The sequence below is a fragment of the Paenalcaligenes sp. GW821-LYS-B07-1 genome (assembly GCF_058803365.1).
In genome coordinates, this window is record NZ_CM179516.1 from 226,618 (window position 1) to 283,649 (window position 57,032).

A 57,032-nucleotide genomic window follows, 5' to 3' on the forward strand; every position below is an offset into this window, starting at 1 on the left:
TAGAGCAGGTGGTTCGCATTCGTACGCAAGAGGCAGGGGATGGGGCACTTTAGCGCCCATCCCAAACTAATGATTTACCTTTCAAGGAATATGTATGAACTCAACAGATTTTGCGTGGGTCAGTATGTCGACTCTGCTCGTACTGATGATGGTCGCGCCCGGCCTAGCGCTTTTCTATGGCGGGTTGGTGCGCGGTAAAAATGTGCTGTCTATCTCCACGCAAGTATTGGCAACTTTTGGTTTGGCCATAGTTTTATGGTTTGCCTATGGTTACTCCTTAGCCTTTACCGATGGCAATGCCATTATTGGTGGCTGGTCAAAAGTGTTTTTGGCGGGGGTGTTTAATCTTCCTGAAAACACCTTTGAAGTCGCTGGCAGTATTCCTGAAATTAGCTTCGTGGCCTTTCAAGCTACCTTTGCCGGTATTACGTGCGCACTGATTGTGGGCGGTTTTGCAGAACGTGTACGCTTTGGTGCAGTGATCTTGTTTACAGCAATTTGGATGACCTTTTCCTATTTGCCTATTGCGCATATGGTGTGGTCCCCGGGTGGCTGGTTGTTTGAACGTGGTGCACTAGACTTCGCAGGCGGCACAGTTGTACACATCAACGCGGGGATGGCTGCTTTAGTGGCGGCGTGGTACACCGGGCGTAGATTAGGCTATGGGCGTGGCGAAGCATTGCGTCCGCATAATCTGACGATGACTATGACAGGGGCAGCCTTGTTGTGGGTAGGTTGGTTTGGTTTTAATGCAGGTTCAGCATTAGGCGCAAACACACTCGCGGCGTTGGCATTCTTTAATACGCTAATCGCTGCAGCCGGCGGTATTCTGGCATGGTTAATAGTAGAACGCGTGCTCAAAGGCAAAGCTTCGTTATTGGGTGCGGCATCAGGTGCTGTTGCTGGGTTGGTAGGTATTACGCCGGCAGCGGGGTTCGTCGGGCCATTTGGTGCATTGCTGATTGGTGCACTGACTGGTGCGGTGTGCGTGTGGGGCGTTAATGGCTTACGACATGCACTGAACGTGGATGATGCGCTGGATGTGTTTGGCATTCATGGCGTGGGCGGTATTGTCGGTGCTTTGTTGACCGGCGTGTTCAATGCCCAGTTATTGGGTGGCCCAGGTTTGGCAAGCTTTTCTGAAGTGCCTTACCAACTATGGATACAGGCAGAAGGCGTGTTGATCACCATGATATGGTCTGGCGTAGTCACGTTAGCAGGATGCGTGATTGTGAATGCAGCAATTGGATGGAGAGTAACCCGAGATGAAGAACGCACTGGATTGGATATTTCCTCGCATGGGGAATCCGCATATTCCAACTGATAGTAGTCATATCAGTGAAGGAGCAAGGGCAGGCCATTTGGCCTGCCTTTCTCTTATCACCATAGCTAAGTCTTGAAGTGTGATGCAAGCTTTAGCTATGGTAATAGGCCCGAAACGGGCAGATGCAAAAAAGGCCTGAGTTCGGTGTGATACCAGAATCTCAGACCTTAGCTGCGTAGTGACTGACTGCCGAGTAGGGGGTCAGCTCACTATGCGGTCTTGTGTAACATTAGCCAATAGCGATTTATTGTGCTTTGCGTGGAGCGATCATGTTCTCTGGACGCATTACATCAGACAGTACATCTTCAGCCAGCAATTGCTCTTCCTGAACCAGTTCCAATACGCCACGACCTGAGTCCAACGCATGTTTAGCAATACGTGTGGAGTTTTCGTAGCCGATGTATGGGTTCAATGCAGTGATCAAGCCGATGGACTGTTTAACCAGTGTTTCGCAACGCTCTTGGTTAGCAGTGATATCGTCGATACACAGAGTGCGCATCATGTCGGCAGCGCGTGCCAGCATTTCGATGGAACTGAACAATTTGTAGGCAACCAGTGGTTCCATAGCGTTCAATTGCAACTGACCAGCTTCAGCAGCGAATGTCAGTGCCAAGTCGTTACCTATCACTTCGAAAGCTACTTGGCTTACGGCTTCAGGAATTACTGGGTTTACTTTACCTGGCATGATGGAGCTACCGGGCTGACGTGCTGGCAGGTTGATTTCGCCAAAGCCAGTGCGTGGACCGCTAGACAACAAACGCAAGTCATTGCTGATTTTAGACAGCTTAACTGCAGTACGTTTCAGTTCGCCGGACAGGGAAACGAAGTCGCCCATGTCGGAAGTCGCTTCGATCAAGTCTGGAGCAGCTTTGATATCGAAACCACTTACGTCAGCCAAGAATTTCACAGCCAACATTTGGTAGTCGGGGTCAGCGTTGATCCCTGTACCAATGGCGGTGCCGCCTAGGTTCACGGCTTCCAACAGCTCAGGAGCTTGTTGACGAATACGACGTGCATCTTCAGCAATGTTGTTTGCGAAAGCGCGGAACTCTTGACCTACAGTCATAGGTACAGCGTCCTGCATTTGGGTACGGCCCATTTTCAGAATGCCGTCAAAAGCGTCGGCTTTGCTGTTGAACGAGGCAACCAGCTGATCCAAGCTTTGAGTCAAACGCTCAATGCTCAGCAACAAGCCTACGCGAATCGCGGTAGGGTAGGCATCGTTGGTGGACTGAGCCATGTTGACATCATTGTTGGGGTGCAGGTGTTTGTACTCCCCTTTCTGATGGCCCATGCTTTCCAGTGCCACGTTTGCAATCACTTCATTGGCATTCATGTTGGTGGACGTACCAGCGCCACCCTGAATCATGTCCACTACGAACTGATCCAGATATTCGCCATTAATAATGCGATTACACGCATTGGTAATAGCTTGGAATTTTTCGTCACTCAGGCAGCCTAACTTGTTGTTGGCTGATGCGGCGGCGTGTTTGACCATTGCCAAGGCGGCGACAAACTTAGGGAAGTTTGCCAGAGTAATACCGGTCAGATTGAAGTTCTCGGCTGCGCGCAGTGTCTGTACACCGTAGTAGGTGTCGGCAGGGATCTCTCGTGTTCCAAGAAGGTCTTTTTCTATACGTGAGAGTGAAGAAGTGCTCATAATTAGATGTTTTTAGACGTAGATGTCCGCGGTGATAAAAAACAAAAAATGAAGTGATCGCCCCTTACCAAATTCAATCGATGATGGGCGATGCTTGTGATGAGCATGCAGGTTTTTACGAGTGATGGAGCCGCATTCACAAGATCCTGTGTAGGGAGTGAGCGTAGGACTTCAATGTTCGTCATCTATGTTTTTGGCAAGACGCCGCGATGCCCGCGACCCGTACTTAGTAGGGTAGTAACCATGACATGAACCCTACATACTAACAGGCACAGCCGGGAAGTGACACCGTTCTGTTAATTATAGGGTTCGGATGGAGCAATTGTTTCGGCTGATTTACAAAAAAACTCCAATCGTTGCGTGAGATTCACTTTTTTGTAACCTAAAGGATTTCGTTGTATTCACCGCGTGGGCATGGGAAAGACACCAGCCTTTGTAGGACGGTTTTGATGTGCTGAACAGTGGCAGTTGAAGGCTGCATGAGTGGGTAACACTACATGCAGCGTACTGAGATTAGGCGCGATTGTGAACGCCGGTAGGCTTAAGGTGCGAAAGGCGCAGGGTTTACAGACAAGGCGCTGTTGGTCAGCATTTCGCCCAGTAACTGTGCAGAACCTGCCGCTAGCGTGAAGCCCAGAGCACCGTGTCCGATGTTCATCCAGACGTTCTGGGTGTTCGGGCAAGCACCGATAATAGGTTTGCCAGTAGGTGTAGCAGGTCGCAGGCCAGCCCAAGGCTGAGCTTCGCTCAGATTCAATTGCGGGAATGTACCTTGAATCTGGTTTTTCAAAATAGCGATACGTTCAGGATCTACCGCGTTGGAGAAGTTTTTAATATCTACCATCGCGGCAATACGCAGTTGTGTGCCAATAGGGGCGTACACAATACGACGTGCGTAATCAGTCACGCTGATTTTAGGAAACAGCGCCGATTGATTTTCTTGATCTAACGTTAAGCTGTAGCCTTTAAGCGGGAACAGCAGCGGGGAATACCCCAGCGGTTTCAACAAGCTGCCACTTTGCACACCTGAAGACACCACAAAATGGTTGGCTTGGATTTCGCCAGCGGTAGTGTGTACGGCGTTAACAGTAGAGCCAGAATTTTTGAAACCGTGTACTTTCACACCGGTTAACAGAGTAAAGGTGCTGGTTTGCTGTAATTTCTCGAGCATGGATTTTGCCAATACGTGGCAATCACCCACCTCTTCGTCGGCGGTATAGACCGCGCCAATAGCACGACCACGCATGCCTTCCATGGCAGGTTCTAACGCAAACAGCTCTTCGGCATCCAGCAGTTTTTGCGATGCCCCCAGTTTGGCTTGTTTCTCTACTTGTGCACGTGCACTGTCCCAGCTTTTTTGGCTTTCATGCACAATCAATTTGCCGTTTACCTGATGGTGGAACGACAGTCCATCGTGTTCTAACCAGTGATGAATATTCTTACGGCTCAGGAAAGACAACGACAACAATGCCTGCGTAGACGCGCTTTGCACAGAGCTTCGACATGCCATTAGGAAATGGCTAAGCCAACGCCATTGCGTGAAACTGAGTTGTGGGGTGAATTTCAGCGGAGAGTCTTTGCGGCCCAGCCATTTAGGTAGGTCTACAAAAACGGAAGGATCGGCCAGTGGGGCCACATAGCTGTAACTTAGCTGTCCGCCATTGGCGAAACTCGCTTTCATCGCAACATCGTGTTCAGCTTCAATCAGGGTAACCTGAATGCCCTGTTTGGTAAGTTGGTAGGCGGAGGCAACACCAATGATCCCGCCACCAATAATGCAGACATGCATGAATATAACCGTAACGTTAAATGGGTAACGCTACGATTCTGACAGTGAAGCCTAGACTTTTCCAATAGCCAAGTAGGTACAGAGTATAACCTTAGGGTATGGGGTGAGGGAAAAGTAGATTGTCAGTATGGTTAGGAAATACGTATTGCTTGCAGACTTTCTGCAAGGTATCAATCAAGGTACGTTGCACGGCAGAGAGTGGGTCATTAGCGTGCGTCATGAGGGTAATGGGGATGGTGGTGTGCGGGTTCAAGCGACTAATCATCAACCCTTGGCGCAGCATGGCCTGGGCGGTGATGAGATCTATCACTGTTTCCCCCAAGCCTACCGCTACCAGCGAGCAAGCTACATAGTGGGTTTGCACTTGAGCAGTAATGGTGGTCTCTACGTTGTACTCATCTAAGAGGCTTTGTAGAATGCGGCCAGACGGGTCTCTAGAGTCCAATGCAATGTAATTCTTGTGGTTCAGGTCGGTAATATGTTTGACACCTAGTGCGCCTTCGGGACCTAGATGTACCAATTCAATTTGCCCTATATGAGTCAGCTGAATACCGGGTGTTTCTTCACTGGAAAAAGAAATAATCATATCCAGATCGCGCGATAGTAGAGCCTCGCGTAATTCACCGCTGTGGTGTGCACGCAGATCAAAAGTGATGTGTGGTTGAGCCTTTTGGCTTTGGCGCATGACTTCGGGGAGTAGCCCCAACCCCATGGTTGGGTTGATGCCTATACGTAAGTGGCCATGTTGGCTATGACGTAGATTGAAGGCCAGCCGACGCACGTGGGCTAACTCATGCTGTAGGTGTGCGACACGGGGTTCCAGAATGCCTGCCTCACGCGTGGGTTGTAAGCGCCCCTTGATACGTTCAAACAGCTTAAAGCCTAGTTGCTGCTCGGCGCTGGCCAGCAGCTTACTAGCAGCGGGCTGTGAAATATGCAGAAGCTTGGCGGCATCGGTCAGTGAGCCAGTACGGCAAATGGCATCGAAGATTTCTATATGGCGTAGACGCATAGCAGGCAGAGAGCACGAAAATCAGGAGAGGTGTTTTCATTATTACATGGCTTTAAGTTATAGGGGAAAGCGTAAATACCCATAACCGTCGTGGTCGCCATCGGTCTGCGCCGCTACAGGGAGAACTAGACTAAATAGCGATTTTCTTTATGGCTAAAGTGAGTAGGATTCATGTGTCTTGCTGTGCAAGATTTTCTTGATTTAACGCATTTAGTTTCTAAATTTTTGCCTTATTTAGCCTTTCGCGGTTATATGCTGAAAGCATTCTGGTGTATAAGTTGGCTGTGTTCTTCTGAGGTGGTTCAGGAAAACAAGTATTTGTTATCCATTGATTTTCCAGTATGATTTTACGATACATATGTTTCTTTTTTGTGTTTTTGAGATTCATTTGTTGTTGTGGAGGGGTTGCGAATCAGGGATTTCACTTGTTTTTTTCAAGCCTGAGACCTGTACCATCTAGTGGTCCGTTCTGAATAAACCGAAGGGTTTGTAACGTCGTAAGACGCGTCAATAGAGGAGTCATATATGAATAAAAAGTTAAATGTAAAAGTAAAAGGTTCTGCGCTGGCAGTGGGTGCGGCATTCTGCTCTTTATTGCTGGCTCCTCTGCCAGCAACAGCGCAAACAGAGTTTGTGAGTATTGGTACAGGTGGCGTAACTGGGGTGTACTACGCTGCAGGCGGCGCGATTTGTCGTCTAGTGAATAAAGACCGCGATGCACATGGCGTACGTTGCTCTGTAGAGTCCACAGGCGGTTCGGTATTTAACGTCAATACCATTAAAGCAGGTGAGTTGGATTTGGGCGTGGTGCAGTCCGACGTGGGCTATAACGCCTATAACGGTGAAGGCCAATTTAAAGACGCCGGCGAGTACAAAAAACTGCGTTCGGTATTTTCACTTCACCCTGAGCCATTCACTGTAGTGGCGAGCAAAGAAAGTGGTGTTAAAAACTTTGAAGAGCTTAAAGGTAAGCGTTTTAACGTAGGTAACCCAGGTTCTGGTACGCGTGCTTCTATGGAGCAGTTGCTGGAAAGAATGGGCACCACACCACAAGCCTACTTCGCATTGGCATCAGAGCTGCGTCCTGACGAGCACGGCCAAGCGCTGTGTGATGGCAAAATTGATGGCTTTTTCTATGGTGTAGGTCACCCCTCCGCCAACATCCAAGACCCAACCACTACATGTGGTGCGCAATTGGTGGCATTGACGGGCGATGCGGTTGATTCCCTAGTGGAAGAGTTTCCGTACTACGCCAAAGTAGAAATTCCAGGTGGCGTTTACCAAAACAACCCTAACGACATTCCTACTTACGGCGTACTGGCTACGTTTGTGACATCCGAAGATGTGCCTGAGAACCGTGTGTACGAAGTCGTGAAAGCGGTATTCAACAACTTCGAAGACTTTAAGCGTTTGCACCCAGCCTTCGCTCACTTGAAGAAAGAAGACATGGTGAAAAATGGTCTGTCTGCACCTTTGCATCCTGGTGCAGAGCGCTTCTATAAAGAGCAGGGCCTGCTGTAATCCTTTGTATTAGGGAAGGGCGTTTGCATACGTACCTTCCATCGTGGGCTGCCTCAAAAAGGTGGCCCACGTTATCTAGATAATCAGAAAAAAAGGATGGATGATGAGTAGTGATTCCAATCAGCAAGCCTTGCAGCAGATGGTAGAAGAGGTAGATCGAGGAGGGCGTAATGTTAGCGGTGCTGTGGCGCTGATTATTGCGGTAGTAGCGTTGTGCTGGGCATTTTTCCAGCTGTGGTATGCCTCCCCATTACCTTTTACCTTTCACATCGGTATTTTCAATGATACTGAGGCGCGTGCCTTGCACTTAGGCTTTGCCTTGTTTCTTGGCTATGTCTCGTTTCCTGCCAGTAAAAAATCAAAGCGCGATAGTGTCCCCATCACCGATTGGGTATTAGCGATTATTGCGGCTTTTTGTGGTGCGTATCTGTTCTTGTTCTACCGAGAACTGGCGTTGCGCCCCGGTATTCCTACCACCATGGACATTGTGGTAGCCAGTATTGGTTTGGTGTTGCTATTAGAGGCAACGCGCCGTGCGTTGGGCGCGCCAATGGCTGTGTTGGGCACGCTGGTTATTATTTATGTATTCTTAGGCCCATATTTGCCGGATGTGTTGGCACACCGAGGCGCTTCGCTTGAGCGCTTGGTATCGCACATGTGGCTGACTACCGAAGGTGTGTTCGGTGTGGCGCTGGGTGTATCGGTATCGTATATTTTCATCTTCGTGATGTTGGGTTCTTTGCTAGACCGTTGTGGCGCAGGGAACTACATGATGCAGGTTTCTTTCTCGTTGTTGGGGCACTTGCGTGGCGGCCCGGCCAAAGTGTCGGTGGTATCGTCGGCGGTGAACGGTATGGTGTCGGCATCGTCTGTGGCTAACGTAGTGACTACGGGTATCTTTACTATCCCGTTGATGAAACGTGCTGGTTACGGTGGTGTACGTGCAGGGGCAATTGAGACGGCTGCTTCGGCAGACGGGCAAATCATGCCTCCTGTGATGGGGGCTGCAGCATTCTTGATGATTGAGTATGTGGGCATTCCCTATACGGAAATTATCAAACATGCACTGTTGCCTGCGATGTTGTCCTACATATCGCTGTTTTATATTGTGCATTTAGAGGCGTTGCGTCTGGGCTTGCAACCTATGCAAGCGGCTATACAAACACGCACTCCTATTCAGCGCATAGGGCGAATAGGTATGGGGATTTCTGCCACCATTATTGTGGTTGCACTGATCTACTGGATAGGTGTGGGTACCCAGCAATTGTTCCCACAAAAAGCCTTTGGTATTTTGGTCACCTTACTGGCGGTGCTCTATGTGGGGCTGGTTTGGGTGGCGTCTAAACATGACGACTTACCTGCTCTGGTGAAACAAGACGGCACGATGACGCAGCCTGAAGTATGGGCCACCGTGCGTACGGGTTTGTTTTTCCTAATCCCCATCGGTATTTTGGTATGGTGCTTGACCATAGAGCGTTTCTCGCCTGGCCTGTCAGCCTTCTGGGCAGTGACAACCATGTTGCTGCTGATGCTAACGCGCCGTCCTTTACAAGCATTCTTCCGTCGTCAACAAGTTGGTACCGCATTAGCGGAAGGTGTTAAAGATACTTTGGTAGGGTTGCAAGAAGGTGCCCGCAACATGGTGGGCATTGCCTTGGCGTGTGGTACGGCAGGTTTGATTGTAGGTACCATTACGCTGACTGGTTTAGGTCTACGCATGACGTCCTTTGTGGAGCTGGTGTCCATGGGGAACGTGCTGTTGATGCTGGGTTTCACAGCGGTAGTGTGTTTGGTGTTGGGCTTGGGTATGCCAACCACGGCTAACTACATCTTAATGGCAACCTTGATGGCACCGGTGGTGGTAGAGCTGGGCGCACAAAGCGGCTTGATTATTCCGCTGATAGCAGTACACATGTTTGTGTTCTATTACGGATTAATGGCGGACATCACGCCACCTGTAGGGTTGGCGACCTTTGCGGCGGCAGCGATTGCGGGTGAGGACCCACTGAAAATCGGTATTCAGGGCTTCAAGTATGCGATGCGTACAGCCGTGCTACCGTTTATGTTCGTGTTTAACCCACTGCTCTTACTGATCGGTATAGAAAGCTGGTACGAGTTTGTGTTCGTGGTGTTTGGTTCTATTCTAGGATCGCTGGCTTTTGCCGCCGCTACTATGGGTTGGATGCGTATCAAATCCAAATGGTGGGAAATCCTGCTGTGTTTGGTAGTGATGTTTATTATGTTCCGCCCAGATTGGTTCATGAATCACATACAAGAGCGTTACTTGAATGCAGAACCTGCACAAATCTATGCGGTGGCGGGTGACTTGCGTCCAGGCCAGCAACTGGTGGTAGAGATTGAAGGGATGACGCTAGAAGGCGATACCATCCGTAAAACCGTTGCGGCAGAATTGCCTATGCTGGAAGAGGGCTCTACGCTCACCGGCGAAGCGGCTGGCCGTAAGCGTATGGCCGATGCGGGTATAGGTATCATGGCGTTTGGCGACATGGTACAGATTTCCAACATTGGGTTTGGTAGCCAAGCTAGACGTTCAGGTTGGGAGCAGGGTTGGGATGTCATGGTTGTGAAACAGCCTAATCCTGATGCCTTAATGGATTACTACATGTATTTACCAGCGTTGTTGATTCTGGCTTTCTTGTGGTGGAACCAAGGCGTGCGTATGCGCAAAACCGAAAACGCGTAATCGTAGCGTGTAGCTAAATCGGTAAACACAATGGCCACCTACATAGGGTGGCCATTGTGTTGTTAGGCTTGTACGCGCGTGGTGACGCGTTGGCCTATCGCAGGCAGTTCAAAACAGCCCTCTACTTCCACAGCTATATGCAATACGGCAGCACAGTCGCGAGCAATGACTTGAGTCAGCATTTCTACGTCACGCACTGTTTTGTGGCCTATGAATGCCTGTATATAAGCGCTGAGTGAAAATACTTCCAGAAAACGTTGAGTGGCTTGATAGCGAATGGCGAGCGTAGATCCAGCACCAGGGTTATGCGACGCAGGGCATAGCTCAGGTAACGTCAGCACATGTTCTTGCCAGCTTTGAAAGTGGGGATGCGGGTTAGCAATAGTTTTCAACACTGCGCCCGTGTCGGGTGAGGTGTAGCTGTTAGCATCAGCCGGCACGTAGGTATGATCGGTAGGAGTGGTCATAAGTAGAGTTCGCGAAGAAAGTCAGGGCGATACGGTGCGGCGTTCACGCACAGAAATAAACGGTAAGTACGCCACAGCGGCAGCAATGATGTATTTACCCAGCACATCGGCATAGACAATTTGCATCATGTCATAGCTGCTCATCACGCCTGCAAACGCTAAAAGGGTAAAGGCCAAACTGTCCAAAGGGACACTTACTGCATGGCTAGCTAGCACCCGTTTATGCCAACGATAATGGCGTAACCGCTGGAACATAGCGGTATCGGCGAGCTCGCTAATTAAGATCGCCACAAATGAGGCAAATAAAAATCGGGGACTGATTTGGGCAATAAACTGACCATACAAGGTAGTGATTAGCACGGCGGAAGCTATAGCCAGATATACCGTAGGTAGGCCGTATTGGTGTAGGCGATCACGCAGAGTGAATACTGCGGCAAAAAAGATAGAACCAATACTGAACAGCCCAAACCAAGGCAGCTCAATAAAGCTATCCAAGTAGACATTGGCTAATAGAACGGCGCACGCATACGCCGCTAGCCATATGGCGCGCAACATAGAAAAACTCCTGCTACCACCAGAAAAATAGTCCGGCGTAGCGTCATAGCGAAGGTCGCGACAGAGGGCTGAAATCCCAAGCCGCAAGTAACCGCCAAGTTTAGCGTACTTTATTGAAAAATCACTAAAAAATAGCGTATGTTATACTAGTAGTCTAATTTTTTAGGAGCAAACTATTGGCTAAAGAAGAAATCCTTGAAATGCGTGGCACAGTGAACGAAGTGCTGCCAGATTCACGCTTCCGTGTGACCTTAGAAAACGGTCATGAATTGATTGCCTACACAGGCGGTAAAATGCGTAAACACCACATTCGCATTTTGGCTGGTGATGATGTGTCACTAGAGCTGTCGCCTTATGACCTGAGCAAAGGTCGTATTACTTTCCGTCACCTCAAAGATCGCGCCCCTCGTCAACCGCAAAATCGCGCCGCACGTCGTTAATCTGAACGCTGCAGGCTGTTGCCATAGCAGTTTCTGTCACCCTTTATCGTCGTTGCATACGTTCGCGTAATGTAGGCAATGCCAAGTCTTTGACAGATAAGGTGGGCTGCTGAATAGGCCAGGGGATGGCTAGATCTGGGTCATCCCAGCGCACACCATCCTCATCGTCTGGGCAATACACATCCGTGCACGAATACTGTACGTCTGTGACCTCACTTAATACGCAAAAACCATGTGCATAGCCTGGCGGAATCCAGAGCTGTAGCTGGTTTTCGTCGTTTAGCTCTACCCCTATGTGTTGCCCATATGTGGGCGAGTCAGGGTTAAGGTCTACCGCTACATCAAAGGCCGCACCTCGGCTGACACGTACCAATTTCCCTTGGGGGCGGGTACGTTGTTGATGCAGGCCACGCAGCACACCACGCTGTGACCTGGAATGATTTTCCTGCACAAAAGGCAGCGTCATTCCAGCCTGCTGATAGCGCTCTAGCTGGAAGGTTTCTGTGAAAAAACCACGCTCATCTTTATAAACTTTGGGTTCTATGATGAGTACGCCGGGTAGGGAAGTGGTAATGACTTTCATGAGTGTGAGTGCAGAGAGAAAGGTGATTTTACCGTATACGTAAGCGGAGCCAGATAGGCTCTGTGCCATAATTCGTATTCGTTCAAGCCTTGTGGGAAACTTTACGTCATGCGTACTGGCCCGTCTTTCTTTTACCGTCCCAGTGTAGCAATCTTGATAGGTGTGCTGCTGGTAGTGCTAACCGTAATGGGGTTGGCGAGCTGGCGTTATCACACGCATATTCAAGTATTGGAAAAAGAAAGTGTGTTGCTGCAGCGCTTGGCGTCTCAGCGTGCTGGTCAGCATGATGCTCACTTAACGGCATTAGCGGCGGTGGTACAGACAACAGCGGATCAGCGTGGCCACGAACTCTTCCAAGACGTGGCTCACAGCATCCTCAATTTCTACCCCAGTATTGATGCGATTGAATTAGTCACGCAGCCGGATGCAGCAGAGTTACCCACAGGTGTGGGGGCTGTGGATCCGGAAATCCAAACATGGATACAAGAGCAGGCGTGGACTGGCAATGAACATATGAAGCTGTTGGTGCACCCCACGCATCCTGGCCACTATTTGTTGATTAAGCGTAATCCTAATCTGGATGCATTGGGCTATGCCTTGATGCTAGATATAGATGCAGCACGGTTGCTGGGCAATGGCGAGGCATTATGGTCCAAACCAGACGTTACGCTGCGTTTGTCTTTACCCGATGGCACGCCATTTTTGGGGGCGGCTACCGATGCCTCTACTACCTTACACTTCTCTAAAGCGCTCAGCAGTGCCACACAGCCCTTGTTGCTGGAAACAGGCCTGCAGTTGAAGTGGGATGACCTATTGCCTCTATGGCCCACGTTAGGCATGGCGTTGTTGGTGGGTGTAGCGTACGCAGGGGTATGTTTGGCGTGGCGTCAGCGTAGACGCGTGAATGCCGCAGTGGAGCAAGCGCGTATCAGCGGTCTAGAGTCCAGATTAGCCCATGCGTCCAGAGTGAATGCCTTGGGGGAAATGGCCAGCGGCCTAACCCACGAGCTTACCCAACCATTAACGGCAATCTTGGCGCAAAGCCAAGCGGGTAGGCGGTTGCTCAGCAAAGGGGACACCGAACGGCTGGCTAAGTCTTTAGACGAAACCGTTATCCAAGCGCAGCGTGCCTCGGCGATTTTGCAGCATTTCAGGCATTGGTCGCGTCCACAGCGCTTACCTACAGCGTGTTTTGATCTACGTGATGCGCTGCATAATGTGCAGGCACTATTACGCCAAGAAGCACAAAATCAACAGGTGCAAATCACATTGAAAGTGCCTGCGACGCCGTTATTGGTAAAGGCAGATTCCATAGAGATGGAACAGGTGCTTTTTAATCTGCTACGTAACGCGATGGATGCGCTACAGCAGATTACGGGCGATAGACTCATTACGATCACCGCATCAGACCACGGTAATCAGGTACGAGTAGATGTGGCTGACAATGGTCCTGGCGTACCGACGCATTTGCGAGGCGAACTATTTACCCCATTTGTGACCGGCAAAGAGGGCGGAACTGGGTTGGGTTTGGCATTAAGCCAACGTTTAGTAGAACGAGCAGGTGGAGAATTGTTGTTACAAGAAACCGCCGATAAGGGAGCAATATTTAGCATACTCTTAGCCAGCCAACCCGCTACATCGGAGCCTCACGAATGAGTCACCCTGTTTATTTAGTAGATGATGACCAAGCCGTACGTGATGCGTTAGAGCTGTTGTTATCTACGGTAGACATTGCTGTACACAGCTTTGCTGATCCACAACGATTCTTGGCGTCGGTGAGTCAGCTAGCGCCTGGGTGCATCATCATGGATATACGTATGCCGTGGGTATCAGGGCTAAAAGTACAAGAAAAACTGCTGGAGCAAGGCGTAGACTGGCCCACCATTGTGATCTCTGGGCACGGCGATATAGAAGCCTGTAGACGTGCGTTCAGAAATGGCGCTATAGATTTCCTGTCTAAACCCATAGATGAACAAGACCTGATTGATGCCATACAAAAAGGCCAAGAAATCCTAGAGAAGCGCTTACGCGTTCAGGCAGAAAAAGAAGAAACCTTAGCCTTATTAGCAAGCCTGACTCCTAGAGAAAAAGAAGTGTTGGGTAGAGTGGCTGCCGGTTTTACCTCCAAAGAAATCGCAGAAGGCTTGGGCCTGTCACCACGTACCGTAGAAAGTCATAGAGCAGCATTAGGTGCTAAGTTAGGCACCACCTCACAAGCAGAGATGACGCGCTTGTGGTTGGAAGGCAGGGAATATCCGTAGGACTACGTAGCTAATCAGCAAGCACTACGCATAGTGCAAAAAAACGAGCCCGTTTACTCTGTTGTTATCTTTCTTACTCAGTGGAGATTCACCATGATTCGTACACTCGCGTTAACGTCTGCTTTGTTGCTTCCTTTGGCTGCTGGTGCTCAAACCACCTTGCCCACCGCACCGTATTTGCCATTAGAACTCGCCACTCAAGCCGCACAAGCGGCCGTACAAGCATGTGCCACCGAAGGCTATGCGGTAAGCGTTGCTGTTGTAGCGCGAGATGGCGCAACCAAGGTATTGCTTAAAGCAGATAACTCTGGCCCTCACACTGTAGGCAGTGCTACGGGTAAAGCATTTACCTCGGCTGCAATGGGACGTGATACTGCTGGGTTGGCTGAGTTCATCGCCTCTAAGCCCGCTAACAATGGTATGCGCGATATGGACGACCGCATGGTGATACAGGGCGGCGGCCTACCTGTGAAGTTTGGTAATGCCTTAGTAGCTGGTATAGGCGTCGGTGGAGCACCTAACGGCGACCTTGATGCGCAATGTGCATTGGCTGGTCTAAAAGCGATTGGAGCTGATGTGTAAATAAGCTTTCAATTGTAACTTTTTGAAAAGCCTGCCTAGTTTTTGCTAGGCAGGCTTTTTTGTATCTAAAGAATGGTCCAGAATAACGCCGTCACTAGGCACAATATCTTTACAATATAACGTTACGACCTATTTATATTTTTAAGTAGGGGAATGTCATCGTACCTGAGTACCAGTAAACACATGAAAATCCTTGTTACCGGTGGGGCCGGCTTTATAGGCTCCGCACTTGTCCGCCACCTGATTCAGCACACAGACGATCAGGTGGTTGTGGTGGATAAGCTGAGTTATGCCAGTAGCTTGGAATCATTAAGCAGCGTGAGTGGGCATGAACGCTTTGCGTTTGAGCAAGCGGATATCTGTGATCATCAGGCTATGACCCGTATTTTCCAGGCTCATCAACCTGATAGCGTGATGCATTTGGCGGCGGAATCCCATGTGGACCGTTCCATTTCAGGGCCTGAGACCTTTATACAGAGCAACATCGTAGGCACGTACGTTTTGTTAGACGTCGCCAAACACTATTGGTCAGCCTTACCAGAAGACAAAAAATCCCAATTTAGGCTGCTACACGTATCTACAGATGAAGTGTACGGTGACCTAGGGCCAAACAGCAGCCATCTAGCAGTAGAGCACAGCCCTTATGCGCCTAGTTCGCCTTATGCGGCGACCAAGGCAGGCTCAGACCATTTGGTATGGGCGTGGTGGCGTACCTATGGGTTGCCTGTCATTCTTACCCATTGCTCCAATAATTTCGGCCCTTATCAGTACCCAGAAAAACTCATTCCGCTGGTGATCTTAAATGCCCTGTCTGGGCAGACCATTCCTTTATATGGTGATGGTAAACAAGTACGCGACTGGCTATTTGTAGACGATCACGTAAAGGCGCTATGTAGCGTCTTGAAACAAGGGAAATTGGGGGAAAGCTACAATATCAGCGCGCAGACAGAAAAGCAGAACATTGAGATTGTGACTCGCATTTGTGCATTGCTGGATGCCTTATATCCAGAGTCGGCATATACCCCTCATGCTCAATTGATTGATTATGTTCAGGACAGGCCTGGACACGACGTACGTTATGCGCTGAGTGCAGAAAAACTGAATACCGAAATAGGTTGGCTGGCTGAAGAAGGGTTTGATGCGGGCTTAGCAAAGACCGTTAGTTGGTATGTGGAGAATCTGGCATGGTGCGAGCATATACGTGTCGCGCACAATGCAGAGCCTAAGGACAAACATGACTAATATGCCGTTCAAAGTCTTGCTGTGTGGTGGTAGCGGCATGCTTGGTCAGGAATTACTGCACAGCATTCCTGATGGCATAGACGTGTGGGCACCAAGCTCTACTGAATTGGATATACGCCATAAAGAAATGGTGCTGCAGAAAGCTGCTACCTACCAACCCGACCTCATTATTAATGCAGCGGCTTATACCAACGTAGATGGCGCCGAGACCAACGAAGCGCTAGCATTCGCTATTAACCGTGATGGTCCAGAGAATTTAGGCATCTATGCGGCACAAGCCAATATCCCCGTATTTCATATCTCTACCGACTATGTGTTCGATGGCACTAAAGGTGAGCCATATACAGAAGAGGATGAGCCTAATCCTATTAATGTGTACGGGAAGAGTAAGTTAGCAGGAGAGCGAGCTTTACAGCAGGTTTGCGAGCAAAGTCTGATACTGCGTACTAGTTGGTTGTTTAGTCAGTATGGGAAGAACTTCGTAAAAACCATCTACAAAGCGCTGAAGGAAGGAAAAGAGCTGCGAGTTGTGGATGACCAGTATGGATGTCCAACTGCGGCGGCGTTAGTGGCTGAGGTGTTGTGGATATTGGCAGAAAGGCATAAGCAAAATGACTTATTGCCGTGGGATATTTTTCACTTTAGCAATCAGCCTGCTTGTTCTTGGTATGAGTTTTCTTGTGTACTAACATATCAGTCTGATTTAAGTGAGCATATGACCGTGACCGCAATTACAAGTCAGGAATACCCGTCAGCACTGAGAAGGCCTTTTAACTCGAGTTTAGATATAAATAAAATAAGAGAAATTATTGATTTTAATCGTGGCTTGGGTTGGTATGAGTATTCAAAAGAAATATTATCAAAATTCATATAAAAATTATGTCTGACCGTCGAGTTATTTTTCATAATGTATCTTCACTGGCTGTGGTAAGAGGTCTGGAGTATTTGGTTCCAGTTATTCTTCTTCCTTATATGGTTAGAATTCTTGGGCTGGAAGGTTTTGGTCTGGTGAACTTCTCACTAGCTTTTGCTCTTTATTTTTCGGCCTTTATGCAGTATGGGTTTGCTTTAACTTCAGTAAAGAAAATTGCAAGAGCGAGGGATAATAAATCAGAGGTTGAATATATTTACTCTCAAACAATGAGTGCTATATTTTTTCTGATTTTTGTTTGTGCGATTATATATTTCCCGATAATTTATTTTTTTGATAAGTTTAGAGAGTATTTTTTGCTTCATACATTTTCATTTTTCTTCATAGCCTCTCAGGCTTTGTTTCCTACTTGGTTTTTTCAAGGTATGGAAAACATGAAGCAAAGTGCAATTATTAGTATGGTTTCTAGGGTTGTTTTGTTGTTACTAACATTAATAATGATCAGATCACCTGATGATTATTTTATGGTTCCTGCTATTAATGCAGTATCAATGATGATATGTTTTTTATTTTCTATATTTTGGATATCTAGAAAATGGAAAATTAAATATAAGATTGTTTGTTTTGGTGATATTCTAAATGTTTTGAAAGAAGGGCGTCATGCATTTTTTGCACAAATGGCACCTAATCTATATATAAATTCATCAACTTTTCTGTTGGGAATTTTTTCTAATCCTATAGCTGTAGGTGCATTTAGTGCAGCGGCAAAATCTATCGATCTATTTAACTCTTTTGGGATGATAGTATCCAGTGCTTTTTATCCTTTTCTAGCAAGAAAGCCAGAGTTTATAGAGAAATTTCAGAAGTTTATGTTGGCTTCTGGATTGTTTTTAACTGTTTTTTGTTTTGTTTTTTCAGAATTGATTGTTGTTTTGTTATTCTCCAATCAAAATTTGGTAATTATTGAATATATAAGATACTCTGCTGTGGGTATTCTGGCATTTTTCGCTATGCGTGCTTATTATGATAATGGATTAATGCTTAAAGACCGAGATGATTTGGCTGGTAGAATGGCTTTGTTAGTTTCTCTATTATTCTTTATTCTGGGTATTATCTTTATTCCGCTATATGGTGTCATAGGTGCTGTATTGACTTTGACAGGAGCTAGATGTTGTATGGCATTGGGATGGTATTCCATGTATATAAAAAATAAAAAATTAAATAGTAATTAAGAGTTTTCATGAAAAAAATAATATTTATACATGATGGATTAGCATTCTATCCGTCGATGATGGCTAGCAAGAAATTTTTCTCTAATCTTGGTTATATAGTGAAAGAGTTAAGAAGAGAAGAGATAAAAGAGAATGATGATTTTAGTGACTGTATACTTTGGTTGATGATGGGGTTTTACCCAAAGGCCATAGCAAAAAAAAGCTTAGCTGTAATACATGAATATAGATCTTTATCCTTGGGTCGTGGGAAATGGATGAAAGATTATTTGAAGAAAATATTAAATCATCAACCTTCTTATAGGATATTTCAATCTGAAAAAATAAGGGAAATATTAAATAGAAATGATGGTGTTCCTTATGGAATACTTTCCTTGGGTGTTTCTTCAGATATTATAGGTTTTAAAATTGATCAAAAAAAAGAGGATAAGAAATATGATTTTTGTTATGTAGGGGCAATCAACAAAGATCGAGAAATAGATAAAATGCTAGATAGATTCTTGCAAGAATACCAAGGCGAAAAAACTATTGTATTGATTGGTGATGTGAAAGATGATATAGAAAATGAATACCGCAATCATAAAAATATCATTTTTACAGGAAGGGTGCCGCAAGAAGCTGTTTATGGGGTGGTAAATCAGTCCGAGTTTGCAATCAGTTATGTACCTGATATTGCTCCTTATTGTGATCAGCCACCAACTAAGCTTTATGAATATGCAGCGCTGGGATGTAAAATTATTGTCAATGATTCAAGATCTAATACTAATGAGATCGATAAATTTGGCATAAAAGCATATGTTATGGAAAATGGCCATTTTCCTAAAAATGATGTATTACAAGAAATAGCAGATAATTCATTTTTTGACCCAACTCCTTTGTATTTCGATAGTGCTATTGTGAACTCAGGAGTTGTTGAGTTCTTGGAGAAAATTGTTTAGATGTTTTTATGAAATGTAGGTGGTGATCTGGTGATTCTTAAATTAAAAAAAGATTATTTCACAGAAATTTTTTGCACTATCTATGCTATAGCCTTGGTTCTTAGCTATGAAATTCATATTTTTGATTTTCAACCTATTCCACAATTAATAGCATATGGTTTTTTTCTAATTGTTATATTTATAAATTTTAAATCATTGATAATTTATAAAAACCTTCCAATGATTATGGTTGTGTTTTTATTTTTTTGGCTATTGCTTTCTCTGTTGATTAGATTAGGAATTGAATCTGGAGAAGATGGTGGGGATGTATTAAAAATATTAGCAGTATTTTTGATATTTTTCTCTTATATTTTATGTCCAACAAGAATTATTGAAAATATATTTAAGATTTTTTTCTATATTGTATTTATTTCATCTTTGTTTAATTTGGTTTTGTTTATTTCTGGTGGAAAATTTATTTTATGGGAAGCGATTTACGGAACTAGATATGCTAGTTTCTATTATCTTCACAACTTTGCAGGTGCTCTTTTTGGGTTTCAATTAATTTACTCTATTTATGATAAAGATATTTCTCAATTTTTTAAAATTTTAAATATATTTTTATCTATTTTTTCTCTTATTTTTAGTTTCTCTAAAGGCAGTATAGTAGCTGTTTTTCTTGCTGTTTTTATCGCTTCATTTTCATTCTCTAGTTTATCTTTTAAGATAATACCTACGACTTTAGGTGTTCTTTCTATTTTTGTTCTTTATGTTTTCATGGATGAGTTGCAAGCTGCATTCCCTAGATTTAGGTTTTTCTCGGGATTAAATGAAAGAGATGAAATGTGGGAAGCTGCATTTGGTGTTCTGGATGACACTAAACTAATGCTCCTTGGTGGTGGGGAGCCATATTTACATAATATGATAGAAGGAATCGGTAAAGATTACTTAAGTACGCACAACTATTTTGTAGATACTCTTGTCACTAATGGAACTATTTCATTTTTCCTACTAATAACTTTATCTTTGATAGTTGTTTATGGCTTGCGCTACAAATCTAAAAGTAAATTATTCTTTACATTGGCGATTTATTTATTGATTAGTGCTAATAAGAGTAGATTTTCTTTAGGTGGTGTAACGTTGCTATCGGTGATGCTGTCTTTTGTTTTTGTTTATGCCATTCAAACGTGGGGTGGCAGTAATTCTAAAATAAAAAATTTAAAATGATCTGGTTTAATAGTTATGAATATAGTTCATGTTGTTGAGGCTTGGAAGGGTGGAATTGCTAGTTATGTCCAGAGTCTGGTAAGGGCACAATTAGCAGATGGCCACCAAGTATTTCTATTTGCTGATGAGGAGCAGTTTCAATCTGATGCAAGAGACATTGGGGTGAAGGTTGTCTTTTATCAGGCATCTAGAAATCCATTGAAATTTTTCAAAATTGCTAAAGAACTTCAAGGAAAAATATCTCCTCTAAATGCTGATGTTGTACATTGCCATAGTACGTTTCCTGGAGTGTACTGTAGATTTTTTAAAAATAAGTCTAAAACAAGATTGATTTACACGCCCCATGGATGGAGTTTTTTTAAGAAGGACGTTAGCTTTTTTGGTAGAAAAGTTTATGGTTATGTGGAGAGGTTGCTATCTTCTAGATGTGACAATGTAATGTGTATGTCATTTGAAGAGGTAGAGGCAGCTAGAAAAATAGGGATTCTTGATGAAAAGCTAAGAATGATTCATACAGGAATTTTGAATATCCCTATGCATGAACAGAAACTCAGAAAAGATCTAGAGAAGATAAGGATTGGTTTTTTTGGTAGATTCGACTACCAAAAAGGCTATGATTATCTGGAGAAGGCCGTTCCTTATTTATCAACTAATGTAGAGTTGCATTTTTTTGGTGGAGCTGTCCGCGGTGATTTTAAGGCTATCAATGCAAATAATGTTATTAATCATGGTTGGATTCAACATGATGAGATGCATAATTGGATGCTTGAGATGGATGCCATTATTTCTCCATCCAGATGGGAAGGTTTCTCTTTAACGATCCTAGAAGCAATGAGGGCTGGTAAGGCATTAATTATTTCTGATAAATCATCATTACCAGAAACAGTAGTTTCTGGATATAACGGAATAATTCTGTATGACCTGTCACCAGAGGGTTTAGCTGCATCTCTGAATGCATTATCTGTAGACGAATGTCTAGAAATGGGGCAGAACTCCAGAAAAATCTTTAAGCAATGCTTTGCTTTTGAAGAGTTTTACAGGAAGGTTCATGCTCTATATTTAGGAAAATGAAGGTCAGGGTTTGTTATTTACAAACCCTTTGAACACTGTGAGAAAGATAATCTTCAAATCTAACCACAGTGACCAGTTGTTGATATACCAAAGGTCATATTCAACGCGCTTCTGCATTTTTTCTATAGTGTCTGTCTCGCCTCTATAACCATTCACCTGCGCCCAGCCTGTAATTCCAGGTTTGACCTTGTGGCGTTTCATATAGGACTCTACAAGGTCTTTGTAGTGTTCATTATGAGCGAGGGCATGCGGGCGTGGGCCTACGATAGACATACGGCCTTGCAGTACATTGTAGAACTGTGGCAACTCATCCAAGCTGCTCTTGCGCAGGAACGCACCTAGACGGGTTACACGCGGATCACCAAATTTTGCTTGTGTTACTTGCCCAGCTACTTCTGTGTGTACTTCCATAGATCGGAACTTATAGACCTTAAAGCGACGGCCATTAATTCCTGTCCGATATTGTTTGAAAATGATGGGCCCTCTAGAGGTCATTTTGATCGCAATAGCGATTGCTAAACAGACAGGTAATATTAGGATTGAGATAATAGAGCCAATAATCAAATCCTCAATACGTTTCACCAGACGTGCAGAGCCTTCCATTGGACTCAAACTGATATCTAGCGCATAGAGTCCAGCAATTTGACTGACCCGGTGATTCAATAGCGGTAGATCACCCAAGTCTGGTATGAAGCGCACTTCTACTGTGAGGTGGCGTAGGCTGTGCAAAATTTTCTTGATGGACTCGCCTTCTTGTAAGGGTAGACACAACCAAACCTCATGCACATTTTGCTCACTCACTGAGGCGATGAGTTGATCAAACCATTGTTGATCGTTTTCTAGCTTGAGTCGTTGTCGTACTTCATAGCCTACGCGTCCTAAATCAGGCAAGCTTTTGGTAATTTCTTCTGAGGGTATATGACCTTCTACGACCAATACATGTTTCTGGTTTCTGCCTTGAGTACGTGCAAAGCGTAGTAGGAGGTAGGTGCTCAGCCGGAAGAGGGTAACTGCTACTAGGGCATAGAGTGCTGTGGTGCTTAACCAAAGGCGCGAGTACTGACCTGTTACTTTGGTAGCGACAGCAATCCCAAGCAGTAGGGCAAAGGCCAAGAGCCAGCCGGTATAGACTCTGCCTAGTTGCCTAAGAAAGGGGCGGCCACGCCAAGAACCATAAGTATCCATGCCCAGTTGGCAGATGGTGCCCATCAAGGCGAGTGCTAATGTGGCAACTTCATAGCGGGAACTCATGCTCCAGAAGTCAAAACGCTGGTGATAGGCAACGTATGCTGCGCCAATGACCAGTGCTATATCAATCAATCCAGCGAATAGAGCTAAAGGGTAGCGTTCTGCCAGAATAGGAGCGGGGGAGTGTTTCTTAGACATGCGCACAAAGTAATAGGCTAAAAACACATAGCCATAGTCAGGGAATACTGTGATTATAGAAGGGGTCTTGTTAGACAGCCAATCAACAAAGCAGGATTAATAACGGTTTATGACAATGTAATGAATTGATCTGAATTGTTAGTGTTTATTTTTCCCGCTATTGGTGTGCTTTTGCACAAGAATCAGTGGGAAGTAAGCACTGATTACGGATGATGAAGGGTGTTGATGTTTTTCTACACAAATTATGAATCGTGAGTTGTTTTACAAAACATTTCGTAAATACGCTACCACCGCTTCCCGATTTCTTGATAACGGCACTCTCTGCCCTTTGCTTCGATACGTTCACGAACATACCAAATAGCAATGCCGCAATAGCCTTGCCCCTCAACATAACAAAAATGGGAAAAAGTGCGGAATGGCTGCTTCTCTGGTGCTACGATAGGTTTTTTGTCAGATGACGGCCATATGCCGTTACGGAGAAAACTCTATGTGGAAAGCCATAGCGGCTGTGGCCGTTGGGGCGGGGAGCGGTGGTGTTTTGCGTTGGCTATTGAGCCTACGGTTAAATGCTGTCTGGCCAAATATGCCACTAGGAACCTTAATTTCCAATTTAATAGCGGGCTACATCGTAGGTGTGGCGGTGGCATGTTTTGCGCAGATGCCCAATGTATCCCCTGAGTGGCGATTGGTCATCATCACCGGTTTTTGTGGTGGGCTATCTACTTTTTCTACGTTTTCCATCGAAGTTGTCACAGCCTTAGAGCGAGGCGCTTATAGCTGGGCGTTAGGGATGGTGACGGTGCACGTTTTAGGCTCTCTGCTGATGACTATCGCCGGCTTGGCGACGGTATGGTGGCTGAAGTCGGTTTGGTAAAGGATATATAAGCATGGGGCTGGTCCCTCTAGAAATCAGCGCCATGGGCAAAGCGCTACCCTCAGAACCGGTGTTGTCATCATATCTAGATAGTCAATTAGGTAAACCGACTGGATACGTGCAAAAACGTTCTGGCATTGTGTCTCGATCGTTGGCGGATGCCTCGGTGTTACAGGCGGATCTGGCTGCTCAGGCGCTGCATAATGCCTTAGATCAGGCTGGTTGGCATCTCAACGAGGTAGATTTGTTGATCAGTGCATCTGCGATTCCTGTGCAAGCGTTACCTTGCACGGCCACGCACATACTACGCGCTGCACAGGCGCCCGATGGTACTCCAGGTTTTGATGTGAATCTAAGCTGCGGCAGTTTTGTGGCGGCTTTAGAGGTGGCTAGCGGTTTGCTGCAAGTAGGTAGGTATCGGCGTATCGCGATTGTGAGCGCTGAGTTGGCATCGCGTGGCCTGAACTGGGAGGACGAGGAGTCCTCATACTTGTTTGGTGATGGTGCTGCTTGCGCGTTGGTGCAAAAAGGGAATGGCAGCCAAGGTATTCTAGCGACGCGTCTGGAAAACCATATCTTGGAAGGCGATTTTTGTGAAATCCGTGCGGGTGGCACACGTGCTAACCAGCGTGCCGGTATGCAAGAGCAGGATTTCTATTTCAAGATGCAGGGGCGCAAGGTCTTTAAGATTGCTTCGCGTTTTATTGATGGCTACCAAGAGGCGTTGCTGCAGCAAGCAGGCTTGAGCTTGGATAAGGTGGATCTAGTGATTCCGCACCAAGCTAGCCACTTGGCCATGCAACATATTCATAAGCAGCTGGGCATTCCTACGCATAAGTTGATGGATATTTACGCGACACACGGTAATCAGGTGGCAGCCTCAGTGCCGACGGCATTGTATGAAGCTTTTCACCAGCAACGCTGCAAGGCGGGTGATGTGGTGATGTTGATCGCTACAGCAGCAAGTGTGTCGTTTGCTGGCATGATTTTGCAACTGTGAGTTGTTGATGACGCAACCTTCTTCATTACCTACTGTCTTGGTGACTGGCGCTACCAGTGGTTTGGGGCGAAATGCTGCATTGTGGCTGCAGCAGGCCGGGTATGCGGTGATAGGTCTAGGTAGAGATCAGCAAGCAGGTGCAGAATTGGGCAAGCAAGGTGTGCGGTTTGTGGCCTGTGACTTATCCACAGTTGCATCGGCAACCTTACAGGCCTTGGTACAGCAGGTAGATTGGGTATGGCATTGCGCAGCGTTATCCGCACCGTGGGGCGATAAGCAGGCTTTTGTGGCTGCCAATGTGGTGGCCACCCAGACGTTAGCGCAGGCAGCGGGCCAAACTGGGGTACAGCGTTTTGTGCATATTTCTACGCCATCCTTGTATTTTGATTTTCAAAACAGGCAGCAAATTCCAGAAAGCTTTGTCGCGAGCAGGTTTGCGAATACTTATGCACAGACCAAATTTATGGCTGAAGGCTGTATACAGCAGGCGCAGCAGCAGTATTCGGAAACGCGTTTTACGATGTTGCGCCCACGCGGTATTTTTGGGCCCTACGATAGAGTGATTGTGCCGCGCCTACAAGAACAGCTGGCGCGCTTTGATGGGGTGCTAAAACTACCGCGTGGCGGCGAAGCTTATGTGGATTTAACCTTTGTGTTGAATGTGGTGCATGCCATGCAGTTGGCCAGCACCCAGCCTAACTTGCCACCTGCTGCTGTGTATAACATTAGTAATCAAGAGCCTATTGTGCTGCGTGATGTGATTGATACCTTGTTCAGGCAAGAGCTAGGGCACGATATACGCATTCAGGCTGTGCCGTATCCCGTGCTGTATGCAGTGGCTACTGGTATGGAAGCGGTCGCCAAAATCACAGCTAAAGAGCCTATGCTGACGCGGTATAGCGTGGGTGCTCTAAGTTTTGATATGACGTTATGCCCGCGTAAAGCACAGCAAGAATTGGGCTATTACCCGTTGTATTCCATGCAGCAAAGTATTGCGTTGACGGCGCAATGGCTGAAACAGCAGCAAAGGTAACTCATGGCAATCTTGCATACGTATGAAGTGGGATATTGCATGCACCCAGCCTGTGTGGCGTTGAAAGGTAGCGGCTTTAAGCTATGCCGTTTTCCTGCACGGGCCTATGTTATTGAGGTAGGGCGTGAGCTATGGGTGTGGGATACCGGTTATGCCAGCCATTTTCATACGCGTACCGCTAAAGGGGTATATCGCTTATATCCAGCGGTTACACCTGTGCACTTCCAGAATGAGGAAGCGCTTATTTTGCAGTTGGCGCAGCAAGGTATAACGCGTAAGGATATACGGGGCATGGTGCTGTCGCATTTTCATGGTGATCATATTGCAGGATTACGAGATTTCCCCGATGTAGAAATGTATGCCAGTAAGCCTGGTTGGGAGTATCACAAAACCTTGAAAGGCTTACGAGCTGTGCGTAAAGGCTTTGTGCCAGGGCTTATTCCCGATGATTTTGAGTCACGCATACAGTTTGTAGAGCAGTGGGAATCATGTGCGCTGCCGCCTGAGTTGGCTCCGTTTGAGTTTGGCTGGGCACTGCCTGATAGCGATGGCGAGGTGTTTGTGGTGCCGTTGCCGGGGCATGCGCGAGGGCACATAGGTGCTTTTATCCATACCGAAACAGGGTGGGTGTTATTAGCCGCAGATGCGGCATGGGCACCAGAAAATTACACTGAGCTACGCCAGCCAGCGTGGATTGCTCGTTTGATCATGGACGATGCCAGCCAAATGCTACAAACCTTGCAGAAGCTGCATGCCTTACATCAACGTGGCGTGGTGAAAATTTTGTTGGCGCATGAAGGTGGTATTCCCTCTACGGTGGAGTCTACCTAATGGCGCAGGGTCTACAAACGTTGTGGCAGTATGCTAAAGCCAAACGCTTGCAGCAGCGGGTACGGCGCTGGTCACGCGAACAACTAGAACAGTACCAACAGCAGCAATTACAGGGGTTTATGCAGCGAGTGCTGGTAAAGAGCCCATACTTTAGTGCGTATGTAGGGCAGCCTTTATCAGCATGGCCGTTGATGAATAAAGCCAGCATGATGGCGCAATTCGATCAGATGAATACGGCGGGGCTGAACCGAGATGAGCTGTTGGAAAACGCCTTACATGCCGAGAGCAGCCGTGATTTTTCTCAGTTGGTGTCGGAGTACAGCGTGGGCTTGTCGTCAGGCACATCAGGTACTAGAGGGTTATTTGTGACTAGCCCTGCTGAGCGCGCTTTATGGTCAGCAACGATTTTATCCAAGCTATTACCTAAAGGCTTGTTCGCGGGCGAGCGCGTAGCGTTATTTTTACGTGCTGATAATGCGCTATACCAAAACGTCAACAGTCGTTTTCTGAGCTTTAGGTTTTTCGATCTGTTGGCCAATTTTGATCAGCAGTGCCAGGACTTAGAAGACTATCAACCTACGATCTTGGTAGCACCAGCTCAAGTGTTGGTGGCGTTGGCGCAGAAGTGTCAGGATAGCAGCCTAACGATCAGCCCCGCACGCGTGATTTCCGCTGCCGAGGTGTTAAGCCCTCAAGATAAACGAGTCTTGCAACAGCAGTTTGGTGATGTGGCTGAGGTGTATCAAGCTACCGAGGGTTTTCTGGGTTCTACCTGCGAGCAAGGAGCTATGCACCTGAATGAAGAGTCGTTAGTGGTGGAAACAGAGTGGCTGGATCAGACCCGTTTTATTCCCATCATTACTGATTTTCGTCGCTCTACACAGCCCGTAGTGCGCTACCGGTTGGATGATGTGCTGCATGATAGTGGTTATTCCTGCCCTTGCGGTAGGCCTACGAGGGTGATTAGTCACATAGAAGGTAGAGCAGATGACCAGTTGTGTTTGCCGGGCGTAAAGCAGCCGTGGGTGACGATCTTTGCGGATGCGTGCAATAGAGTATTAGCTACTGTTTTGCCGTGGGACGTAGATTACGTGTTAGAGCACACGATGTCTGATGAGGTTGAGCCTGTCTTGCTACGTTTGCATGCTCCGTTATCGCCTGCGCAGCAACAGCAGGTGCAGCAGGCATTATGGCAATGGTTTGTGACGCAGCAGGTAGATGTACAAAGATTACGCTGGGAAGGTGTGTCACATGCTGTGCCGCGTGATTTCTTACGTAAAAAACGCCGTATTGTGCGTGTGACTAAGCGGGTGGCGGCGTGAGTGTGTCACCAACAGAGAGCCAATCGTTGTTTTACCGCTTGTGGTGGATGGCATGGGGCTGGGGAACGGTAGGCGTGGTCTACAGCCTGACGGATTACTGGCAAAGTGTGGGGCATGTGGTCCCTGAAACATGGTTAGATCAGGCTATATCCTATGACCAAAGTGCGATTGTGGGGTACTTGTCGTTCTTTGTGTTGATCCCGGCAGCGTACTTATTTGCCGAGCTATCCAGAGTGCAAATACTGGCACGGCAAATGCAATGGGGGGCATTGTTCTGTGGGGTGATTTACCTACTGTATCCCACCACCATGGTGTATCCGCCGGTAGAGCTAGGCACGTGGACGGGGCCATGGGTGACATGGCTGTTACATATAGATTCCAGTCAAAACTGTGTGCCTTCACTGCATATCTTGTTATCGTTATTAGCGGTGCATGCGGTATGGCACGGTAAGCATTGGTGGGTGAAAAGTGGTTATGCCGGTTGGTTGGTATGGATTACTTATACCGTACTGCAGTTAAAACGACATTTGCTCATCGACGTGATGGCGGCTGTGGTGGTAGCGATAGTGGTGATTGCATTGAGTGCGTATTGGCGGGCAAATAGAGCAGAGGTGCAGGGTGACGCAGATTAATCTGATGGTTTTCCCTCTGGCGTTTATGCTGTTTTTTATTGTGGCCGAGATGTTTGTGCTGCAATGGCAGGGTAGAGGGTCAGAGTTCAGTTGGAAAGACACTATTTTGAACCTGAATTCTGGGCACGTAGTGTTGTGGCTGTTTAGAGGCTTTGAGGTCTTTGTATTCGGGTGGGTAGCCAGTCACTGGAGCCTAGATGTGATCTCGCGCTGGCCCGTCGTGTGGCAGTGGGTGTTTGGCTTCATTGTCTGGGATTTTTGCTTCTACGTACTGCATTACACACATCACAAAATTGGTTTGCTGTGGGCCATTCACGAAGTACACCACGAAGGGCGCTACTTCAATGTGTCGTTGGGGGCACGTAACTCCTGGTACTCGTCATTAAGCTCTATCCCTTTCTTTGTGTGGATGGCATTTTTAGGGTTGCCAGTAGAGATTTTTTTGGTGGTTTCTACCATTCATTATGGTGTGCAACTGTTCAACCATAATGCGGTGACGCCACGTTTACTGTGGTTGGAAAGCTTTATGGTGACGCCTAATCATCATCGTGTGCATCATGGCGATCATCCGGTGTATCACGACACGAATTTCGGTGGCACCTTCCTGATTTGGGACAAGTTATTTGGCACCTATAAGACAGCACAGCCTGAGTACCCCGTGTGCTATGGCGTGACAGGGCATGATGCGTCTACGAATCCTGTACATACCAATCATGATCCTCTGCGTAGATGGCTACGTAAACCTATGCTGCAGCGTTCAGCCATTACTGCACAGTGGCCCGCATGGGTGATCGCGACGGCAGGCGTAGGCTTGTTTGTCGTGGTGCTGCTGTATGTGGCGGGCGATGGGTATTGGGAAGTGTGGCAGCAATATTCTATCTTTATGTTATTGGTGTTGGGTACGGTAGCGATAGGGGGCTTATCGGAGGGTAGAAACTGGGCACGCTGGGGCTGGATTGCCGTAGTAATGGGTCTCGCCGTGTGGGTGATTGGGATACTGGCATGGCATCAGTGGTACTGGTGGTTATGCTTGGGGGCGTTGGGCATACATGCCTTGTGGGTGGTGCTACACCGCCCGTCGCCTGTGGCCTAAACCAGTAGTAGCGACGCTACTGGCACAGCAGATGAATACCGTATTTCGTTTTCTCTATGTGTGCAGTGTGGTCAGTGCAGCAAGCCTGTTCACCAGCAGTGGCGCATGCGCGCAACCTTTGCCTGATTGGATAGCTCAAGAAGTAGAGCAACTGAACCAAGAGGATGTCATGGTGCCTGATGGGGGTGTGATTCCCGGCAGCTATGGCATGCACTTGTACGTAAACAATCGGCTGGTAGATGTACTGGAAATTCCGTTTGCCCAAAAGGGGACGGGGGAAAACCGCAAGTTACTGCCCTGTTTAACCGAAGAGAGTCTGCGCAATGCAGGCATCTGGCTATTTCAGCCCTCTACCTTTCAAAGTGGTGAGCGCTTGTGTTTGGATTTAGACAGGCTGCGCTACATCACTTATAAAGCCGACTGGGAAGATCGATCTTTGCTGCTCACCGTGCCACAGGCCTATTTGGATGTGCAGAAGTTGCAGCAAGTAGAAGAAGGTCTATGGGATGACGGCATAGATAACACTTTCTTGAACTATGCGTATTCTGCTTCTCGTAATGCGAACAAGCGAGAGCAATATCTGAACATACGACCTGGCATCAATTTTGGAGCATGGCGCTACCGTAATTATTCGGTGTGGCACAAAGATGATGTATCCCAGAGTTGGGAAAACCTGAATAACACGTTATCGCGCAACATACGCTCGTTGCACAGTGAGTTGGTATTGGGTGATGTGTATTCGTCAGCGACGGTGTTTGATTCCATTCAGTTCAGGGGCGTCATGCTGCAAAGTAGCGAGCAAATGCGCCCTGTGGGGGAACGAAATTATGTGCCTGCAGTGAGTGGGGTGGCGAGTACGGATGCGCGTGTGACCATACGGCAAAATGGCCAAGTGGTGTACCAAAGCTCGGTGCCTGCGGGGCACTTCACTATTACCGATTACTCGCCCGCCAGCTATGGCGGCAATTTGCATGTGACAGTGCAAGAGTCTGATGGCAGCACCAATGAGTTTATTGTGCCTTTTGCCTCTGTCCCCATTCTAGAACGTAAGGGTGGAGTGAAATACAGCGTAGCAGTAGGGCGTTACCTAGAAGATAGTTGGGATGGTGCTCACCACAATGTGGGGCAGGCGGAACTAGTCTATGGTCTGAGTGATTTCACCACGTTCTACGGCGGTACACAGATGACAAACGATTACCGAGCGGCCGCGCTGGGTATAGGGCTGAATTTAGGGCAGTTTGGCGCCTTGTCTAGCGGGGTGAAATACGCACGCTACGATACGCGTCATGAAGGCACGCGCAGTGGCCGTGCATTAGTGATGGATTATGCCAAAGGGGTGACTAGTACCAACACAAGGTTCTCGTTTAGCTTGCAGCAGCAGTTGGACAAAAACTATCTGAACTTTAAGGACGCGATTGCCTTTGATAGGCCTGCAGATCAAGAAAAAAACCGTGTGGGGGCGTCTATTGTTCAAGGTTTGCCCGACAGCTTGGGGGCGTTGAATGCCGACATGGTGTATCAACGTTTTAGAAGTGGGCGCGACATACGCTCATTAAGCGTGGGCTACACCGGTACATATAAAGGCATTAATTACGGCCTGTATTTCCGTCGCTATCAAGATACGGGTAGGGAGCGCAGCGCGTTGGCATCGGCAGAGCGCGGGCGTAACTCCAGTGAAGTGATGTTCACCGTGGGCATCCCGTTATCGCGTAAAGGGGAAAACAGTTTGCGGGCAGGCTATACCATCAGTCATAACAACGACGGGGTGGTGGATCAGAGTGTGAGGTTGGATGGCGATGCCTACGATAAACGGCTGAGCTGGGGTGTGCAGCAAGGGTATGGCACACACGGTACGGCAAATTATGGTGGTGTGAACGCGGTGTATAGAGGTGGTTTTGGTGAAATGAATGCGGCGTTCTCCTACGCGCGGCATAACCACAGCACTGTGAGTTATGGGATGACCGGAGCAGTGACCGCATCGGAGTATGGGGTGGTGTTTTCTCATCCGCTGTCTGAGTCTAATGCCATGGTGGTTGCACCAGATGCTGAGGGCATACGGGTATTGAATGGTGTCAATGTGCATACCGATGAAGACGGTTTGGCAGTTGTGCCGGGCTTGTCTGCATACCGTAATAACACCATTAGGTTAGACAGTCGTAGTTTGCCTCTGAATGTGGATGTGAGCCGCTTGTCGCAAACAGACTTGTACCCCACCAAGGGGGCATTGGTGTTGGCAGAATTCCAAACCACCAAAGGCTACAAAATCATGCTGCTGTTTGGTAATCAGGATATTCCATCTGGTGCACGCGCCTACTTGGAAGATGAGTTGGGTCAATATTTCACGGTAGGGGCATTTAACCAGTTGTACATGGTGTCGCCCACGCCTGCCGGCAAGCTCGCCATCTTCTGGCCAGAAGGCGAGGCTTGGCAGCAGTGTTTTGTGGACTTTGACGTGTCCAACACCGAAACCCATAACGACATACACCTAATCACAGCAGATTGTCAGTCTGAGTAAGCGGCCGTTCCTCTAGTTGCCAGCCTATATCAGTGGCGTTAAGAGTATGCGTTAAGGCTAATTGGTCTAGAAAATGGCTATCGTGAGACACCACCATGAGGCTGCCTTGATAGTGACGCAGCATGTGTTCTAAAGCGTGTAGAGCGGGTAAATCTAAGTGGTTGCTGGGTTCGTCTAACAGCAGAAGTTGGGGTGGCTCATCGGCATAGAGTAGGCACGCTAATGCGGCTTTAATGCGCTCGCCACCACTGAGTTGTGCGGTGGGTAGTAGGATGCGTTGGCTATCTAAACCTAAATGCACCAACCGTGTACGTAAGTTGCTTTCAGCGGTTTTTGGGGCGGCGTCACGAAGTTGTTCCAGTACGGTACGTTGTGGGTCCAGTGTGCGCAGGTGTTGATCCAAATAGGCAAAAGGCACATTGACTTGCCTAACTCCAGACAGCGGTTCAACGTGGCCCGCTATCACTTTTAATAGGGTGGATTTTCCACAGCCGTTAGGGCCATGAACGGCCACACGCTGGCGACCATAGAGTGTAAAGGTGATGGACCGCAGAGCAGGGTCACCATGAGGTAGCACGATTTCTTCTAAGACCACTGCACGTTGTTGCGTGGGTGGTGTGCCATGCACTGCGTGTATAGCTGTAATGCTTTCTTGAGTTAATTGTTGCTGGGCCTGCTGCAAGTGTTGACCAAGCTGCTGCAGGCGGGCGGCTTGTTGTTGATGAATGCGGCCAGCGGAGCTTTCACTGCGTTCTTTTTGTCTATCCAATAAGATCTTGGCTTGATTGGCTTCTTTGCCATGTTTGGTGCCTTGGGCCTGCCTTTTGGTTTGGCGTTCTTGTAGCATTTGTAGGCGTTTATGCTCTTGTTTTAGGGTGTGTTGCTGGTGTTCCAATGCCTGCGTGGCTGCAGCGTGAGCAATGGCTTTTTGTTCGCTGTAGAACTGGTAATTACCGCCGTAACTCTGGATGCTGGTAGGGGTAAGTTCCAGAGTATGGTCTACCCTGTTTAACAGTGCTCTATCGTGACTGATGAGCAGCAAGCCGTTGGGCCATTGCTGTAGCTGCTGTTGTAGGGCAGCGCGGCTACGGCTGTCCAAGTGATTAGTAGGCTCATCCAGAATCAGTAGGTCTACGTTGCTCATTAGGGCACCGGCCAGTGCTAAGCGCATACACTCACCGCCACTCAACTGCTGTGCAGGTGTGTGGGCGTGTAGATGGCCAAGACCTGTGTTGTCCAGTGCTTGTTGCAGCTGTTGGCGTACATCCCAACGGTCAGCCAGCACATCAAAGTGCAGGCTGTCTGTACTGCCCGCTTCTATGTGCTGTAAGGCGGTTAGGGCATCATCTATACCTAGCAATGATGCGATGGTGGTGTTGTCGTTGATGGGGATGTGTTGGGGTAAGTAGCGGACCGAACCCAAACGTTGGCAGCGCCCGTGACTAGGCATCAACTCGCCAGCCATGATGCGAGCCAACATGCTTTTGCCCACACCATTGCGGCCCACTAGCCCGGTGCGGGTGCTGTCTAGACTAAGGTTTAGGTCAGAAAAAAGAATACGTCCGTCGGGCAAGCTATAGCCGACGTTATCAAGTAAAAGATAAGGAGGTGTCATGCGCGTAACCGTAGAGTAATGCCGTACATCCCCGCTAAGAAAGGGGGGCGAAAACAGGCCGTCAATGTGTGAGCGGTGGCATTACAGGCGCATGGGCGTAGTACCTCGATGGGGATAAGAGTTTTTAGTATAGAGCGAGGGAAACGTCGCTGTCTAGAAATGAGGTTTTTTGTAAGGTGGTGAGCCTTTTGTCGTGTATGCTTGGCGACAATCCCTCGTTAAGGACCTAGGGTACGGTAGTCGCCGTGGAATTAATCCCAATGTGGTGTTTGTATGTCATCGAACAACGATCAGAAAAGAAATTGGCAAAGCGATGTAGAGAAGGCCTTAAATGTGGTCACTATCATTTTGACCATCCTGTTGATTATCTGTATTTCCATAGAAACATTTGAGGATAAGCTGTCTCAAGGGCGTTCTATTTACCTCACCATACAGTTTTGGATCTGCGGGTATTTCTTACTGGATTTTCTTATCCTTTTCTTGTTGGCGAAAAATAGGCGACGGTTCTTCTGGCGCTATTTTGTAGTGATTTTCCTCTCTATACCGTATCTGTATATTTTTGAGTATTTCTCTATAGATTTCTCGCACGAGGTGACGTATTTATTGCGCTTTGTGCCCGTTTTGCGAGGGGGCGCTGCCTTAGTGGTACTGACGCGTATCGTGGTGCGCAATAGCATTACCAGTTTGTTCATCTCCTATATTGTGATTTTCTTCTCACTGATTTATTCCCAGACACTGATCTTTTATATTTTCGAAGTAGGTGTGAATAAACAGGTGAAAGACTATTACGACGTCTTATGGTGGGCGGCCATGATGGTGACTACGGTTGGCTCCGATATCATTGCACAAACACCTATAGGCAAAGTATCAGCTACCACTTTGGCAGTAATAGGCATGACCACTTTCCCTATTTTTACGGTCTATATTACGTCGCTGATTCAACGTATGAATCAGGCAGATGAGAAAGTACCTGTTGTGCAAGAAGATAATTAAAAAACGGCGATAGCTTCGCTTCTTTTAAAAGCTTTACTTTCTTTTACCGTCTAGACGGAGCGTGTCCGTTACACTCAGGTGATTGTTATTTCGCTCGGGGTGGAAAAACTGTTATGCGCCGGATTAAAAACGCCTGCGTAACACGTCAAACTACACGTGCCATGTGGCTAGTTTTAGCCGGGTGGCTGCTGTCTGGTTGCAGTTCCATGTTGACCGAAGGTAGTAGTGCAGCCGCTGGTATAGCGGGGGTTGCCATTGCCGACAGAATAACGGATAACGCTGCGGCTGCAACGGGCATAGGTTTAGGGGTGCAAGCCGCGACACGCGCTGGTGTGCAATACATGCAGCGTACTACCCGAGCAGAAGAACAAGATGCGATTGCACTGGCTGCTAGCACTTTGCAAGTAGGTGAGGTAGCCGAATGGCAGGTCAGCCATAAAATCCCCATTGAAGAAGATGCCTACGGGCAAGTGACGGTCAGTAGGCTCATGGGTGGTATGGGGCTGCAATGCAAAGAGGTGGTGTTCTCGGTGGTGTCTGTAGAGGCCGATGAACCTGAGCGTGAACAAGAGTTTTATGTCAGCACTATTTGCCAAGACGGCAAGGTGTGGCGCTGGGCGAATGCGGAACCCGCAACCTCGCGGTGGGGCTCACTGCAATGATGGGATGGCGTGGCCTAGTCTGTATAGGATCGCTGGTAGTGAGTCTGTCGGGGTGTGCATCATCCAATATTGGTAGTGCTGTAGGGGCAATCACTGGGGTGGCTGGTAGTGCGATCACTGCAAATCCTGCCATCGGTTTTAGTATAGGGGTAACCTTCCAAGCCGCTACCGATGCTTTAGTGAAATACGTGCTGCGCGAATGGCAGAACGACCAGCAAAACTACATGGCTAACTTGGCAGGTAGTTTGTCTATTGGACAGACCGTTTCGTGGGAAGTGTCTAACACCATTCCATATGGCAACGAGAAAGGGCAACTGGAAGTGGTGCGCGATATTGATAATGCGCTCGCACGGTGCCGTGAGGTTTTATTTACGGTGGAAGGCGCAGAAGAGCAGGTAGTGCCCTACGTCACGTCAATTTGCCATTACCAAGGTGAGTGGCATTGGGCGGTAGCAGAACCGTCCATAGAGCGTTGGCAGGGCCTGCAGTAATTACTTGTACGATTCCAAAAACAGCGTGCACAGTGCTTGCATGCCTGCTTCGTCTTCGGGGTTGAAGCGTGCCAACAACGGGCTGTCTACATCCCAAACGCCTATCAACTCGCCATTGCGTACTAAAGGAACTACCAGTTCCGAGTTGGAATCTGCATCACAGGCAATGTGTCCGTCGAAAGTATGCACATCGTCTACGCGTTGAATGCGACGAGTGGCTGCTGCTGTGCCGCATACCCCTTTATTCAGTGCAATGCGTATACAGGCGGGTTTGCCTTGAAACGGTCCTAACACCAACTCTTTGCCATCAAAGAAGTAAAAGCCTACCCAGTTCAGGCCAGGAATGGCGTTGTAGACCAGAGCGCTAAGGTTAGCCGCATTGGCAATCTTGTCGTGCTCGCCCTCGAATAAACCTTTGGCTTGAGCTAGCAACGACGCGTAATCGGTGTCAGGCATCATGATGGTTTCCCATGCAGAAGTCAGAAAGCTTTATTGTAGCGTGTGGAGAAAAGAGAGCTAGCGTGCGAATGTATCAGGAATGAATAACCGTTACAGGGCACAGAAAAACGCCCTTTCCTGAGCAGAAAGGGCGTAGGGCGTAAGCGTCTTAAACTGCGGCAGAAACGATAATTTCTACCAGCAGTTCAGGAGCTGCCAATTTGGCTTCGCAGGTAGCGCGTGTAGGCATGTTGGCTTTGTCAGCCCACTCACCCCAGACTACGTTCATGCCAGCGAAATCGCGGTCAATGTCTTTCAACCAGATTTGCACGTTCAGCAGACGGGATTTGTCGGTACCAGCTTGTGCCAGGAAGCCGTCAATTTTTTGCAGCACTTCACGTGTTTGTGCACCAATATCGCCGCTACGATCAGAAGCGGTCACACCAGCAACGTGGGCTACACCACCGTGAATCACAATGCGGCTCAGGCGTTCGTTACTATCAATGCGTTGAATATCGCTCATGGGATTTCCTATAAATTAAGAAGAGTGTTCCCCGCTTTCTTGGAAGCGGGTGATGGAAAAAGCACGGAGATCCAGCGAAGCGCGGCCATCACAGACCAATTCGGACACTAAACGTCCAATCGCGGGGCTTAGCTGGAAGCCGTGAGCAGAAAAGCCGAAAGCATGGGTTACGCCTTGTACCGTAGAGCTGGGGCTGATAACAGGGATACTGTCAGGCATAAATGCCTCTACACCTGCCCAGACGCGGTTAATAGCGACATGCTGTAAATGGGGAAATAAATCGGTGACGGTTTGCGCGCTTTTATACAGGGCAGCGGCGTTAGCATCTGCACAGCGTGCGACCTCATCAGCGTCACACATTAAGCTACCGCCAATGACTACGGTGCCGTTATCAAATTGCTTGAACGACAATGGTCGGCCTAATGCGCCTAAGGTGGGGCGAACGAAAGGGGCCACGCGTTGGGTCACCATTAGCATCAAACCGTTGGTTTTAGCGGGTGTTTCTTCGCCTAGTTGGCGGGCAAAACCATTGGCCCAAGCGCCTGCCGTGTTCACAATATGGCCACAGCGAAACTCTTGAGTGGCTGTATGTACTACCCAATCTGCACCATGGGGTTCTACCTTCAGCACGGGTGATTGTTCATGAATACGAGCACCTAGTTGGCTGGCACTGTGCTTGAAGGCAACTACCGTTTGGAAAGGTAGCGCATAACCGTCACGTTTGGCCCAGATACCGCCGTGTACATGGGGGCTGATGCTAGGCACTAGCTTGCGTACATAGGCGGCATCAATCACTTCTTCGTGATGAAACCCTAAGCTGTTTAGTAAGGCGACGCGTTCAGCTGCTACCTGCATTTCTGCTTCGTTTTCAGCCAGCTGTAATTGGCCGCTGCCTACAAAACCACAGTCGTGACCGACTACCTCGGGCATACGGTGCCAGTAGTTGTCCAAGGCCATCAGTGAAATGGGGATTTCAGCGACGTGTCTACCTAGACTCCGCACGCCACCGGCATTGACACCAGAGGCGTGGCGTCCACAGTATTCGGCTTCCAGCAGGGTTACGGATAACCCGCGTTTGGCCAAATGATAGGCAGAGGACAAGCCTTGCAGGCCACCGCCTATCACCACGACATCGCAGTGCGTGTGGTCAGAGTTATTCATTGCCCGCTAACTCAGCCAGAGTAATGGGTTTAATAGGTGGACGTATGCGGTAGTAACCCACGTCACCGGCGTTGCGTTGCAGTTTGTCGGCAATTAGCTCAGTTACGGTAGTGCCGCATTGGCGGCCTTGGCAGGGGCCCATACCACAACGGCCAAAGGCTTTAGCTTGGTTGGGGCCTACGCAACCGTGTTCTACATATGAGTTGATGTCGGCGGCGCTTACGGCTTCGCAGCGGCATACCAAGGTGTCACCGGTAGGAATACGGTTGGCTTTTTTAGGCTCGTATAGCGCATCAATAAAGGGACGTATGGCAAGGTTGCGACGCAGGTCATTGCGTAACGGTGCCGCTAAGGTGTCACGTTTTGCTTTGTCTAATTTGCCTAGCTGTTGGCACACTTCTAGTGCAGTAAGCTTACCTTGCAGGGCGGCAACCACAGCACCGCCAATGCCAGCGCCATCACCTGCGGTGTAAATGCCGGGCACGTCCAAGGCACCCCAATCAGAGGTAACCGGTGTCCAGCACAACTGCTCGCTATTCCACTCGTGTTCGGCACGCAGCGACCAACTGATTTGGGTGTTAGGGATTACACCTTGATGCAGCAGTACTACATCGGTTTTAAGGGTGTGGGAGTTGCCTTGGCTAGTGAAGCGAATACTGTTTACGGTTTCTTCGCCTTGGATGGCGATGTCTGTACAGCCTTTATAAACGGGGATATTGGCTTTCTTGATGGCATTGATCATGTTCAGCCCTTTGCGCAGGTAGTTAAACGCGCGTAAGGCTGGGAACAAGTGTGGCAAGGCAGCTTTAATATCAGCGCGACGGCTGGTGTCTACGATGGCAGTAATGGCGACATTAGCTTGTAGGTATTGGTAGGCCAACAAATACAGCAGTGGGCCGCAACCTGCTAATACAACGGGGCCGTTAGGTACTACACCTGCACTTTTCAGTAGGATTTGAGCACCACCACCGCTGAGTACACCAGGTGTGGTCCAGCCGGATACAGGGAAAGGTCGTTCCATTGCGCCTGTGGCCAAAATGACGTGGTCAGCTTGCACGGTGATACTTTTACCGTCTTTTTTGTAGCTGACTTGGCGGTCGCGGTTTACCTGCCAGACTGTGCTGTCTGGCGAGTAATCAATTAAGGGGTGTTGCGCGGCTTTTGCAATAGCAGCGCCCGCGGCATAGTCAGGCCCCAAAATAGCTTGGCGCTCGGCAGTCGTGCGCGTAATGGAACGGTAGATTTGCCCGCCCATACTGTTTTGCTCGTCTAGCAATAAGGTTTTGATACCGTGTTGCGCACATTCACTGGCAGCGGATAACCCCGCTGGGCCGGAACCAATAATTACCACCGGCACATGCAGGGAGGGCGCTTTAGCGTGTTGTGGATTAGCAGTCAGTTCAGTCATGACAGGTTTCCGTCGCATTTACAGTGTTGATACGCATTCCTTCAGCCACCTGGACCATACAGGACTGCACATTAGGTACATCATCAATTTCAACCAGACATTCAAAGCAGACGCCCATCATGCAGTAGGGGCCGCGCGCGCTGTTGTCAGCAAGGTTGCGTCGAATGGCTGCGGGGCCCAGCGTGAGTAGTGCGGCGGCAACCGACAGGTCGTTGGCCACACTGTGCGGGGTGCCATTCACCACAATGCTGACGGAGGGAGCGTTGTTATCTGTGGCAAGGGGCAGTTTTCTAAATAAAGCTTTAGTGAGCATGTTCTTCTCCCAGCGGGCTGGTGCGTGCTGCATGAAAACGGTTGGCCGTGAAGGCCTGAATGGCTTCAGGTTTTTGGTCGCCTGCAATCCACGGCGCAATAGTGAGTGCATGGTTAGCGGCCAGCGTGACACCGCTGTGGCAGGTGACCAGAAAGGCGCCAGGCATACTGCTGGATTCTTGGTAGATAGGGAACCCGTCGGGGCTCATGATGCGCAGAGCAGCCCACGAGCGTACAACACGGGTGTTTGCCAATACGGGGAAGCAACGCACTGCGCGCTGTGCAATGTTTTGCAGCACAGGGGTAGTGGTGCCGTCGTTGTAGCCCACGTCTTCTAGTGAATCGCCCAGTTGCACGGTGCCTTCATCCGTTTGGCGCACATAGTTAGTGGGGAAGTTTAAGAAGGCCGGTAGGCGTTCGGTAATCAGCACTTGTCCGCGATTAGGTTCTACGGGCGCATGTATGTCTACTTGCTGTGCCAGTTTTTTATTTGCTAAACCGGCGGCCAACACGACTTTCTTCGCGGCAAACCTGCCTGCAGCGGTATGGCAAATGAATAAACCGTCTTTGCGTTCAATACGCTCTACGGCTGCATTGCTATGCAGAGACACGCCTTGATGGTGCATGGCACGGTGCAGCGCCAAGAACAGCTTTAAGGGGTTTACATGCCCATCCATAGGGGAGTAGGTAGCCCCTGGAATGGTGGGGCCAATACTGGGTACTAACTCTTTAAGGGCTTTGTTATCCAGAACCTCAAAGTCATAGGGAGCCCCCACCTCACCACGTAACCACTCTAGGTTTTTTACTTTGCTTTGTAGGTCGTCTTCGCTAAGGGCAAGGCTTAGCCCACCTTTTTGCTGCAAGGCGACGTCTACGCCTGTTTGGGCGGCTAAGGCACGCGCTAATTCAGGCCATTGTGTAGCAGAGCGCAAGCTCCAGCGTGCATAGTCTGACAAGCCAGCGCCTTTGCCTTGTACCCATACAAGGCCAAAATTGCCGCGCGATGCTCTAAGGGTTTGATCACCTTCATCCAAAATAGTGACTTTTTGGTCTAGCCGGGAAAGCCCCCAGGCTAGGGCGCTACCTACCAATCCGGCGCCTACAACTACGATATCTGATGTGTGCACGTTTACTTACCTGCTAGAGTTTTTACCGATGAGTACTTGATCCAGGCCAACAATCCTATCCAGCAGGACCATCAGAATTAACGTGCCCACAATGAGTACGGTGGATACGGAGGTCACCAGTGGATCAATGGTGTGGGTAATCTGGTTATACATGGCCACAGGCAAGGTAGTAGTACCTGGCGTAGCCACGAAGATGGTCATCGTCAACTCATCGAAACTTTGTATGAATGCCAGCATCCAGCCACCTACTACTCCCGGCAGAATCAGGGGAATAGTGATGCGTCGGAACGTAGTCCAGCGCGATGCACCTAATGACATGGCTGCATTTTCAGCATCGTTACCCATGCCCGTAGCGGCAGACAGTACCAAACGCAGGGCGTAAGGCATCACTACAATCACGTGGGTGAAGGCCAGCCAGATAAACGAACCGCTGATACCTACTACGTTGAAAAAGCGCAGGAAGGCGACCCCCAATACCACTTGGGGAATCATCAAGGGGGACATGAAGAAAGCTGTTACGACACCACGTCCGGTAAAGTTGTAGCGGACCAAAGCCAAGGCGGCAGGAATCGCTAACACAATCGCGATGGTGGCAGAAACCAAGCCAATACCCAGCGAGAGCCAGAAGGCCGACACAATTTCACGGGCTTCAAAAATGGCGTAGAACCAGCGCAGTGACAAACCGTCTGTAGGCAGTGAAATATAGCCTTTATCGGTGAACGAAACGGCGATAACAATCAGTAGAGGGGCCAGGATAAACAGCGTGAACAACGCGTGGTAGATCAGGGCGAGCCAAGAGTTTTTTCTCATGATTCTTCCTTAGGAACTGAAGACTTGTTTGAAGCGGCGTTCAATCAAGCGGTTGGCGCCCAGAATGATGATGATGTTGGCAATCAGCAGAACGATGGCGATGGTAGCGCCCAACGGCCAATTCAACGTGCTGAGGAACTCATCGTATGCGGCTGTGGCAACGACTTTTAGGCGACGGCCACCCAACAAGGCTGGCGTAGCAAAAGCAGATGCAGACATGGCGAAGACGATGATGCTGCCCGATAAGATACCCGGCAAAATTTGCGGCAGAATCACGCGACGTGTCACGGTGGCAGGCGAAGCTCCCAGCGACAAGCCGGCATTTTCCACCTGAGGGTCTAGTTTTTGCAGCGATGCCCAGATGGAAATCACCATAAAGGGCACCATCACGTGGGTCATGGCAATGACCACACCGCTCATGGTAAAGACCAAGCGTAGGGGCTCATCCACAATGCCTAAGGCCATGAGGATTTGGTTAATCAGACCATTATTGCCCAGCAAAATGGACCAGCCCAAGGTACGCACCACCACAGAAATCAGCAGCGGAGCCAGAATCAGTACCAGAAACAGCCCGCGCCATGGTCTGCGCATACGCGACAAGATCAGCGTTTCGGGTACCCCAATCAAAATACAGATAAAGGTCACGCCTAAGGACATTAGTCCCGTACGCATGAAAATTTCGTGATAGTAGGGGTCGCCAAATACTTCCAGATAGTTGGCCAACGTCAGAGTGTCTTGCACTCCAAACATGCCGTCAAAAACTCTAAACGACAATACGGCTGTCAGGCCTAGAGGGACCAGCAGCATGGTCAGGAAAACCGCTAGACCCGGAGCAGATAACAGCCAAGGCGCGCTACGAGATTGCGATGCCGTGGTCATGCCTCGTCTCCTGCTTCTACCAGACGCAGATCGCTGTCTTCCCACAGAACCGACACTTGGGTGCCTTCTTCTGGGGCATAAGCGTTTTTGTTAGGAACACTGACGCGTAGTGTGCCCAGTGCAGTGTCCACATCTAGCATCCAGTTCGCACCCAAGAACAGACGGGTGGTAACGGTACCAGCCAAGCCTTGGCCTTGTGTGCTGTCTAAACGGATTTTTTCAGGGCGGATGTTGACCTGTACTTTTTTACAGGTGAAATCGTGAGTACGAGCAATGGCTACGGTGTAGTCAGGGTGAATCTGTACGTGATGATGGGTGTCATCTTGCTTAACGATGAGGCCATCAAACGAGTTGGTTTTACCTAAAAAGCCAGAAGCAAAGCGTGATACGGGGTGTTCATACGCTTCGTAGGGGGTGGCCAACTGCACAATACGGCCACCGTGCATGACGGCGATGCGATCGCTCATGGTCATGGCTTCTACCTGATCGTGCGTAACTAAGATGGTAGTAATGCCTAAGCGACGTTGGATCATGCGCAGTTCTACGTGCATTTCTTCACGCAGTTTTGCATCCAAGTTGGACATAGGTTCGTCCAACAGTAGTACTTCTGGTTTGATCGCCAAGGCACGTGCAATAGCGACACGTTGACGCTGACCACCCGACATTTCAGCTGGGTAACGTTTACCCAGACCATCCAGTCGTACCAGTGACAGGGTTTCTTCGATACGTGATTGGCGCTCAGACTTAGGTACGCCGCGCATTTCTAAACCAAAGCCCACGTTCTCGGCCACTGTCATGTGGGGGAACAGGGCGTAGCTTTGAAACACAATCCCCATGCCGCGAGCTTCTGGACGCATACCAGTGATGTCTTTGCCGTTGACGCTGACACTGCCCGAGGTAGGGGAGAGAAAACCAGCGATCATCTGTAGGGTCGTGGTCTTGCCGCAGCCAGAGGGGCCAAGCAAAGAAATGAATTCACCTTTTTCAATGTTCAGGCTTAAATCTTTTACGGCCTGAAAATCGCCAAAGGTCTTTCTAAGGTTTTGGATCTTGATGAAGCTCATGGTGTACCGGAACTGTGCAAAGAAGACAAAAGTGCCGACTTGGGAGTCAAGCCGGCACGTGACTCAAAATTAACGCTCTACTGTACGGTTCCAGCGGTTAGTCCACTGGGCGCGTTCTTTGTTGATGATGGTCCAATCTACGGTTTCCAGAGCAGCAATCTGTTCTTCACCGTAAGGCACTTTGGCGGCCACTTCTGGTGCCAGTTCAGTTTTGCTATTTACAGGACCCCATGCTTGGCCATCAGCCAGCAAAGCTTGAATTTCTGGGCTGACCAAGTATTGGATAAAGGCTTGTGCAACAGGGTTGTTTTCAGCGCGGCCAGCAACAGGACATACACCAGTCAGCAATACCATCGTGCCTTCTTGTGGGTACACGAACTCAACAGGAAAGCCTGTTTCTTTTAGTGCTTCCACACGACCGCTACCCCATACGCCAAGAATGGCATCGCCGTTCTGGAACAGTTCAGTCATCTTGCCTGGGGAGGGTTCCCATGCCAGTACGTTAGGGCCAACTTGATCGATGATGGCTTCAAAACCAGGGTCTATATTGCTTTCGCCACCACCACGCAGTTTGGCGAACTTGATCAGTGTTTGCAGACCGTAGCCGTTAGAGATCGGTGGGATGACGACTTTGTCTTTGAACTCTGTTTTGGTCAGATCTTCCCATGACGTAGGAGCAGGCAGGCCGGCTTGGGCAAAGGCTTCGGTGTTGTAGAACAAACCGGTCGCGACTACGCCAATTGCCATGCTGGTGTCAGAAATTTTGGCCAGTGGGTACAAATCGTCGTAAACCGGAGAGGGTTCGATGCTGCTACAGAGACCAAACTGGTTAGCTTGTGCCAACGGGCCATCATCCAGCAGGGCCACATCAAATTCTGGGCGGTTTTTCTGTGCTACCAATTTAGCCAGTGTGTCGGTGGAGTTACCCGCGACGTACATGACTTTGACGTTATGCGCTTTTTCAAAGTTTGGAATGATTTTGTCTTTGAACAGCGTTTCAGTGGAGCCACCATAGGCGCCGACGTTAAGAACTTCTTGTGCAACCAAATTGGTTGAGAAAGCGGTTAATACAGCAGCAAAGAGAACGGAGGTTCTAAGCATGGTATCTCCTATAGGGTAATGTCATAAGTCAGAAAACGGGCTAATGGTGATCTAGAGCTATATATTTCATTGTTTTAATTTATAGTATTAATGAAATTTTAGTGTGACCAATGCTTATTTATAGACCTTGTATGTCTTTTTGCTATGACTGGAAAAATAACCTTACGATTACTAGAAGGTTTTAGGGCTGTAATGCAGGCTAAAACCGTGACTGCTGCGGCTTTGGTGCTAAATGTCTCGCAACCCGTAGTGACGCGGTTGATTCGGGATTTAGAAGAAAATATAGGGTTTTCACTGTTTGTTAGAGAACAAGGAAGACTCAAGCCAACGGCAGAAGCGCTGATTTTGTATGAGGAAGTACAACGGTCTTTGATCAGTGTGGATCGAATTTTGCAAAGTGTGGAGATGTTGCGCGACGGCCACCAAGGCTATTTGCAGATCGCTGCGGCACCAGCATTAGCGCTGTCTTTTTTGCCAAAAATGATGGCTGGCTTTAGTGCTCAGTACCCCGGTGCGCGGTTAACCTTGCACATGCACGGCTCAGAAACATCACTGAATATGGTGTTGAGTGGCATGTGTGATATTGCGGTGGTCATGCTATCAATGCGTCAGTCAGGTACCTATGGCGAACGTATTTTGTCGGGGCGTATGGTTTGTGTGCTGCCAGTAGGGCATAGGCTTGCACAGCAGGCAACGGTAGGGCCGTGGGATTTAAAAGGCGAAACCTTTTTGTCGCATCCTCATGTGCTAGATACACGTTTGCAGATTGATGCTTTGTTTGCGGCGCATGGTATTCAGCGTGAAATGCGGTTGGAGTCGCAAATTTCGTACTCGTTGATAGAGTTGGTGGCGGCGGGGGCGGGAGTGGCCTTAGTAGACCCATTAACCGCAACGCTCTACAGGGGCGATGGGGTCGTGTTTGTGCCGTTTGATCCTATAGTGGTGAATCACTACTCGGTGGTCACCAGTTCAGAGCGCCCACCTTCAGTGCTGCAAGAGCGCTTTATTGAACAGTTAAAGACGTCGTTATATGACACCTTGGCGCCTGAGTATAGGGTGGTAGGGGGCTAGGTTGTGATGCCAAATCCCCAAGCAGAACCTGCAGCACTGCTTGGGGAAATCGCAGCATAGACACACAACTGCGGTACTGACCGGGCCTAGAAGTTCATCGTGGCCGATAACAGTACGGTGCGTGGTGAGCCTTGGCCTTGGCTTAGTGGGGCTACCCAATAGGCTTTGTTGGTCAGGTTTTCAATGCTCAGGCGCAAGGTCAGTGGATTACCTGCTAAGGATGTGCGGTAGCGGGCACCTACGTCGTAAGTGGTTACGCCAGGCACATAGTAGCTGTTGGATTTATCCAGATATTGCTTGGATTGTGACGACAAGTGGGCGCTGAGTGTGAAGCCTTCAAAGAAGGAGGGCTCCCATTCTGCACCCAGTTTCACGCTCCAGCGAGATAGGTTGGTTACGTAGTTGTTGCGCGAGGCCTCGTCGCTGGTCTTGTGATAGCGCGGATCCAAATATGCGACACCACCCGTCAGACGCCATTCGGGCGTCACTTGGCCTACCACCTGAATTTCGGCACCACGGTTGCGTTGTTCACCACCGTAACTAAGCGAAGGTTTTTCACCTGCGCGACCAGGTACTTCATAGGTGTTGGGTTGAGTGATCTGGAACAACGCAGCCGTAATGGCGTAATCGCCAGAGTCATACTTCAAGCCAATTTCATGCTGTTTGGTGCGCTGTGGTGGGAAGATTTCGCCATCGTTAGAATAGTCGTCACCCACTTGCGTGCCTTTGGTGAGGCCTTCAATGTAGTTGGCGTAAACCATCCAGTCTTCGTCTAAGCGCCATACACCAGCAATGGCGGGGGTAAGTGCACTTTTGTCGTAGCGCACGCCAGAAGAACGGTTGTGGGTTTTAACAGTTTGGTGACGCAAACCCAAAATCAGTCTAAAGCGATCGTCAGCGAACGACAGCGTATCGGCTAGACCAAAACTGTACAGCTCGGTAATGGTGGCAGGGCCTAAGGGCGCTTGTGCGAAGTTAGGGCGCTCTGGATATACAGGGTCGTAGATGTTGATATCCGCCGTCCAGCCTTTTAGTGCGGTATTCGACATACGGCTGTTTTGACGGTACCAATCTACGCCCATGCTGAGGTTGTGTTTCACCCCAGCTGTATCAAATTCGTAGAACAAACCAGTGTTGGCTGCCACGTTGCGGCTTTGGTTATGACGACGGGTCACTTTAAGGCGTAAATCACCTTGGTCGTTCAGCAGCACACTACCTTTGGTGTTGTAGTTGTGCATGCTGGATTCGCTATAGCCTACCGAGGCATAGGCGCTGACCTGATCGTTGAAATCGTATTCAGCACGCGCCATGGCGGTGTTTTCGCGTATTTGTGCCGATGCCCATGGCGCACTCAGCAATACATCCCCTTTAGGTGCTGAAGGCAGTGGGTTTTTCTGTAAGTCTTTGGCCAAACTAATACCGCGATTGACGCCGCTAATGTATTCATCCAAATGGTAGAAGTCTGTTTTTAGGCGGAAGGCACCACCGTTATAGTCGGCACCTAATGAAACGAATTTATCGCGGTTTTTGCGATGATCCACCATGCCTTCGCCATCTTTGAAGACGGTGTTGAGGCGTAGACCAAATTCATTGTTCTCACCAAAACGTCTACCCAAATCCAGATGGCCACCAAACTGGGAAGGTGCCATATAGGTGGCGGTGAAGTTGGTGATGGGGTCTACGGTGGCGCGTTTGGTCACCATGTTGATAGAACCGCCCACATCGCCACTGGCGTTCATGCCGTAGAGCAGCGCTGAGGGCCCTTTGAGTACTTCTAAGCGTTCGGCCATGGCCATCACGCGTCTGCCGCTGGTAAGGCCTTGCATACCGTTTAGGTATACATCGCCTGCCGAGAAACCACGGATATAGATGGTGTCTTTACCTGCTGTGCCGCCTGAGCCGGGTGTTTGTACCGACGGATCATTTTTACTGATCAGAATGCGCAGTTCTTGGCCTTGTTGATCTTCTATATAGGCGCTGGTGTAGTTCACCGTGCTGAACGGTGTTTCCATATTATCCAGATTGCCTAGCAAACCGATGGAGCCACCTGTGGCTAGATGGTTGCCGCCATAAGCAGGTGCCAACTCTAAAAAATGGTTTGCTTTAACCTCAATGGCTTCTAGGCTACGTACCGATTTATCCTCTTCGGCATGTAGTAGTGGTGCGCAGCCCAAACCCGCGATACCCAGCCAGATGGCGTAGCATTGACGTGATGCCACTTTCTTCCCCCTTTCTTTGAATTGAAATGATAATGATTTTCATTAATTATATTTAAATATGACAATTAATAACCCTGTGTTATTTAGGGCTATGGCAAGCGGGGGGAGGAAACGGGGCAAATCTGAATGAATGTGAATAGTGCGTTGCAAACCTATACACAGCGTCGTATAGCGGTATAGTGTGGTTTGTGCGCAAGCCTAAACAATCAGCGCCATTTGCTGCATGTAGGATTCACCCTCGTCAATAAGGTGCTGTTCTGACACTACACATCGTAGGTGGTCGAGCGGTTGCCCCGCTTTTATCCTGAGAAATAAGGCCGACATTACCCAATATGGCTACGCAATCTACAGCTACTTCCACGCAAAAAGAAACCTTGGCGTACTACTTTGTCGCCGCAATGATTGGTGTTTTAACGGGCTTGTTGGGCTCGGTTTTTCATATGTTGGTCGGGCATTCACAACAACGAGTGCACCTACTACCTGAATGGCTAGGGCTGGAAGGTATATGGCAGTACGTGGGCATGGCTGTGTTTTGTGCGGCAATGTTCTGTGGGGCGGTCGCCTTGGTGCGTAAATTTGCACCAGAAGCCAGTGGTTCAGGTGTGCAAGAAGTTGAAGGCGCGATGGCGGGGCTGCGTACGGTACGCTGGCAACGTGTGCTGCCAGTGAAGTTTGTGGGTGGCTTGATGGCGCTAGGCGCTGGCTTAGTGGGTGGTAGAGAAGGGCCTACTATCCATATGGGAGCATCCATCGCGCAGGTATTGGGACGGCGCTTCAAAGAGGCTAGAGCATTGCTGGGTGCGGGTGCAGCGGCAGGTTTAACTGCTGCCTTTAATGCGCCGTTGGCATCAGCACTATTTGTGATCGAGGAAGCACGCAATGTGTTCCCCTATAGTGTGCGTGCTTACTGTGCGGTATTGATTGCGTGTGGTTCTAGTGCGGTCATGACCATGTTGGTATCGGGCTCTACACCATTTATGCAAATGTCTAGCGTTGATATGCCCATGTACATGTTGCCTGTATTTGTAGTGCTGGGCATGATCCTAGGGTGCGCGGGGGTGGTATTTAATCGCACCATTTTGGTGGGTTTAGATCTCTCGCGTCGTATCAGCTTATCGGTGTCGCCGTATTTGTTACCCACATTGATGGGGTTGTTAATTGGGCCGCTGGTATTAAGTTTTCCACAGGCAACTGGCGGGGGTGAAAACTTGGCCGTGTTTGTCGCCAATCACTCTATTAGTATAGGGTTGCTGGGGTTACTGGTATTGGTGCGGTTCTTTATGACTACCGCCAGTTATTCCATTGGAGCGCCAGCAGGTATTTTTGCGCCCATTTTGGCATTGTCCGCCACCTTGAGTGTATTCCTTGGGACCTTGTTAGGCGAAGTGATGACCTTGCCGCCTGATGCGACTATTGCTTTTGCGGTGGCTGGGATGGCGGGTATGTTTGCCAGTACCATTCGTGCACCCTTGGTGGGTGTGGTGTTGGTGATAGAGCTCACAGGTACATATAGCTTGGCTTTGCCTAGCTTATTGGCGGCGTTAAGCGCATCTGTTGTCGCTGCAGGCCTAGGCGGTAGGCCTATTTACGAGCAGTTGCTTGAGCGCACTTTAACCTTGGCAGGCCAGCCGCTGCCTATACGTAAAGAGGATATGTAAGTCCGAGGACGCGCAGCGCCTGTGCCTTTTTATACGTCATGATCAAAACAGCCCAAAAGCCTAGTGGCCTTTGGGCTGTTTTGTTACGTGGTGCTCGACGCGTCACGTAGTCGTGCTGCTAGTACCGGTAGGTATTAGTTACCTTGCTTGCGCATGGTTTTTTCTACGGTATCAATAATTTCGCTCAGTACGTGCAGATTGTGGCTATGACTTTTGCTTTGTTCTTCGCTAGGTACTTTACGTAGTTCAACCAACTTACGTTTCAGCACTTCAACAACATGGTTGCCGTTGCGTGCAATGCCTTCTTCGCTAGACAGTTCAGCGATAACGGAAGTCAGACCTAGTTCTGTGAGTGTGTTTGTCCAATCTGCGTGGAAATTCATAACCTGCTCTCCTTAACGACATAAAGTGACTTGATTTGTTACATGGTAGCTGAAACCGTCAGAAGAGAAAGCAAGCAAGCGTAAAGATGCTGAGGTGTTTCAGGCCCTATAGAGAAGGCTAGGGCAGGGAAGAATGCAGAAGGGCGCGCCAAGCTATAGTATGGTGTGTGCTTGTTTTAGCAGCCAGAAATGCAAAAAGCCCAATCCGAAGATTGGGCTTTTTTAATTCGTGGTGGCCTTGGGCGGAATCGAACCACCGACACAAGGATTTTCAATCCTCTGCTCTACCGACTGAGCTACAAGGCCACGAAGAAAATAATTATAGCACGTGGTTTGGGTTTGTAAACCCCCTGCAACAAAAATTTTAATAGCAGCCTGATTTGCCTCAGGGAAGCGGCATTTACAAGGCCCTGGTTTGGGTTCTGGGCGGCGGGCGCTTATAATATGTTCCATACCTAAATTATCCTTAGTGGCTCAAGTCAGTGGACGTTCTTACTTTTGGTCTGAATTACGTCTCCGCACCTGTTGCTGTGCGTGAGCGAGTGACGTTTCCTATGGACGTGCTTCGGCCCGCCCTGGAAGGCCTGCGCTCGGCCTTTGGAAAGAGCGTTAGCGAAGCCGCCATTCTGTCTACCTGTAATAGAACAGAGATCTACTGTGCGGCGGAACCACACGTGGTTGAGCGTCTGCCTGAGTGGATGGCTGAATTTAATAGCCTGAAATCCAGCGAGCTGGTTCCTCATCTTTATCGTTACCAACAAAATGGCGCCGTGCGTCACGCCTTCCGCGTGGCCAGTGGCTTAGATTCCATGGTGCTGGGCGAACCCCAAATTTTGGGGCAGATGAAAGACGCGGTGAAAGCCGCCGAAGAAGCAGGTGCACTGGGCACGTTGTTGCACCAGTTGTTCCAGCGCACGTTCTCTGTTGCTAAAGAAGTACGTTCACAAACAGCAATTGGCGCGCACTCAGTGTCGATGGCTGCAGCAGCGGTACGTTTGGCTGAACGTGTGTTTGGTAATTTAGGCGACAGCAAAGTACTGTTTATCGGTGCTGGCGAAATGATTGAGTTGTGTGCGACACACTTTGCGGCGGCTAGCCCCAAATCCATGTGTGTGGCCAACCGTAGTTTGGACCGAGCCGAATCCTTAGCGAATCGCTTTTCAGCCCAAATGATGAAACTGTCCGATTTGCCAGACCATATAGATCAATACGACGTCATCGTATCCTGTACGGCAAGTTCCTTGCCCATCCTTGGTTTGGGGATGGTAGAGCGGGCTATTCGTGCCCGTAAACACCGTCCTATGGTGATGGTGGATTTGGCGGTACCTCGCGATATAGAACCTGAAGTCGCACGTCTGTCTGATGTGTACTTGTACTCAGTAGACGATTTAGGTCGTGTGGTGCAACAAGGCACCGATGCTCGTAAAGCGGCTGTAGTTCAGGCCGAAGCAATTATTGATACCCAAGTGCAAAACTTTATGCACTGGTTGTCTAACCGCGAAATCGTGCCTACGTTGATTGATGTACAGCGTAATGCCGACCAGCTACGCCAGCTTGAGCTGGATCGTGCTCGTCGCATGTTGGCTCGCGGTGAATCACCTGAAGAGGTGATGGAGTGGCTGGCTCATAGCCTGACACAGAAGTACCTGCACGGCCCTATGGCCGAATTGAACCGCAGCGAAGGTCCACAACGCGAACAGTTGTTGGATATGCTGCCGCGTTTATTGCCTGATTCGCACCGTCGCCGGTAGCGACGCTCGGTTGCGTTCATTCTTGGGCTGTGAGCAGGCAACTCTGCACGGGCCCGCACTTTGGTCCCTACCGTTTTCACACACTATCCCTGCCTTATGAAAGATTCTATGCGTACCCGGTTGGAGCAGTTGGCTCACCGGTTGATTGAAGTGGATGCTCTGTTATCTGAGCCAGAAACCGCGTCAGATATGGACAGCTTCCGTAAATTGTCTCGCGAGCGTTCCGAGTTGGAACCTGTAGTGGAAGCCTTTAATCGCTATGTGGCCACCGAGGGCGATCTGGAAACCGCACAAGAAATGATGCGTGATCCTGAAATGCGTGAAATGGGCGAAGAAGAGTTCCGTATTGCGCGTGATGGTATCGCGGCATTGGAAGACGAGCTGCAACTGTTGTTGTTGCCTAAAGATCCTGATGATGGTCGCGGTATTTATTTAGAGATTCGTGCGGGTGCAGGTGGTGATGAAAGCGCCATTTTCGCAGGTGATTTGCTGCGTATGTACAGCCGCTTCGCTGAACAAAAAGGCTGGCGCGTGGAAATGATTTCTGCGCACGATGCTGAAATGGGTGGCTATAAAGAGGTGATCGCTCGTATTGAGGGCGATGGTGTGTATGGTCAACTGAAGTTTGAGTCGGGTGCGCACCGAGTACAACGTGTGCCTGAAACCGAAGCTCAAGGTCGTGTGCATACTTCTACGGCAACCGTTGCGATCATGCCAGAAGCCGATGAGGCCTCTGATATTGTGATTAACAGCAATGATTTGCGCATCGACACCTTCCGCGCCAGTGGTGCGGGTGGTCAGCACGTGAATAAAACCGACTCTGCTGTGCGTATTACTCACTTGCCCACAGGCGTAGTGGTTGAGTGTCAGGATGACCGTTCACAGCACCGTAACCGCGATAAAGCGATGCAAGTGTTGGCGGCAAGGCTGAAAGATCAGCAATTGCGCGAGCAACAACAAAAAGAATCTGATCAGCGTCGTTCGTTGGTGGGTACGGGCGATAGGTCCGAGCGTATTCGTACGTATAACTATCCACAGGGCCGTGTGACCGATCACCGTATCAACCTGACGCTGTACAAGCTGGGCTACATCATGGAAGGCGATATGGAAGAAGTGATCAACGCCTTGTTGGCTGAGCACCAAGCTGAACAGCTGGCGGCCTTGGCTAACGCATAATGGATACGGTACGCGCCTGGCAGCGCGCCTCACGGCTTCCCCGATTAGAGCAGCAAATGCTTTGGGAGCATGTGTTGGGCGTAAGCCGAGCATGGTTGATCGCTCACGATACTGACGAGTTGCCAGAAGCTGCCGTGCAAGCGTATGCGCTGCTAGAGCAAGAGCGTTTAGGTGGCACACCAATGGCGTATTTGGTGGGCTGGCGTGAGTTTATGGGGCACAGCTTTAGTGTGTCGCCTAGTGTGTTGATTCCGCGCCCCGATACTGAAACATTGGTAGAGCATGCGTTGAGCTGCCTAGAAGGCAAGTCACAACCGCGCGTGTTAGATTTAGGCACAGGCAGCGGCATTGTGGCGATTTCCATTGCGTTGGCTAGGCCTGATGCGCAGGTGGTGGCGACGGATTTCAGTGCTGATGCCTTACAGATAGCGACTAAAAACTCCCACGATTTGTGTGCAAAAGTCGAATTTTTTGCAGGGAGTTGGTACGATGCACTGCAAGGCGTTGAAGGTTTTGATGTAATTGTTTCCAACCCCCCTTACATTGCGGCAAATGATCCCCATCTATCAGAGGGTGACGTGCGCTTTGAGCCAGATATGGCGCTAAGTGATGGGGCAGATGGTTTGACTGATTTACAGACTATTATTAACGGTGCTTCGCAATTTTTGTTGCCTTCAGGGCAGCTTTGGATGGAGCATGGTTGGGATCAAGCTGTACAGGTACGTCACATGTTGCAGCAGGCCGGTTTCAAGGCGGTGCACAGCAAACAGGATCTAGCCGGAATTGAACGCATCTCCGGCGGGTGCATTAACGATTTTTAAGGTGGTATAGACCATGAGCGAAGTTCAAGATTTTATCCGTGAAACCGTGACCGAAAACCCAGTTGTGCTGTTTATGAAAGGTACAGCACAAGCTCCTCAGTGTGGTTTCTCTGCTCGCACTGTGCAAATCTTGCGTGCAGTAGGTTTGAACCAAGTAGTCACCGTGAACGTGCTAGACGATGAAGAAGTACGTCAAGGCATCAAAGATTTCTCTAGCTGGCCTACTATTCCCCAGTTGTACATCGGCGGTGAATTTGTTGGTGGTTCCGATATCGTTTCCGAAATGTTTGAAAACGGCGAACTGGAAACTATGCTGCGTGAGGCTGGGGCTCTGGAATGAGCTCAGGCGTAAGGCAACGTATTATTGTTGCCATGACAGGCGCAACGGGAGCACTTTATACGGTGCGCCTGTTGCAAATGTTGCAGCGCTGCGAGGGGGTGGAAAGCCATTTGGTGGTTTCACCCGCCGCTGTACTGAATCTAGATTATGAGTTGGGCATGACACGCCAGCAGTTGTATGATCTGGCCGACGTGGTGCACAGCCATAAAGAAGTGGGTGCGAGCATCGCCAGCGGCAGCTTCAAAACAGCCGGTATGATTATCGTGCCGTGTTCTATGCGCACCTTGGGCTCAGTAGCCCATGGCTTAGCCGATAACCTGATTACCCGTGCCGCTGATGTGGTGCTGAAAGAGCGCCGTCGCTTAGTGTTGATGGTCAGGGAAACACCGTTTAACTTGGCGCACTTGCGCAATATGACTGCGGTGACGGAAATGGGGGGTATTATTTTCCCACCCTTACCGGCGTTTTATTTCAAACCACAGAATATTGATGAGCTAGTCGATCACTCGGTGCAGCGAGTGTTAGCCATGTTAGATATTGATGTCCCCGGGCCAGAATGGCAGGGGCTAAAAGAAGAACGGTAAGCCGTTTTGCTTACCGTATATTTTTCAGACCTTCCAAAATCAACGTGGTGGCGAGATCAGCGTACTCTTCGCGGCTGATAGGGCCATCAGGCCTAAACCACATATAGACCCAGTTCAACATCCCAAACAATGACATGGTGACCGGCTTCAGTAGCGGGCGTTCGGCATTGATGTCGGGGTTGATTGCGCGGATCGTGTCGGCGATTTGCACCACAATCTTGCGTTCCAGCATGTTAATTTCATGCGTTTCTTCCTCTGGAAGCGAACGCTGGCAATTCAGCTGTACCAAGTGTTTGTCATCGGCGTCACGATAACATTCTAGAATTTGGCGCACCAATTTACGCAGGCGTACTTCAGCAGGATCGTTCTTGCTTTCTTCGGCAACAATTTCTAGCGCGTCATCCAGTTCTTCAAGGTGACTACGGATGATGTCAAAAATTAAGGCAGTTTTGCTGGGGTAGTAGTGGTACAGCAAAGCCTTGGAAACTTGGCTGCGAGCAGCAACTTGTGACATGGAGGCTTTTTCCATGCCTAGCTCTGCAAAAACGGCAGCAGCATTGGTTAAGATGTGCAACTGCTTTTCTTCAAAGTCAGCTGCGCGTGAGCGAGCCATATTTTTCCTGTGAAAGTAAAACTATCAGTGTAGCGTATTCTTGTACACCAGCCTGTAACAGGCTGATGTACAAGGGGTAATTATTGCTTGGGTCGGTTGTCCACAATACGTTGTGCTTTGCCTTCAGAACGTAAGGTTCCAGGCTGGGCAACGTTGATGAGGGTACTAATGCCGATGATGCTCTTGATGTGGTGAGCCAGTTCTTTGGCGGCACGCTGGCGAGAGACTTCATCGGTAGCTTGAGGCTGACACTCAACGTGAACGGTCATGTTGTCCATACGGCCAGACTTGTTCAGTTCAATTTTGAAGTGGGCAGCCAAGCCGCTGCATTTCAGAATTTGCTCTTCAATCTGTGTGGGGAACACGTTTACGCCACGCAAAATGATCATGTCATCACTGCGACCAGTGACTTTGGCCATACGTCGCATGCTACGAGCAGTACCTGGCAGCAAACGGGTCAAATCACGAGTCCGGTAACGAATGATAGGCAAGCCTTCTTTGGTCAGGGTGGTGAATACCAGTTCACCTTCTTCACCGTCAGGCAGCACTTCGCCTGTTTCTGGATCGATGATTTCTGGGTAGAAGTGATCTTCCCAAATGTGCAGACCGTCTTTGGTTTCCACGCACTCGTTCGCCACACCTGGGCCCATCACTTCAGACAAGCCATAGATATCCACAGCGTGCATATCGAAGGCTTGTTCTATTTCCAGGCGCATGGCGTTGGTCCATGGCTCGGCACCGAAAATACCGACTTCCAGCGAACACTCACGTGGATCCAAGCCTTGGCGGTGGAACTCGTCCAAAATGGACAGCATGTAGGACGGAGTCACCATGATGATACGAGGTTTGAAATCGTTAATCAGGGATACTTGACGCTCAGTCATACCGCCAGAAATAGGTACTACCGTACAACCCAGTTTTTCTGCGCCATAGTGAGCACCCAATCCGCCTGTGAACAGGCCATAACCGTAGGCGTTGTGCATGATGTCACCAGGTCTACCGCCAGCGGCCTGAATGCATCGGGCAACCAATGTGGCCCATGTGTCGATGTCATTGCGGGTGTAGCCTACAACGGTAGGTTTACCTGTAGTACCTGAAGAGGCGTGAATACGAGCCAGCTTTTCACGTGGTACCGCGAACATACCGAATGGGTAGGATTTGCGCAGATCATCTTTGCAGGTGAAAGGGAACTTGGCCAAGTCTGCCAAGGTTTTCAGATCTGAAGGGTGTACGCCAGCTTCGTCGAAACGCGCTTTATAGAAAGGGGAGTTTTCGTAGGCGTGTGTGAGCGACCATTTCATGCGCTCCAACTGCAGTGCGGAAATTTCATCACGCGAAGCCAGTACGATGGGGTCCAGATCAGCTTTGTTAGGAATGATAGGTTCCATGGTTTTGTGTCCTCTACTTCTCTATTTCTTTGTGTAAGCCGTGCCTCTTAGGGCTGGCTATCAGGCAATAATGAACCTTTGATGGTGCGCGAAAGGCCGCGGAATTCTGCGATGTGTTCTCCACGTTGGTTGTGAAGACTAATATCGTAGATACCGCTGCGACCAATTCGGCTGACTTCACGTGCAGTAGCCGTGAGTTCGTCGTGTTCGAATGCAGGAGCCAAGTAGCTAATAGAGCATTGTTGGGCCACTGTTCGTTGGTTATAGGTATTGCAGGCGAAAGCAAAGCAGGAATCCGCCAGA

55 protein-coding genes and 1 tRNA gene (2 of these 56 only partly in view) are annotated in these 57,032 nt (G+C 48.9%); 32 read left to right on the forward strand and 24 right to left on the reverse strand.

Translation table 11 applies throughout. The annotated features are described in order from the left end of the window. Positions 1-53: the 3' end of a P-II family nitrogen regulator gene (locus AC3QL0_RS01075; protein WP_493009683.1), read on the forward strand. Its footprint begins 286 nt before the window's first position; only the last 53 of its 339 coding nucleotides appear in the window; its start codon lies off the left edge, out of view; its stop codon occupies positions 51-53. 41 nt (positions 54-94) lie between these two features. Further along, positions 95-1,324, forward strand: a complete 1,230-nt coding sequence (locus AC3QL0_RS01080) for an ammonium transporter (RefSeq protein ID WP_493009684.1) — start codon at positions 95-97, stop codon at positions 1,322-1,324. A 244-nt stretch (positions 1,325-1,568) separates the two neighbouring features. On the opposite strand, the gene AC3QL0_RS01085 is transcribed toward AC3QL0_RS01080, so the two are convergent. The 3 genes from AC3QL0_RS01085 to AC3QL0_RS01095 form a co-directional block, all read right to left on the reverse strand. Then, a complete protein-coding gene (locus AC3QL0_RS01085) occupies positions 1,569-2,984 on the reverse strand; it encodes an aspartate ammonia-lyase (RefSeq protein ID WP_493009685.1) in 1,416 nt (471 codons plus the stop codon). Positions 2,985-3,525: 541 nt separating this feature from the next. Beyond that, positions 3,526-4,773, reverse strand: a complete 1,248-nt coding sequence (locus tag AC3QL0_RS01090; protein ID WP_493009686.1) for a D-amino acid dehydrogenase — start codon at positions 4,771-4,773, stop codon at positions 3,526-3,528. A 91-nt stretch (positions 4,774-4,864) separates the two neighbouring features. Continuing rightward, a complete protein-coding gene (locus AC3QL0_RS01095) occupies positions 4,865-5,785 on the reverse strand; it encodes a LysR family transcriptional regulator (RefSeq protein WP_493009687.1) in 921 nt (306 codons plus the stop codon). Positions 5,786-6,310: 525 nt separating this feature from the next. Between AC3QL0_RS01095 and AC3QL0_RS01100 the strand changes: the two genes are divergently transcribed. Further along, on the forward strand, positions 6,311-7,306 hold the full coding sequence (locus AC3QL0_RS01100; protein ID WP_493009688.1) for a TAXI family TRAP transporter solute-binding subunit: 996 nt from the start codon (positions 6,311-6,313) through the stop codon (positions 7,304-7,306). 103 nt (positions 7,307-7,409) lie between these two features. Continuing rightward, positions 7,410-10,010: a TRAP transporter permease gene (locus AC3QL0_RS01105; RefSeq protein ID WP_493009689.1), complete on the forward strand. Its 2,601-nt coding sequence runs from the start codon at positions 7,410-7,412 to the stop codon at positions 10,008-10,010. Positions 10,011-10,072: 62 nt separating this feature from the next. Here AC3QL0_RS01105 and AC3QL0_RS01110 read toward each other — a convergent pair whose 3' ends face one another. After that, positions 10,073-10,477 (reverse strand): hypothetical protein, encoded by a 405-nt coding sequence (locus AC3QL0_RS01110; RefSeq protein ID WP_493009690.1) that lies wholly within the window; start codon positions 10,475-10,477, stop codon positions 10,073-10,075. Positions 10,478-10,498: 21 nt separating this feature from the next. After that, positions 10,499-11,032: a VUT family protein gene (locus tag AC3QL0_RS01115; RefSeq protein ID WP_430223928.1), complete on the reverse strand. Its 534-nt coding sequence runs from the start codon at positions 11,030-11,032 to the stop codon at positions 10,499-10,501. Between the two features lie 176 nt (positions 11,033-11,208). Here AC3QL0_RS01115 and infA point away from each other — a divergent pair, with 176 nt between their 5' ends. Beyond that, positions 11,209-11,472, forward strand: coding sequence for a translation initiation factor IF-1 (gene infA / locus AC3QL0_RS01120; protein WP_135864739.1), 264 nt, complete (start codon positions 11,209-11,211; stop codon positions 11,470-11,472). Between the two features lie 43 nt (positions 11,473-11,515). On the opposite strand, the gene rfbC is transcribed toward infA, so the two are convergent. Next, positions 11,516-12,055 (reverse strand): dTDP-4-dehydrorhamnose 3,5-epimerase, encoded by a 540-nt coding sequence (rfbC, locus tag AC3QL0_RS01125; RefSeq protein ID WP_493011024.1) that lies wholly within the window; start codon positions 12,053-12,055, stop codon positions 11,516-11,518. Positions 12,056-12,163: 108 nt separating this feature from the next. Between rfbC and AC3QL0_RS01130 the strand changes: the two genes are divergently transcribed. The 9 genes from AC3QL0_RS01130 to AC3QL0_RS01170 all read left to right on the forward strand — a co-directional run bounded on the left by AC3QL0_RS01130 (position 12,164) and on the right by AC3QL0_RS01170 (position 21,455). Beyond that, positions 12,164-13,711, forward strand: coding sequence for a sensor histidine kinase (locus AC3QL0_RS01130; protein WP_493009691.1), 1,548 nt, complete (start codon positions 12,164-12,166; stop codon positions 13,709-13,711). Then, positions 13,708-14,316: a response regulator transcription factor gene (locus tag AC3QL0_RS01135; RefSeq protein ID WP_493009692.1), complete on the forward strand. Its 609-nt coding sequence runs from the start codon at positions 13,708-13,710 to the stop codon at positions 14,314-14,316. The genes AC3QL0_RS01130 and AC3QL0_RS01135 overlap by 4 nt, the downstream gene beginning before the upstream one ends. Before the next feature lie 93 nt (positions 14,317-14,409). Further along, positions 14,410-14,898, forward strand: coding sequence for a GlcG/HbpS family heme-binding protein (locus tag AC3QL0_RS01140; RefSeq protein WP_493009693.1), 489 nt, complete (start codon positions 14,410-14,412; stop codon positions 14,896-14,898). Between the two features lie 183 nt (positions 14,899-15,081). Beyond that, a complete protein-coding gene (rfbB, locus tag AC3QL0_RS01145) occupies positions 15,082-16,140 on the forward strand; it encodes a dTDP-glucose 4,6-dehydratase (RefSeq protein ID WP_493009694.1) in 1,059 nt (352 codons plus the stop codon). Beyond that, positions 16,133-17,014 (forward strand): dTDP-4-dehydrorhamnose reductase, encoded by an 882-nt coding sequence (rfbD, locus tag AC3QL0_RS01150; RefSeq protein WP_493009695.1) that lies wholly within the window; start codon positions 16,133-16,135, stop codon positions 17,012-17,014. The genes rfbB and rfbD overlap by 8 nt, the downstream gene beginning before the upstream one ends. Positions 17,015-17,019: 5 nt before the next feature. Continuing rightward, the gene (locus tag AC3QL0_RS01155) at positions 17,020-18,243 is read left to right on the forward strand and encodes an oligosaccharide flippase family protein (protein WP_493009696.1); all 1,224 of its coding nucleotides are present in this window, start codon (positions 17,020-17,022) and stop codon (positions 18,241-18,243) included. Between the two features lie 8 nt (positions 18,244-18,251). After that, positions 18,252-19,178, forward strand: a complete 927-nt coding sequence (locus AC3QL0_RS01160; RefSeq protein WP_493009697.1) for a glycosyltransferase family protein — start codon at positions 18,252-18,254, stop codon at positions 19,176-19,178. A gap of 30 nt (positions 19,179-19,208) precedes the next feature. Then, on the forward strand, positions 19,209-20,384 hold the full coding sequence (locus AC3QL0_RS01165) for an O-antigen ligase family protein (protein ID WP_493009698.1): 1,176 nt from the start codon (positions 19,209-19,211) through the stop codon (positions 20,382-20,384). Positions 20,385-20,399: 15 nt separating this feature from the next. Next, complete coding sequence (locus tag AC3QL0_RS01170; RefSeq protein ID WP_493009699.1) at positions 20,400-21,455, forward strand: glycosyltransferase; 1,056 nt, start codon at positions 20,400-20,402, stop codon at positions 21,453-21,455. A gap of 3 nt (positions 21,456-21,458) precedes the next feature. Here AC3QL0_RS01170 and AC3QL0_RS01175 read toward each other — a convergent pair whose 3' ends face one another. Next, positions 21,459-22,841, reverse strand: a complete 1,383-nt coding sequence (locus tag AC3QL0_RS01175) for an undecaprenyl-phosphate glucose phosphotransferase (protein ID WP_493009700.1) — start codon at positions 22,839-22,841, stop codon at positions 21,459-21,461. Between the two features lie 487 nt (positions 22,842-23,328). On the opposite strand from AC3QL0_RS01175, the gene crcB reads away from it, so the two are divergent. Genes crcB through AC3QL0_RS01215 form a run of 8 tightly spaced genes read left to right on the forward strand, consistent with a single transcriptional unit; the run spans position 23,329 to position 32,141 of the window. Further along, a complete protein-coding gene (gene crcB / locus AC3QL0_RS01180; protein ID WP_493009701.1) occupies positions 23,329-23,715 on the forward strand; it encodes a fluoride efflux transporter CrcB in 387 nt (128 codons plus the stop codon). Positions 23,716-23,728: 13 nt separating this feature from the next. After that, entirely contained in the window at positions 23,729-24,715 is a 987-nt protein-coding gene (locus AC3QL0_RS01185) for a 3-oxoacyl-[acyl-carrier-protein] synthase III C-terminal domain-containing protein (RefSeq protein ID WP_493009702.1), read from the forward strand. A 7-nt stretch (positions 24,716-24,722) separates the two neighbouring features. Next, a complete protein-coding gene (locus tag AC3QL0_RS01190) occupies positions 24,723-25,748 on the forward strand; it encodes an NAD-dependent epimerase/dehydratase family protein (protein ID WP_493009703.1) in 1,026 nt (341 codons plus the stop codon). A 3-nt stretch (positions 25,749-25,751) separates the two neighbouring features. After that, the gene (locus AC3QL0_RS01195) at positions 25,752-26,579 is read left to right on the forward strand and encodes an MBL fold metallo-hydrolase (protein WP_493009704.1); all 828 of its coding nucleotides are present in this window, start codon (positions 25,752-25,754) and stop codon (positions 26,577-26,579) included. Beyond that, the gene (locus tag AC3QL0_RS01200; RefSeq protein ID WP_493009705.1) at positions 26,579-27,901 is read left to right on the forward strand and encodes a F390 synthetase-related protein; all 1,323 of its coding nucleotides are present in this window, start codon (positions 26,579-26,581) and stop codon (positions 27,899-27,901) included. Before AC3QL0_RS01195 ends, AC3QL0_RS01200 begins: the two co-directional genes overlap by 1 nt. Before the next feature lie 2 nt (positions 27,902-27,903). Then, the gene (locus tag AC3QL0_RS01205; RefSeq protein ID WP_493009706.1) at positions 27,904-28,533 is read left to right on the forward strand and encodes a phosphatase PAP2 family protein; all 630 of its coding nucleotides are present in this window, start codon (positions 27,904-27,906) and stop codon (positions 28,531-28,533) included. After that, entirely contained in the window at positions 28,520-29,626 is a 1,107-nt protein-coding gene (locus tag AC3QL0_RS01210; protein ID WP_493009707.1) for a sterol desaturase family protein, read from the forward strand. The genes AC3QL0_RS01205 and AC3QL0_RS01210 overlap by 14 nt, the downstream gene beginning before the upstream one ends. Positions 29,627-29,657: 31 nt before the next feature. After that, positions 29,658-32,141, forward strand: a complete 2,484-nt coding sequence (locus AC3QL0_RS01215; RefSeq protein WP_493009708.1) for a fimbria/pilus outer membrane usher protein — start codon at positions 29,658-29,660, stop codon at positions 32,139-32,141. Here the strand turns inward: AC3QL0_RS01215 and AC3QL0_RS01220 are convergent. Next, positions 32,116-33,756, reverse strand: a complete 1,641-nt coding sequence (locus AC3QL0_RS01220; protein ID WP_493009709.1) for an ABC-F family ATP-binding cassette domain-containing protein — start codon at positions 33,754-33,756, stop codon at positions 32,116-32,118. The two genes, AC3QL0_RS01215 and AC3QL0_RS01220, sit on opposite strands and share 26 nt — an antisense overlap. Positions 33,757-34,029: 273 nt before the next feature. Between AC3QL0_RS01220 and AC3QL0_RS01225 the strand changes: the two genes are divergently transcribed. The 3 genes from AC3QL0_RS01225 to AC3QL0_RS01235 all read left to right on the forward strand — a co-directional run bounded on the left by AC3QL0_RS01225 (position 34,030) and on the right by AC3QL0_RS01235 (position 35,902). After that, complete coding sequence (locus AC3QL0_RS01225; RefSeq protein WP_493009710.1) at positions 34,030-34,749, forward strand: ion channel; 720 nt, start codon at positions 34,030-34,032, stop codon at positions 34,747-34,749. A gap of 113 nt (positions 34,750-34,862) precedes the next feature. Then, on the forward strand, positions 34,863-35,411 hold the full coding sequence (locus AC3QL0_RS01230; RefSeq protein ID WP_493009711.1) for a hypothetical protein: 549 nt from the start codon (positions 34,863-34,865) through the stop codon (positions 35,409-35,411). Continuing rightward, positions 35,408-35,902: a hypothetical protein gene (locus AC3QL0_RS01235; protein ID WP_493009712.1), complete on the forward strand. Its 495-nt coding sequence runs from the start codon at positions 35,408-35,410 to the stop codon at positions 35,900-35,902. The genes AC3QL0_RS01230 and AC3QL0_RS01235 overlap by 4 nt, the downstream gene beginning before the upstream one ends. On the opposite strand, the gene AC3QL0_RS01240 is transcribed toward AC3QL0_RS01235, so the two are convergent. From AC3QL0_RS01240 to AC3QL0_RS01285, 10 genes are all read right to left on the reverse strand, one after another. Next, positions 35,903-36,361 carry a GAF domain-containing protein gene (locus AC3QL0_RS01240; RefSeq protein ID WP_493009713.1) on the reverse strand — a complete coding sequence of 153 codons (459 nt, stop codon included), beginning with the start codon at positions 36,359-36,361 and terminating at the stop codon, positions 35,903-35,905. A gap of 148 nt (positions 36,362-36,509) precedes the next feature. Beyond that, the gene (locus AC3QL0_RS01245; RefSeq protein ID WP_493009714.1) at positions 36,510-36,863 is read right to left on the reverse strand and encodes a RidA family protein; all 354 of its coding nucleotides are present in this window, start codon (positions 36,861-36,863) and stop codon (positions 36,510-36,512) included. A 15-nt stretch (positions 36,864-36,878) separates the two neighbouring features. Next, a complete protein-coding gene (locus AC3QL0_RS01250) occupies positions 36,879-38,024 on the reverse strand; it encodes an NAD(P)/FAD-dependent oxidoreductase (protein ID WP_493009715.1) in 1,146 nt (381 codons plus the stop codon). After that, positions 38,017-39,432, reverse strand: a complete 1,416-nt coding sequence (locus AC3QL0_RS01255; RefSeq protein WP_493009716.1) for an FAD-dependent oxidoreductase — start codon at positions 39,430-39,432, stop codon at positions 38,017-38,019. Before AC3QL0_RS01255 ends, AC3QL0_RS01250 begins: the two co-directional genes overlap by 8 nt. Then, positions 39,425-39,745, reverse strand: coding sequence for a (2Fe-2S)-binding protein (locus AC3QL0_RS01260; RefSeq protein WP_493009717.1), 321 nt, complete (start codon positions 39,743-39,745; stop codon positions 39,425-39,427). Before AC3QL0_RS01260 ends, AC3QL0_RS01255 begins: the two co-directional genes overlap by 8 nt. After that, on the reverse strand, positions 39,735-40,871 hold the full coding sequence (locus tag AC3QL0_RS01265; protein WP_493009718.1) for an NAD(P)/FAD-dependent oxidoreductase: 1,137 nt from the start codon (positions 40,869-40,871) through the stop codon (positions 39,735-39,737). Before AC3QL0_RS01265 ends, AC3QL0_RS01260 begins: the two co-directional genes overlap by 11 nt. Positions 40,872-40,877: 6 nt before the next feature. Next, the gene (locus AC3QL0_RS01270; RefSeq protein WP_135865995.1) at positions 40,878-41,681 is read right to left on the reverse strand and encodes an ABC transporter permease; all 804 of its coding nucleotides are present in this window, start codon (positions 41,679-41,681) and stop codon (positions 40,878-40,880) included. Positions 41,682-41,690: 9 nt separating this feature from the next. After that, positions 41,691-42,560 (reverse strand): ABC transporter permease, encoded by an 870-nt coding sequence (locus tag AC3QL0_RS01275; RefSeq protein ID WP_493009719.1) that lies wholly within the window; start codon positions 42,558-42,560, stop codon positions 41,691-41,693. Beyond that, positions 42,557-43,624 carry an ABC transporter ATP-binding protein gene (locus AC3QL0_RS01280; RefSeq protein WP_493009720.1) on the reverse strand — a complete coding sequence of 356 codons (1,068 nt, stop codon included), beginning with the start codon at positions 43,622-43,624 and terminating at the stop codon, positions 42,557-42,559. The genes AC3QL0_RS01275 and AC3QL0_RS01280 overlap by 4 nt, the downstream gene beginning before the upstream one ends. Positions 43,625-43,693: 69 nt before the next feature. Beyond that, positions 43,694-44,725, reverse strand: coding sequence for an ABC transporter substrate-binding protein (locus AC3QL0_RS01285; protein ID WP_493009721.1), 1,032 nt, complete (start codon positions 44,723-44,725; stop codon positions 43,694-43,696). A gap of 144 nt (positions 44,726-44,869) precedes the next feature. Between AC3QL0_RS01285 and AC3QL0_RS01290 the strand changes: the two genes are divergently transcribed. Beyond that, complete coding sequence (locus tag AC3QL0_RS01290; protein ID WP_493009722.1) at positions 44,870-45,796, forward strand: LysR substrate-binding domain-containing protein; 927 nt, start codon at positions 44,870-44,872, stop codon at positions 45,794-45,796. 86 nt (positions 45,797-45,882) lie between these two features. Here AC3QL0_RS01290 and AC3QL0_RS01295 read toward each other — a convergent pair whose 3' ends face one another. After that, a complete protein-coding gene (locus AC3QL0_RS01295; protein WP_493009723.1) occupies positions 45,883-48,015 on the reverse strand; it encodes a TonB-dependent receptor in 2,133 nt (710 codons plus the stop codon). 332 nt (positions 48,016-48,347) lie between these two features. Here AC3QL0_RS01295 and clcA point away from each other — a divergent pair, with 332 nt between their 5' ends. Continuing rightward, the gene (gene clcA / locus AC3QL0_RS01300) at positions 48,348-49,673 is read left to right on the forward strand and encodes a H(+)/Cl(-) exchange transporter ClcA (protein ID WP_493009724.1); all 1,326 of its coding nucleotides are present in this window, start codon (positions 48,348-48,350) and stop codon (positions 49,671-49,673) included. A 134-nt stretch (positions 49,674-49,807) separates the two neighbouring features. Here the strand turns inward: clcA and AC3QL0_RS01305 are convergent, their stop codons facing one another. Next, on the reverse strand, positions 49,808-50,056 hold the full coding sequence (locus tag AC3QL0_RS01305; protein WP_493009725.1) for a hypothetical protein: 249 nt from the start codon (positions 50,054-50,056) through the stop codon (positions 49,808-49,810). 230 nt (positions 50,057-50,286) lie between these two features. Further along, a tRNA-Phe gene (locus AC3QL0_RS01310) sits at positions 50,287-50,362 on the reverse strand. A gap of 176 nt (positions 50,363-50,538) precedes the next feature. On the opposite strand from AC3QL0_RS01310, the gene hemA reads away from it, so the two are divergent. From hemA to AC3QL0_RS01335, 5 genes are all read left to right on the forward strand, one after another. Beyond that, entirely contained in the window at positions 50,539-51,807 is a 1,269-nt protein-coding gene (gene hemA, locus AC3QL0_RS01315; RefSeq protein WP_493009726.1) for a glutamyl-tRNA reductase, read from the forward strand. Between the two features lie 96 nt (positions 51,808-51,903). Next, positions 51,904-52,983, forward strand: coding sequence for a peptide chain release factor 1 (prfA, locus tag AC3QL0_RS01320; RefSeq protein ID WP_430221685.1), 1,080 nt, complete (start codon positions 51,904-51,906; stop codon positions 52,981-52,983). Next, positions 52,983-53,804 carry a peptide chain release factor N(5)-glutamine methyltransferase gene (gene prmC / locus AC3QL0_RS01325; protein WP_493009727.1) on the forward strand — a complete coding sequence of 274 codons (822 nt, stop codon included), beginning with the start codon at positions 52,983-52,985 and terminating at the stop codon, positions 53,802-53,804. Before prfA ends, prmC begins: the two co-directional genes overlap by 1 nt. Positions 53,805-53,817: 13 nt before the next feature. Then, the gene (gene grxD, locus AC3QL0_RS01330; RefSeq protein WP_135864391.1) at positions 53,818-54,144 is read left to right on the forward strand and encodes a Grx4 family monothiol glutaredoxin; all 327 of its coding nucleotides are present in this window, start codon (positions 53,818-53,820) and stop codon (positions 54,142-54,144) included. Further along, a complete protein-coding gene (locus tag AC3QL0_RS01335; RefSeq protein ID WP_493009728.1) occupies positions 54,141-54,728 on the forward strand; it encodes a UbiX family flavin prenyltransferase in 588 nt (195 codons plus the stop codon). Before grxD ends, AC3QL0_RS01335 begins: the two co-directional genes overlap by 4 nt. A gap of 10 nt (positions 54,729-54,738) precedes the next feature. On the opposite strand, the gene AC3QL0_RS01340 is transcribed toward AC3QL0_RS01335, so the two are convergent. From AC3QL0_RS01340 to paaI, 3 genes are all read right to left on the reverse strand, one after another. Further along, complete coding sequence (locus AC3QL0_RS01340; protein WP_135864387.1) at positions 54,739-55,341, reverse strand: TetR/AcrR family transcriptional regulator; 603 nt, start codon at positions 55,339-55,341, stop codon at positions 54,739-54,741. A gap of 80 nt (positions 55,342-55,421) precedes the next feature. Beyond that, positions 55,422-56,729, reverse strand: coding sequence for a phenylacetate--CoA ligase PaaK (gene paaK, locus AC3QL0_RS01345; RefSeq protein WP_493009729.1), 1,308 nt, complete (start codon positions 56,727-56,729; stop codon positions 55,422-55,424). Between the two features lie 47 nt (positions 56,730-56,776). Beyond that, on the reverse strand, positions 56,777-57,032 hold the 3' portion of the coding sequence (gene paaI / locus AC3QL0_RS01350) for a hydroxyphenylacetyl-CoA thioesterase PaaI (RefSeq protein WP_493009730.1). Its footprint extends 194 nt past the window's final position; 256 of the gene's 450 nt are visible here — the last part of the coding sequence; the start codon falls outside the window, past its right edge; it ends in the stop codon at positions 56,777-56,779.

Excerpts from the sequence above, each read along its gene's own strand:
- AC3QL0_RS01080 (WP_493009684.1), top strand. The coding sequence starts at position 95 with ATGAACTCAACAGATTTTGCGTGGGTCAGTATGTCGACTCTGCTCGTA.
- AC3QL0_RS01085 (WP_493009685.1), bottom strand. The coding sequence starts at position 2,984 with ATGAGCACTTCTTCACTCTCACGTATAGAAAAAGACCTTCTTGGAACA.
- AC3QL0_RS01090 (WP_493009686.1), bottom strand. The coding sequence starts at position 4,773 with ATGCATGTCTGCATTATTGGTGGCGGGATCATTGGTGTTGCCTCCGCC.
- AC3QL0_RS01095 (WP_493009687.1), bottom strand. The coding sequence starts at position 5,785 with ATGCGTCTACGCCATATAGAAATCTTCGATGCCATTTGCCGTACTGGC.
- AC3QL0_RS01100 (WP_493009688.1), top strand. The coding sequence starts at position 6,311 with ATGAATAAAAAGTTAAATGTAAAAGTAAAAGGTTCTGCGCTGGCAGTG.
- AC3QL0_RS01105 (WP_493009689.1), top strand. The coding sequence starts at position 7,410 with ATGAGTAGTGATTCCAATCAGCAAGCCTTGCAGCAGATGGTAGAAGAG.
- AC3QL0_RS01110 (WP_493009690.1), bottom strand. The coding sequence starts at position 10,477 with ATGACCACTCCTACCGATCATACCTACGTGCCGGCTGATGCTAACAGC.
- AC3QL0_RS01115 (WP_430223928.1), bottom strand. The coding sequence starts at position 11,032 with ATGTTGCGCGCCATATGGCTAGCGGCGTATGCGTGCGCCGTTCTATTA.
- rfbC (WP_493011024.1), bottom strand. The coding sequence starts at position 12,055 with ATGAAAGTCATTACCACTTCCCTACCCGGCGTACTCATCATAGAACCC.
- AC3QL0_RS01130 (WP_493009691.1), top strand. The coding sequence starts at position 12,164 with ATGCGTACTGGCCCGTCTTTCTTTTACCGTCCCAGTGTAGCAATCTTG.
- AC3QL0_RS01135 (WP_493009692.1), top strand. The coding sequence starts at position 13,708 with ATGAGTCACCCTGTTTATTTAGTAGATGATGACCAAGCCGTACGTGAT.
- AC3QL0_RS01140 (WP_493009693.1), top strand. The coding sequence starts at position 14,410 with ATGATTCGTACACTCGCGTTAACGTCTGCTTTGTTGCTTCCTTTGGCT.
- rfbB (WP_493009694.1), top strand. The coding sequence starts at position 15,082 with ATGAAAATCCTTGTTACCGGTGGGGCCGGCTTTATAGGCTCCGCACTT.
- rfbD (WP_493009695.1), top strand. The coding sequence starts at position 16,133 with ATGACTAATATGCCGTTCAAAGTCTTGCTGTGTGGTGGTAGCGGCATG.
- AC3QL0_RS01155 (WP_493009696.1), top strand. The coding sequence starts at position 17,020 with ATGTCTGACCGTCGAGTTATTTTTCATAATGTATCTTCACTGGCTGTG.
- AC3QL0_RS01160 (WP_493009697.1), top strand. The coding sequence starts at position 18,252 with ATGAAAAAAATAATATTTATACATGATGGATTAGCATTCTATCCGTCG.
- AC3QL0_RS01170 (WP_493009699.1), top strand. The coding sequence starts at position 20,400 with ATGAATATAGTTCATGTTGTTGAGGCTTGGAAGGGTGGAATTGCTAGT.
- AC3QL0_RS01175 (WP_493009700.1), bottom strand. The coding sequence starts at position 22,841 with ATGTCTAAGAAACACTCCCCCGCTCCTATTCTGGCAGAACGCTACCCT.
- crcB (WP_493009701.1), top strand. The coding sequence starts at position 23,329 with ATGTGGAAAGCCATAGCGGCTGTGGCCGTTGGGGCGGGGAGCGGTGGT.
- AC3QL0_RS01185 (WP_493009702.1), top strand. The coding sequence starts at position 23,729 with ATGGGGCTGGTCCCTCTAGAAATCAGCGCCATGGGCAAAGCGCTACCC.
- AC3QL0_RS01190 (WP_493009703.1), top strand. The coding sequence starts at position 24,723 with ATGACGCAACCTTCTTCATTACCTACTGTCTTGGTGACTGGCGCTACC.
- AC3QL0_RS01195 (WP_493009704.1), top strand. The coding sequence starts at position 25,752 with ATGGCAATCTTGCATACGTATGAAGTGGGATATTGCATGCACCCAGCC.
- AC3QL0_RS01200 (WP_493009705.1), top strand. The coding sequence starts at position 26,579 with ATGGCGCAGGGTCTACAAACGTTGTGGCAGTATGCTAAAGCCAAACGC.
- AC3QL0_RS01215 (WP_493009708.1), top strand. The coding sequence starts at position 29,658 with ATGAATACCGTATTTCGTTTTCTCTATGTGTGCAGTGTGGTCAGTGCA.
- AC3QL0_RS01220 (WP_493009709.1), bottom strand. The coding sequence starts at position 33,756 with ATGACACCTCCTTATCTTTTACTTGATAACGTCGGCTATAGCTTGCCC.
- AC3QL0_RS01225 (WP_493009710.1), top strand. The coding sequence starts at position 34,030 with ATGTCATCGAACAACGATCAGAAAAGAAATTGGCAAAGCGATGTAGAG.
- AC3QL0_RS01230 (WP_493009711.1), top strand. The coding sequence starts at position 34,863 with ATGCGCCGGATTAAAAACGCCTGCGTAACACGTCAAACTACACGTGCC.
- AC3QL0_RS01235 (WP_493009712.1), top strand. The coding sequence starts at position 35,408 with ATGATGGGATGGCGTGGCCTAGTCTGTATAGGATCGCTGGTAGTGAGT.
- AC3QL0_RS01240 (WP_493009713.1), bottom strand. The coding sequence starts at position 36,361 with ATGATGCCTGACACCGATTACGCGTCGTTGCTAGCTCAAGCCAAAGGT.
- AC3QL0_RS01245 (WP_493009714.1), bottom strand. The coding sequence starts at position 36,863 with ATGAGCGATATTCAACGCATTGATAGTAACGAACGCCTGAGCCGCATT.
- AC3QL0_RS01250 (WP_493009715.1), bottom strand. The coding sequence starts at position 38,024 with ATGAATAACTCTGACCACACGCACTGCGATGTCGTGGTGATAGGCGGT.
- AC3QL0_RS01255 (WP_493009716.1), bottom strand. The coding sequence starts at position 39,432 with ATGACTGAACTGACTGCTAATCCACAACACGCTAAAGCGCCCTCCCTG.
- AC3QL0_RS01260 (WP_493009717.1), bottom strand. The coding sequence starts at position 39,745 with ATGCTCACTAAAGCTTTATTTAGAAAACTGCCCCTTGCCACAGATAAC.
- AC3QL0_RS01270 (WP_135865995.1), bottom strand. The coding sequence starts at position 41,681 with ATGAGAAAAAACTCTTGGCTCGCCCTGATCTACCACGCGTTGTTCACG.
- AC3QL0_RS01275 (WP_493009719.1), bottom strand. The coding sequence starts at position 42,560 with ATGACCACGGCATCGCAATCTCGTAGCGCGCCTTGGCTGTTATCTGCT.
- AC3QL0_RS01280 (WP_493009720.1), bottom strand. The coding sequence starts at position 43,624 with ATGAGCTTCATCAAGATCCAAAACCTTAGAAAGACCTTTGGCGATTTT.
- AC3QL0_RS01285 (WP_493009721.1), bottom strand. The coding sequence starts at position 44,725 with ATGCTTAGAACCTCCGTTCTCTTTGCTGCTGTATTAACCGCTTTCTCA.
- AC3QL0_RS01290 (WP_493009722.1), top strand. The coding sequence starts at position 44,870 with ATGACTGGAAAAATAACCTTACGATTACTAGAAGGTTTTAGGGCTGTA.
- clcA (WP_493009724.1), top strand. The coding sequence starts at position 48,348 with ATGGCTACGCAATCTACAGCTACTTCCACGCAAAAAGAAACCTTGGCG.
- AC3QL0_RS01305 (WP_493009725.1), bottom strand. The coding sequence starts at position 50,056 with ATGAATTTCCACGCAGATTGGACAAACACACTCACAGAACTAGGTCTG.
- prfA (WP_430221685.1), top strand. The coding sequence starts at position 51,904 with ATGAAAGATTCTATGCGTACCCGGTTGGAGCAGTTGGCTCACCGGTTG.
- prmC (WP_493009727.1), top strand. The coding sequence starts at position 52,983 with ATGGATACGGTACGCGCCTGGCAGCGCGCCTCACGGCTTCCCCGATTA.
- grxD (WP_135864391.1), top strand. The coding sequence starts at position 53,818 with ATGAGCGAAGTTCAAGATTTTATCCGTGAAACCGTGACCGAAAACCCA.
- AC3QL0_RS01335 (WP_493009728.1), top strand. The coding sequence starts at position 54,141 with ATGAGCTCAGGCGTAAGGCAACGTATTATTGTTGCCATGACAGGCGCA.
- AC3QL0_RS01340 (WP_135864387.1), bottom strand. The coding sequence starts at position 55,341 with ATGGCTCGCTCACGCGCAGCTGACTTTGAAGAAAAGCAGTTGCACATC.
- paaK (WP_493009729.1), bottom strand. The coding sequence starts at position 56,729 with ATGGAACCTATCATTCCTAACAAAGCTGATCTGGACCCCATCGTACTG.